Origin of the sequence: Xanthobacter autotrophicus ATCC 700552 (assembly GCF_043194565.1) — a bacterium.
Lineage (GTDB): Bacteria > Pseudomonadota > Alphaproteobacteria > Rhizobiales > Xanthobacteraceae > Xanthobacter > Xanthobacter autotrophicus_F.
In genome coordinates this window covers 164693-219678 of sequence record NZ_JBAFVS010000002.1, presented here as the reverse complement: position 1 = coordinate 219678, position 54986 = coordinate 164693, and the positions used below count along the sequence as shown (strand labels likewise).

The following is a 54986-nucleotide window of genomic DNA, read 5'->3' as shown; positions in this document are numbered from 1 at the left end:
TCGCCTGACCAAGCTTGGGGCGCCATCATTTGAGGGCCAACGGCGGCCGGTCCGACAACGAGAAGCCACCTCCCTGGCGCCCACCGCTGCGCGGGGAATGGGAGGGTCAAGGTGGCAAGGTCGCGAGCACCATCGGTTGCATATCCTCAACCGCCAAGGGCTCACGGGCGGGGCCTCGGGATGAGGCTCCGCCCGCTAAATGATTGGGGGTGCTGGAGGATTGAGATGCCAATTGACTATTTCGACAGTATTAAGCGCTCGGTGCTCGACCCTGCTCGTGCATTCGAATCTATCGAGCCTTCCGACCGGGATTTCGACGACTTGCCCATTGGCCTTTATGTTGGTCTCGCGGGCGACGTTCTCGTCATCGGCGCCGATGACGACGATGACTATGCCGTGATCTTCCAGAATGTTGCATCCGGCACGTTCCTGCCCATCCGCGTCCGGCGCCTTTGCCTCGGCACCACTGCCGGCGCCATCGTGGCGCTCTACTGATGCCGGTTCTTGGCCCCCGCATTTGCGGCTGCGGATGCGGGAGCATCGTCCCCGCCGGCCGGCGCTGCAGCACTTCCATGGCGCGCAAAGCTGTTGCCGACGAGCGCCGGCCCTCCGCGCGGGAGCGCGGCTACACCTCGAAGTGGGACGTGGAGCGCGCGGCCTATCTGAAGACCCATCCCCGGTGCGTCCGGTGCGGCAACCCGGCCACGGTGGTGGATCACAAGGTGCCCCATCGCGGCGACAGGAAGCTCTTCTGGGACCGCTCCAACTGGCAGGCGCTCTGCCGCACCTGCCATGACCGCTGGAAGCAGAGCCGCGAGCGGAGGGCTGCGCCTTGACCAACACCCTATCCATCGTCTCGCTGGCGGACCTGAAGGCGCACCTCAATGTCACCACCGACGATGACGACGCGCTGCTCACCGGCATGCTGGAGACCGCGCGCGGCTACGTCGAGAGCTGGTGTGGCCCGCTGGACGACATCGCAGGCGCCATGCCCGCCGGCCTGGTGCACGCCCTGAAGCTCTATGCCGGCCACCTCTACGAGAACCGGGAGACCGTCAACATCGGCAACATCGTGAGCGAAATCCCGATGGGCTTGTTCGACCTCATCAACCCGCACCGGAAGTGGGCGTTCGGATGACGACGAACAACGGCCTCGCCAGCCTCAACCGGCGCCTGAAGGCAATTCCGAAGGCGGCACGGGAAGCGGTGCAGCCCGCCTTGAAGAAGGCCGGGGACGATCTGGCGAAGGACGTGGCGCACCTCGCCGAGCGGGCGCGCGACAGCGGCGACCTGATCGAGAGCATCGCGGTGACGACCGCCGGCAACCCGACGCCGCCCTACTCCCAGCCCGGCGGCGCGCAGGTGGTGCCGGAAAATCAGGTGCTGGTGACGGTGGGCAACACCGCCGTTCGCTACGCCCACCTGGTGGAATACGGCACCGCCCCCCATGAGAACCGCGGCGAGTTCGCCGGCACCCACCATCCCGGCACCGAGGCGCAGCCGTTCTTCTGGCCCGCCTTCCGCCTGAACAGGAAGAAGCTCGCCAACCGCATCAAGCGGGCAGTGGGCAAGGCCGTGAAGAGCGCGAGGTAAGACATGCTCGAAGGACACGTTGAAATCACCATCGGCGGCCAGCCCGCCACGCTGGTGCCCAGCCTCGGCGCCGCGATGGCGCTGTGCCAGCGGCATGAGAGCTTCGGCGCGCTGCTCGCCAAGATCGAATCTCTCGACCTCATCGCCGCCGTGGACGTGGTCCGCTTCGGCCTTGGCCGGCGCGAGAGCGAACAGGACGCGACGGCGCAGCAGGTGTTCGAGGCCGGCGTTCTCGACCTCATGCCGCGCCTGGCGCGCTTCGTCTTCATCCTCGCCAACGGCGGGCGGCCGCCCAAGGACGAAGGCGAGGTGGAGAAGCCCGGCACCCCTTTCGCCGGGTGAGCCACGCGGAATTCTTCGCGTCGCTCTTCCGGTACGCCACCGGCTGGCTCGGCTGGCCCCCGGCGGTGGCCCTGGCCACCCCCATCCCCCAGATCGAGGCCGCCATGGAAGGCCGCATCGACATGCTGAAGGCGATCTTCGGCGGGGCGGAAAAAGAGAAGCCCGTCGCAGACCTGACACCCATGGCCTTCGACGCAGTGTTTGGAACCATCGCTCAAGCAAATCGAACCTGAGGAAGAACAGATGTCTATCTATGGAGTCAGTGGATCGAAGATCTATATCGGTGCTGCGAAGGAGCCGGCCAACGGGGCCGACCTTGTCGCGGCGGACTTCACCTCGCAGACCTGGACGGAAATCACGCCCGTCGAAAGCATCGGCGCTCTGGGTGACAACGCCGAGGTCTCCACCTTCGACGTCATTGGCATCGCCCGCACCCAAAAGCGGAAGGGTGTCGCGAACGCGGGTTCCATGGAAGTCGTGATGGGCTCCGACTATGCCGATGCGGGGCAGCTCGCGCTGCGTGCGGCTGCTGTTGCGAAGGGCTCCTACGCCTTCAAGATCGAGTTCAACGACAAGCCCGCCACCGGCGCCGCGCCGAAGAATTCGCTGCGCTACTTCACCGCCCTGGTGATGAGCGCTTCCGAAGCGCTGGACGACGCGAACAGCATCCTCAAGCTCTCCTCGACGCTGGAGATCAACTCCAACGTGGTCGTGGTCCACGCCTCGGCGACCTGATGAGCCCGGACCTCGCCCTGCAGAAAGCGCTGCTCGCGCGCCTCGCCGCCACGCCCGACGTGACGGCGCTGGTGCCGAGCAGCGCCATGGTGGACGGCCACGGTTTGCCGCAGCGCTTTCCCTCCATCGTCGTGGGCGAGGGACAGGTGGTGCGGGAGCCGCTCGCGCTCACCGGCGACCACCGCCGCATTTATGCGACGCTGCACGTGTGGACGAAGAGCATGCCGGCGGCGCGGGCCATCGCCGGCGCCGTGACGGCGGCGGTGGAGCACCTGCCGATCCAGCTGGAAAGCGGGCATCGCGCCATCTCGACGGTGGTCCGTGACGCCCGCTTCCTCCGAGATCCGGACGGCGAGACGGCCCACGGCATCGTCACGGTCGATTGCCTCGCGGAGGTCGCGCCATGAGGGCGGGCACGCTCGATCGCATGATCACGATCCAGCGCGCCACCGAGGCGCGGGACGACTTCGGCGAGGTCTCCACCACGTGGGCGGAGGTGGCGACGCTCCGTGCCGCGCTGTTCCAGGCGAGCACCACCGAGTTCCTGCAGGGCGCCGGCCTCCAGGGCGATGCGGTGGTGATCTTCCGCACCCGCTTCCTCGCCGGTGTGACGGTGCGCGATCGTGTGCTCTTCGAGGGCGTCGCCCACGACATCAAGGAGGTGAAGGAACTGGGCCGCCGGAAGGGGCTGGAGATCCGCACCGTGGCGGGAGGCGTGCAATGAAGGGGAGCAAGGCGGAGATCTTGCCGTTTGCCGGAGCGTCGACTGAGGTTGTGCCAGAGCCGCCGGAATGGATGTCCGAGGACGCCCGGGGTGTTTGGGTGCGCGTGCTGCCGATCCTCCTCAACGAGCGCCGCACCATCACGGTCACCGACCTGGAGATCTTCGCGAACTACTGCGTTGCCATTGGCCAGGTCGCCGAGGCGAACCGTATCCTTGAAAAGGAGGGGCTGACATTCAACGGCCCCAGCGGGCCGAAGCGTCATCCTGCCATTGCCATCCGCTCGGACGGCATGACGCAGGCGCGGCAGATGGCGGCGGAACTTGGCCTCACCCCGGCGAGCCGTGGTCGTCCGACGATCAAGAGCAGCGGCGAAGAGGGGCAGGCGGGGCTGTTCGACCTATGACTGGCACGTTCCCCTCGTGGATCTACGACGGATCGGACATTCCGGACCCGGATGGCAGGGGTGAGGCGGCGGTGCGCTGGTTGCGTGCGCTGAGGCATCCGAAGAGCCGTTTGCCGGGCGGTGCGTTTCAGCTTGATCCTTGGCAGGAGCGCATTGTGCGGCGCATCTACGGGCCGCGCCGGCTGGACGGCAGCCGCGTGGTGAAGACGGTCGTGCTGCTGCTGCCGCGCGGGAACCGCAAGACCTCCCTGTGCGCTGCCCTCGCGCTGTTGCACACCTATGGGCCGGAGCGCGTGAACGGGGGTGAGGTCATCTCGGCGGCTTCTGACCGGAAGCAAGCGCGCATCGCCCTCGATGAGGCCATGGGCATCATCAATGTGGTGCCGGCCCTCTCGGCGATCACCAGCGCGCAGGAGTACAAGAACCGGGTGGTGAACCTGCGGCGGCGCTCCTTCTACGAGGCCATCTCGTGCGATGCGGGAACCCAGCACGGCCGAACGCCGGCCCTCGTGATCGCCGACGAGCTGCACGCATGGAAGAAGCGCGACCTGTGGGACGTCCTGAAATCTGGTCTAGTGAAGACTGTCGGTTCGCTCCTGATCGTCGCGACCACGGCCGGGCGCGGGCAGGAGAATATCGCGTGGGAGATCGTGGAGGATGCCCGCAGGGTGGCCGGCGGCGAGGTGGATGATCCGTCGATCCTGCCTATCCTCTTCGAGGCGGGCAAGGGCGAGGGCTGGCAGGACGAAGCTGTGTGGCGCAGGGTGAACCCAGGCCTCGCCCACGGCTATCCCGATATCGAGGGCCTGCGCCAGCTCGCGCGGGAGGGTGCGCGTCGGCCCGGTGACCGCGAGGCGTTCCGCCAGCTCAACCTCAACGTTTGGCTGGACCACTCCGCCGACCCTTTCGTGGACATGGATGTGTACGACGAAGGGGCCGCGCCTGTGGATATCGCTGCCCTGGAGGGGGAGCCATGCTGGCTCGCGGTGGACCTGTCCTCCAACGGGGACCTGACGTGCGTTGTGGCCGCGTGGCGCGATGGAGGCGACGGCTACGTGGTCCACCCTTGGTTCTTCTGCCCGGAGGACAACCTGCGGGGCCGGGCCGAACGCGATGGCGTGCCCTATCCCGTCTGGGCTGAACGCGGCTTCATCACGCCCACCCGCGGCAATGTGGTGGACTTCCGGAGGGTGGAGGACACCATCCGCGACCTGTGCGGGCGCCTCCGGGTGCAGGAGATCGTGTTCGATCCGCACATGGCGCGGAACACGCTTAACAACCTTCTCGAGGATGGCTTGCCCGCCATGCCGATGCGGCAGGGGTGGGTGACCATGGCGCCGGCGGTGAAGGAACTGGAGCGGGCCATTGTCGGACGGCGCTTCCGCCATGGGGCCCACCCGGTGTTGCGCTGGAACTTCGAGAACATCGCGGTGCACACGGACGCGGCAGGCAATCGCATGTTCCACAAGGGCAAAAGTCGGGACCGGATCGACGGGGCAGTGGCCTGCGCCATGGCCGTCGCCAGGGCCGCGGCGGGCGAGGCTGGCGGCTCGGCCTTCGAGAGCGATGATTTCACCAACGACCTATTGAGGTGGCTGTGATGGCTGGAGAAGACGAACGCCTTGTCGTCGCCCTTGAGGCGCGCGTCCGCGATTTCGAAAAGAACTTCGAGCGGGCGCAGAAGACGGCGAACGCCAAGTTCACCGCCATCGAAAAACGGGCGCAGGCCTCGGCGGGGAACCTGCAAGCTGCCTTCTCCGGCGCCGGAGCCTCCATCGCGTCGGCGTTCAGCACCCTCGGCGGGGCGGGCATTATCGCCGGCGGCGGCCTCGCCGGCATCATCACCACACTGAAGAGCGCTGCCACCTCCGTGGCGGACCTGGCAGCCGAGGCGCAAAAGGCGGGCGTTTCGTTCGCGTCCTTCCAGGAGCTGAAGTACGCCACCGAGCAAGCCCGCGTTGGGGTGGATGCCCTCACCGACGGCCTGAAGGAGATGCAGCTTCGCGCCGACGAATTCATCCGCACCGGCGCCGGCTCCAGCGTGGAAGCCTTCAAGCGGCTCGGCTACACCGCCGCCGACCTGAAGACGAAGCTCGCCGATCCTGCCGCCCTGTTCGAAGAAATCATCGACAAGATGAAGGGCTTCAGCAAGGCGGGCCAGATCCGCATTGCCGATGAAATCTTCGGCGGTACCGGCGGCGAGCAGTTCGTGCGGCTCATGGAACAGGGCGAGGGAGCTATCGGCAGGGCGCGGGAAGAGGCACGCGCGCTCGGCGTCATCCTCTCGGACGACCTTGCCGCAGAGGCCAAGAAGGTGGCGAAGGAGTTCGACACGCTCGCCCTGCGGATCGAGGTGGCGCTCAAGTCCGGGGTGCTGGAGGGCGCCAGGGCGCTGGAGGACTACAAGGCGGAGCTTCTCGGCATCGCCGCGGCATTCGGCGCGGTGGGCGCAGGCGTGGTGCTCGGGCCGCTGGTGGCATCCCTCGGCGCTGCGGCGCCGGCGGCCGTGGCGACGGGCATCCAGATGACGGCGTTGAACGCCACCATCCTGGCGGTGGCGGCGGGATCGCGGGCGGCGGCGCTCGCATCGGCCGGCCTCGCCGCGGCGCTGCGCCTGGCCGGCGGCCCGTGGGGTGTCGCCATCATGGCGATCGTGGGAACCATCGCGGCGCTCGCCCTTCGGCAGGATCAAGCGAAGGTTGCGACCGACGCGCACAAGGAGGCCATGTCGAGCCTCGACAAGGCCATCTCCGAGGTGAAGGCGCGCGTGCCCGGCGCTGAGGCGGCGCTGAAGGCGCTGGGCGACCAGCACGTCGAGAATGCCGAGAAGGCGCTCGCCGACGCCAAGGCAGAGCTGGAATACGCGCGGGCCGCCGCCGCGAACCAGAAGGTGGGCGGCTGGGCCGGCAAGTACGGCGCCAAGATGCCCACCACCAACACGGCGGAAATGACGGCCGCGCTGGAAGGGTACATCAAGACGGTGGATCTGGCGCAGCAGCGCCTTGATGAACTGAAGGGGAGGGTGAGCGACGCGCCGACCTCGGCGCCGTCTCCTGCGCCCGATGCGTCGATCAGCACGGCAACTTACGGCTACAAGGACCTGGCGACGGCGTCGGCACAGCGGGTGCGCGACATGGAGGTGGAACGCAACGCCCTCGGCATGACGACGCAGGCGGCGGCCGAATACAAGTTCATCCAGCAGGCCCTGGCGACGGCGCAGGAACACAACCTCAAGCTCTTGCCCGAACAGGTGGCGCAGCTTCAGCAGCTCGCGGCCCGGTACGGCGACGTGACAGGCGCCATCGAAAAGACGCGGGCCTCGCAGGAGCGCCTGCGGGAGCTTCAGGGCGATCTTGGCAACCTCGCCACCAGCTCCATCATGGGGCTCGTGGAGGGGACGAAGATCTGGAACGACGTGCTCAAGGACAGCCTGAAGCTCCTGGCCGACCTCCTGCTGAAGTCGGTTCTCCTCGGCGAGGGGCCGTTCGGCAACGGCGGCGGGGGCGCCATCGGCACGATCGTGAAGAGCGCCGGGAGCGCCTTCGGCTTCGCGGACGGCGGCGTGATGACACCGCAGGGGCCTCGCCGGCTGAAGCGCTTCGCGAGCGGCGGCGTGTCGCGCAAGGCCGCGATCTTCGGCGAGGCCGGCCCCGAGGCGGCGGTGCCCTTGCCGGACGGCCGGCGCATACCGGTGGACGTGCGCATGCCCGACATGTCCCGCATCGCCGGCAACAGCGTGTTCGCGCCCCGGACGAACAACGTAAGTGTCGCCCCCACCTATAACATCAGCACGTCAGGTGGTGGCTCGCAGGCCGACGCCGAAGAGATGAAGCGCGTGCTGGCGCAGAGCAACGTGGATCTGATGCGGTTGGTGAAGGCCGAACTCGTGAAAGACATGCGGGAGATGGGGCCGGTAGCTGGCGCCATGCGCGGGCGGTTCGGGCTCAACCCTATGCGGGGGGTGTAGGGGAGCGGTGCGGGGGCTGCATGCCGGACGTTGGATCAATCCCAATCTGCACGCGGCGGATTCGGTCCTGCCGGGTGTTCGGCTCGAAAACGTGCCACCATTGCGCGACGGCTGCTTTTGCTGACACTGTGCTTACATGAGGGTTTTGGGGAGGGCAAAAACTAAAGCTAAGTCTTTGATTTTATGGTGCCGCGGAGAGGATTCGAACCTCCGACCCACGCATTACGAATGCGTTGCTCTACCAGCTGAGCTACCGCGGCACGGAGGCACTCTTTACGGGTAGGGCGGGACGTTTTCAAGGCCCCCTCTGTGCGGGCCGGGGCGGGACGCGCGCCAATGGGACCCGCGCGGGCTGGAAATTGCGCCGCCATCCCGTTCGCGGACGGCATGCGCATCGGCCCTCGCTTGCGTGCGTCCTTGCTTGCGTGCGTCCTCGGTGCGCAGGCGCCGCCGGGGGCGAGGGCCATCCCGGCGGGCACGGTGCAGAGACAGGCTCCGGCGGGCCGGGCCGGAGCGGCGGAGCCGTCAATAGGTGAGGACCGCCGGCAGGTCCTTGGCCTGGGCCACCCACTTCTCCACCATGCTTTCGGTGGGCAAGGCGCGCACCAGCTTCTTCTGGGCGTTCACGTCGGCCATGGCCTTGGTGAGGTTGGCCGGGACGCGGGTCTTCAGCTCTTTTACGGTGTCCACGCCGGCGGCTTCCAGAAGCTCGGAATATTCCTCGCCCACGCCCTTGATGCGCATCAGGTCGGCCATGTTGGCCCATTTCAGGATGCGGCTCTCGTCGATCCCGGTGGCGGCAGCCAGTTCCTTGCGCCCCTTGGGCGACTTGGCCTTTTCGAGCAGCGCGTCCGTGGTGGTGATGCCGGCGCCCTTCAGCTTCTCCGCGAACACTGCCCCGATGCCCTCGATGTCGATAATCGGATAGGACATGCGTTTCCCCTCATCGCGGCCGGCTTATGTGCCGGCAGGCAAGATCACGCCACAACCTGCGGCCGAGTCAATCACTGCCTGTCAGACCACCTGCCGGAGGCCGGGGACGGCACGCACCAGGCGATTCACCGGCTCTTCGCCCACTGTCGTGCGGGCGAAGGCCACGATCTCGTGCACGGCGAACTGCACCTGGGCCATGGTGAGGCCATGGGCCATCATCCGGTCCGCCACCAGCATCAGGCGAGCCATGCCGCCGAAATGGCGCTCGGAAGGCTCGGTCGCGTCCACCTCGGGGGCCTCGGCGGTCAGCGCCTGCGCCCAGGGGTGCACCGCGAACAGCGGCGCGAGCAGGTCGGCGGGCGCCTCCTTGCCGAGAAACTGGATGACGATGACCACCACCGCGCGCGCCGTGGCCTCGTCCAGGTCGAGGCGCGTCCGAAGGTATGCGACCAGATCGTCCATGTCCGCTCCTTCGCCTGCAATGTGCCGCATCGCCCGGCAGGCGGGGCGGCACATTGCAGGCGCCCGAGCCGGTGCGCAAGGGCCGGTGGGCCGGCTGGATGCAGGGCAGGGGACGCCTGAGGCAATTGGCGCAATTTGCTTGCCCGTCTTGCAGAGGCGGGCGAAAACTCCGGATCGAGGAGACCGGATGCATCCGGCGATTCGTCGCTGTTGCATGCGTCGCTGCGCGGATCGCGCCGAGGAGCACCGAATGGCACGCACCCCTTCCACCCGCCCACCCGCCACCGGCCCGAAAACAGGCCCGAAAACAGGCATGGCATCGGCGGCGGACGCGGTGGCCCCGGCATCCGCGGAACCGGCCCCGCCGAAGCCCAGGGCCAAACCCGGCGCCAAGGCCAGTGCCACAGCCGCTTCCAATCCCAATCCCAATCCCAATTCCAACCCCAATCCCTGGGGTCCGGCGGCGCAGGACGACGGCGACGGCCGCATCCTGGTGGGACGCAGCTTCCTTGGCCGCAGCGAAGCGGCGAAGGCGGGCACCAGCGCCAAGGATGAATACCTGACCCTGCGCCTCGCCAACCGCCACGGCCTGGTGACCGGCGCCACCGGCACCGGCAAGACGGTGACGCTGCAGGTTCTGGCCGAAGGGTTTTCGCGGGCCGGGGTGCCGGTGTTCGCCGCCGACATCAAGGGCGACCTCTCCGGCGTGGCTGCCATGGGCGAGCCCAGGGATTTCCTGGTCGAGCGGGCGCAGGAGGTGGGCCTCACCTACGAGCCCGACAGCTTCCCGGTGATCTTCTGGGACCTGTTCGGCGAGCAGGGCCACCCCATCCGCGCCACCGTGTCGGAGATGGGGCCGCTGCTGCTGGCGCGGCTCATGGGTCTCAACGACACCCAGGAAGGCGTGCTCAACATTGCGTTCCGGCTGGCCGACGAGCAGGGGCTGCCGATCCTCGACCTCAAGGACCTCAGGGCCATGCTCGCCGAGGTCGCCGGGAGCGCGGCCACCCTCACCGCGCAGTATGGCAACGTCTCCGCGCAGAGCGTCGGGGCCATCCAGCGCCAGCTTCTGGTGCTGGAGAATCAGGGGGCGGACAAGTTCTTCGGCGAGCCGGCGTTGAACATCGCCGACCTGATGCGGGTAGATCGCTCGGGCTATGGCACCATCTCGATCCTCGCCGCCGACAAGCTGATGGGCGCGCCGCGGCTTTATGCCTGTTTCCTGCTGTGGCTCCTCTCCGAGCTGTTCGAGGAACTCCCCGAGGTGGGCGATCCGGACAAGCCGAAGCTGGTCTTCTTCTTCGACGAGGCGCACCTGTTGTTCGATGAGGCGCCCAAGGCCCTGCTCGACAAGGTGGAACAGGTGGTGCGCCTGATCCGCTCCAAGGGCGTGGGCGTCTATTTCGTCTCCCAGAACCCGCTGGACATTCCCGAAAGCGTGCTCGCCCAGCTCGGCAACCGGGTCCAGCACGCCCTGCGCGCCTTCACCCCGCGCGACCAGAAGGCGGTGAAGGCGGCGGCCGAGACCTTCCGGCCCAACCCCGATCTCGACACGGCCCAGGTCATCATGGAACTGGGCAAGGGCGAGGCCCTCGTGTCCATGCTGGAGGGCAACGGCGTGCCGTCCATGGTCGAGCGCACCCTCATCCGCCCACCGTCCGGCCGCATCGGCCCGCTCAGCGTGGAGGAGCGCGCGGCCCTCATGGCCAGGAGTCCGGTGGGGCACATCTATGATGCGCCCATCGATCGCGAATCGGCGTTCGAGATGCTGCAGAAGCGCATGGAGGAGAAGGCCGTCCCGCAGGAGGCGGCGGCTTCCGACAGCGGCTTTCTCGGCGGGATGCTCGACAGCGTGCTGGGCACCGGCCCGTCCGCCGGCCGGGCGCCCGCCGGCACGGCGCGCGGTGGCGGCCGGACCAGCACCCGCATGACCACCACCGAAGTCGTGGTGAAGCAGGTGGCGCGAACCGTGGCCTCGGGGCTCGGCCGGGCCATCCTGCGCGGCATCCTCGGTTCCATCCGTCGCTGAGGTCGCCGTCGTGGGATTTGAGCGACACTTTATGCCGATCTTGGATCACGAAAACGTATTCTATTGCGTCGGCTTCGGCAGAGCGGTATAATCATGGTATTCCAGTGGGATTGCGGGGTCGCACTGGGGAGATGCTCAACGCGTGCGCCAGAGCCCTGCCCTTCAGGCGGATTCACCTCAGGCGCACCTCGACTTGGAGCGCCTCATGAAGGTGTTGCCGATCGCCCGTATTCTTCTGGTTGATTCTCATATGGATCGTCGCCTTGCGACCAAAGCTGCCCTGACCGCGCTTGGCGTTGGATCGGTGCGGGAGGCCGCTGTGCTCGACGAAGTGACTGATCCCGCTGTTCTGGGATCGGCCGACGTGCTCGTCGTTCAGGTGGATGATCCGGAGGATGCTCCTGCCAATCCCTTCCGCTTCGGTGCCGGCATTCCTGCCGTGCTCATCGCGGAAGTTCCGGCCCAGCTTCTCGTTCGGGCCGCGAGCCGTGCCGGCTACGACGCCGCGCTTGGCGCACCGCTCACGCCGCGGTTGCTCTACCGGCGAATCGGCTCGGTGATGCAGCGTGCGCGCCGGCTGGCGCGTCCGGCTCCGGCCACCGTCGGACAGCCGACAGCGGACCTCGTCAGCGCTGGCTGACCTCTGCCCGGCTGACATTTCGTCCGGTTGACCTGTTGGCCGGCTGTCTGCTGCCGGGCTTGTCGGCTGCCGGATGAAACTGCGTCCGGCGACATCGTCTCGCCGACAATGGAATACTTGGGAATGGAATGCTTGGGCCGGCCGGACAGAAGTCCGGCTGGTACCTGCGCATTGCCCACCGCGTGGGAGTCGCGCGGCGGGCAATGGGCACGGGCCGTTGGTGCTCCGAATCTCGGCAACCCCTTGGCCGGCTCCATCCCGGCGTCCCTTCATCCCGGCGTCCCTTTATCTTGGGCGACTTGCCAGACGTGCGGGAGAAAGCCAGCATCCGTCGCGATTCCGGGCCGGGCATGGCCCGCGCGACGGAGGTCCACATGGCGGAACGCCCTGAAACGCAAGAGGGAACATCCCTCGACGTAACGCGCCCTGGTGCGACACCCCTCGAAACGACGCGCCTTGGCGCGACGCTGAAGGCGGTGGACGACGGGCTCGATGCCGCGCTCGCGCGGCTGTTCGACTTCCTGAGGATCGCCTCCATCTCCACCGATCCCGCTCACACGGCGGCCTGCGCGCAGGCGGCGGATTGGGTCGCGGGGGAATTGCGGGCGCTCGGCTTCACGGCTGCGGTGCATCCGACGCCGGGCCATCCGGTGGTGGTCGCGCGCACCGACACGGGCGCCCCCCGGCGCGTGCTGTTCTACGGCCATTACGACGTGCAGCCGGTGGACCCGCTCGACCTGTGGGAGACGCCGCCGTTCGAGCCGCGCCTCGGCGTGACGCCGGACGGCCGCAAGACCATCGTCGCCCGCGGCGCCTGCGACGACAAGGGGCAGGTGCTGACCTTCCTGGAAGCCCTGCGCGCGTTCAAGACGGCCGGCAACGGGGCGCCGGTGGATGTCACCGTGCTGCTCGAAGGGGAGGAGGAGTGCGGCTCGCCCAACCTGCCCGCCTTCCTCGCCGCCCATGCCTCGGATCTGTCCGCCGACCTCGCCCTGGTCTGCGACACCGGCATGTGGGACCCCAGGACCCCGTCCATCACCACGGCGCTGCGCGGCATCCTCCACACCGAATTGACCATCGTGGGCGCGGACCGGGACCTGCATTCCGGCCTGTTCGGCGGGGCGGCGCGCAACCCCATCCATGTGCTTGCGAGCCTCATCGCCGAAGCTCATGACGCCTCGGGCCGGGTCACGCTGCCGGGCTTCTACGACGAGGTGCGGGAGATGCCCGGCGAGGTGCGCCAGCGCTGGGAGAGCCTCGGCCTCACCGCGGAAGCCTTCCTGAAGCCGGTGGGCCTCGGCGTGGCGGCGGGCGAGGGCGACCGCCTCGTCATCGAGCAGATCCAGTCGCGGCCCACCTTCGAGGTGAATGGCATATTCGGCGGCTATACCGGGGCCGGCACCAAGACCATCATTCCCGCGCGGGCCACCGCGAAGATCTCGTTCCGGCTGGTGGCGGACCAGGACCCGGAGAAGATCCGCGCCGGCTTCGAGGCCTTCGTCGCCGCGCGGGTGCCGGCGGATTGCGAGGCCGTCTTCTCCTGGGGCGAGGGGGCGCGCGCCTTCCTCGTGCCGCCGGAGAGCCCGGACCTTTCCCGCGCCGCCGGGGCGCTGGAAGCGGAATGGGGCATCGCCCCGGTCACCATCGGCTCGGGCGGGTCCATCCCCGTGGTGGGCCAGTTCAAGGAGCTTTTGGGGGTGGATACCCTGCTCATCGGCTTCGGGCTCGACGACGACCGGGTGCATTCGCCCAACGAGAAGTACGACCTCTCGTCGTTCCACAAGGGCACCCGGAGCTGGGTCCGCATCCTCGACGCCCTCGCCTGAGGGCCGGCGCCACCGGCGCGATCTCTTGCACCTGACGTTGCGCGCCCACTTTTGTGCGGCGCGCAATCGTGCGAGGAAGGCCGGGCCAGTTCGGCGGAACGCCCGCCAGCATGCGCCAGACGTAGCCTCCAGACGCCCAGAGGACGCCCCCATGGAACGCCCTGCGCTCAAAACCGATGCCGAGGGCCTGCTCTCGGCATGGCTATTCGACGGTCGGGGCGGGGCAACCCGTCTGCCGCTCGATAAGGCGCTGGCCGAGCCGGCGCCCAACGGCGGCTTCATCTGGCTGCATTTCCGCTATCTGGAGTACGCGCCGCAGACCTGGCTGCGGCGGGAGAGCGGCCTCGATCCCTCGGTGGTGGAGTGCATCGCCGAAGGAGATTGCCGGCCGCGGTGCGCCATTTTTACGGAGGGCTCGCTGCTCTCCCTGCGCGGCATCAACCTGCAGCGCAATGCCCTGCCGGAAGAGCTGATCACCGTGCATCTGTGGGTGGATGAGCAGCGCGTGCTCTCGGTGCAGCACGATTTCCTGTCCGCCATCGCCGATTTCGAGGATGCGCTCACCCGTGGCCGCTGCCCGCGCTCGCAGGGGGAGTTCGTGGCCGACCTGTCCACGCGCCTCGTTGAGCGGGTGGACGCCGTGGTGGACAAGCTCATCGACGAGGCCGACGAGTTGGAGGACACCGTGCTGTCCATCGTCGCCTCCGAGATGCTGCCGAAGATCGCCGTCCTGCGCCGCGTCGCCGTCAAGCTGCGCCGTCACATCTCCCCCCAGCGCGAGGCGCTCAACCATTTCGCCCTGGAGGACGACCCCTGGATGGGGCCGAAGGACAGGAACCGCCTGCGCGATGCCGCCGACCGGGTGACGCGCTTCGCCGAGGAACTGGACAGCGTGCGCGAGCGGGCCGGCATCATCCGCGAGCAGATGGTGGATACCCGCGCCGAGCAGATGAACAAGTCCATGCTCGTGCTCGCGGTGGTGACCGTGGTGTTCGCGCCCATGACGCTGATTTCCGGCATGTTCGGCATGAATGTGGGCGGCATTCCCGGCAACACCGATCCCGAGGCCTTCTGGGCGCTGGCCATCGCCATGCTGGTGCTGGGCTTTGTCCTGCTGTGGCTGTTCCGGAAGCTGAAGTGGATCTGAGGCACCGATAGGCGAACGTTACGGAAGTGTCGTCGGCCTGTCGCCGGGCCGTCAACGCTTGAGCGGCAGGTGGTGTGTGCATCGGACCCTCGGGAGGTTTTCCCCATGCGCACCCTGAAATCGTTTCCCCTGAAATCGCTTGCCCTCGCGCTGCTCGCCGGCGTCGCCCTGGCCACGCCGGTCTTCGCCCAGGACAAGGCTGCCTCCGACAAGGCGACCTCCGACAAGGCGACCTCCGACAAGGCTGCCTCGGCGGAAGGAACCGCCCATCCGGCGGTGCTGGTGGGACAGGCGGTGCTGCCCGCCGCCACCTTCGTGGCCGCGCCGGCGGACGCGCCCGCCGATCTGAAGACCTCCGGCAAGTTCACCAATGCCGACCGCAAGCGCATCGACCAGGTGGGCAGCGTGAAGGGCGTGAGCGTCCTCTCCGACAAGGCCGCCCCGCGCGAGACCGGCCTGTCCCTGCCGTTCGAAGGCCAGCCGGTGCAGGGCTTCTCCGGCATCGTCGCGGAAGGCGATGGCCGGTTCTGGGTGCTCACCGACAACGGCTTCGGCTCCAAGGCCAACTCGCCCGACGCCATGCTCATGGCCCACCGCCTGAAGATGGATTTCAAGGACGGCAAGATCGAGCGCGTCGCCACCATCTTCCTGCACGACCCGGACAAGAAGGTGCCCTATCCCATCGTCATGGAGGGCACCGAAAAGCGCTATCTCACCGGCGCCGACTTCGACCTCGAATCGATCCAGGTGGCCGGCGACAGCATCTGGTTCGGCGAGGAGTTCGGCCCCTTCCTCATCGAGACCGACCTTGCCGGCAAGGTGAAGGCCGTGTTCGAGACCAAGGTGGACGGCAAGGTGGCGCGCTCGCCCGATCATCCGGCGGTCAGCACCCCCTCCGCGCCGGACGGCAAGGCGGCGTTCAACGTCTATCGCTCCAAGGGCTTCGAGGGCATGGCCCTCTCCCCCGACAAGACCAAGCTCTATGCCCTGCTCGAAGGCCCGCTGTTCGATGCGGCCACCGGCGGCAAGGAGAAGGTGGGCGAGAGCGAAGTGCTGCGCATCGTCGAGTTCGATATCACCAAGCGCGACTGGACCGGCCGGTCCTGGAAATATCCGCTGGCCGTCGCCGGCAACGCCATCGGCGACTTCAACATGATCGACGACACCCACGGCCTCATCATCGAGCGCGACAGCCTCGAAGGCTCGCGCTTCAAGGCCTGCGCCGAGGGCAAGGTGGAGCCTACCTGCTTCGACAAGCCGGCGAAGTTCAAGCGCGTCTACAAGGTGGAGTTCTCGCCCGAGACCGCCGGCCAACTGGTGCGCAAGGTGGGCTATATCGACCTGCTCGCCATCAAGGACCCCAACGGCAAGGCGCGGCAGGGCGGCACCGAGGGTGTGCTCGACATGCCGTTCTTCACCATCGAGAACGTGGTGGTGGTGAGCCCCACCGAGATCGTGGTGGGCAACGACAACAACCTGCCGTACTCCGCCGGGCGCAGCCCGCAGAAGAATGACGACAACGAGTTCGTCCTCCTCTCCGTGCCGGACCTGCTGAAGGGCAACTGAGGCCATCTGCCGTCCGGGGTATCTCCACCTCGGAAGGCCGGACGACGGCGCGTAACGAAAAGGCCGGGCACGCAAGTGCCCGGCCTTCTTTTCATTGGGGGCTGCGGGGATCAAGCCCGCGCGGCGCTTGAGCGGACCCACTCGGCATCGGTCAACGACCGGGGCCGATGGTATTACTGCCCGGCGGCGAACACGCTGGGAAAGGGCCGGCCGCGCACGTCAAAGACGGTGGCGTAGGTGACGCCTTCCCGTTCGATCTTGACCAGTGTCGGCGCCTTTACGTCGGCGCAGTAGAACTCGCCGAGGCGCAAATAGAAGTCCGCGTTGCGGCTGTCATAGGTGGTTTCGTAGCGCGGCCCCAGCTCGGCGGCGGCGGCGAAGTAGGGTCCGCAGACCGCCACCCTCAGCTTGCGGCCCTGCGGCAGGGACCGGCGGTGCTGCTCCACATATTCGTCAAGCTCTTCGGTCGCCTGCTTGAAGGCGAGGCCCCAATAGTCGAGCATGAACTTGCTGTCGGCGCCCTGAATGCCACCCGCCAGATGGTTGTAGTAGGTGTATTCATAAGGATGCAGGTTGCGGAAGGCGGCTGCCGGCATGGCGAGGCCCACCAGGAAGGCGGCGGCCACGGCGCCCTGGGCGAGGCGCGGCAGGCGCTGCGCCTTGTCCCACAGCCAGCCGGCGGCGACGCCACCGAGCAGGGCCAGGGCCGGCGTCACGAACACGAAGTGCCGGATGCCGTTATAGACCACCGGCCGGGCCGTCACCGTGAGCAGCACCGGGAAGAAGGCGGCGGTGACGACGAGCACCAGCCGCGCGCGCCGTGCCGGCGTGTCATGGCCGAACAGGGCGGACATCACGGCTCCCGCCGCACCGGCCAGGGCGAGGCCGAGGAACAGTTCCGGCATCTGCACCGAGAACAGGGTGGGCACATAGGAGCGCGGCATGTCCGGCACGAGGATCGGCCGTCCCTCGAACATCTCGCGCCAGGGCACTTCCCAGAAGTTGGAATAATACTTCAGCGCAACCAGCGGGTTGAGCGGTTCCGCCACGCCCCAGGGCCACAGGATGCCCAGCACGAAATAGGCGAGCGGCAGGCCGAGGGCGAGGAGGGCGGTAAAGCCGAGGCTGCGCTTCAGCGCCAGCTTCAGGCCCAGATGGCGGGCTTCCGTGATGGCCAGGAAGCCGATGGCGGCAAGGATGTAGACGCCGCACATGAGCCCCATCACCCGGGTGCCGATGGCAAGGCCAAGGGACAGGCCGAACAGGGTCACCGTGCGCGGGGAGGGATTGGGGAATTCGTCGAACGCCCGCACCGTCGCGTAGAGCACGCCGGCGACGGCCACGGCGAAGGGCGCGTCCTTCACGTTCATGAAGATGTGCCCGTAGAACAGCGGGCAGATCATCAGCAGCGCCATGGCGGCGAACCCGCCCCACGGGCCGGCGAGGCGGCGCCCGACGCGCCAGACGATGAAGAAGCCGCCGATGCCCACCAGAGCGCCCAAAAGGCGGCGGATGTCGAACACGTCCACGAAGGGCATGGCCTTGGCGAGGGAGGCGGCGAGCAGGTCGAAGCCGCCGCCGTAATAATACAGATTGACGAAGGAAAAGACCTTCCGCTGCGTCAATCCGGATGAAAAGTAATTGTACAGCAGGTCGCCGTACTGGGAATGGGTGAAGTCATCCCAGCCGAGCCCGTAATCGGAGAAGGTGAGGGCGGCGATGACGGTTACGGCCGCAAGCAGAATGACGGCACAGGCATCCGCAACCGCGCCTGGCCGACGATCGATCTCTAGGAACGGCATGAAAGGAGAACCCCGACGGACGACCAATTCTTCCCGTGCACACCCACCGGTTGAAGCCAAAAGGTTTATGGCCCTCAGGGTAGATTACTATTCTACCTCAGTCGGTGGAAGGCGTCACAGCTAAGATGGAGTAGCGTCCAATCGCAACAAAATTATGCTGTGCAATGCAAAATTTTGAGGCAAATCCGGTGTGAAATTGCGGCGGATCGTCTCCGCGACGCAAGGAGAGGTGCCTGGATCATCTTTCCGGCGCTGTATCGTTCACCATCAAGAAAAGAATTGCCCGGGCAATTTGCTTTGTCGGCGAAGGGCCTCCCGGCGTGTGCCGGGAGGCGAAAGGTGCAGGACTGGTCGGATCAGACAGCCTTGCTGTACAGTTCCGCCACGTAGTCCCAGTTCACGAGATGGTCCACGAAGGCCTTGAGGTAGTCGGGGCGACGGTTGCGGTAGTCGATGTAGTAGGAGTGCTCCCACACGTCGACGCCGAGGATGGGGGTCGCGCCCTGCACCAGCGGGTTCTCGCCGTTCGGGGACTTGAGCACCACGAGCTTGCCGTCCTTGAGGGCGAGCCAGGCCCAGCCCGAGCCGAACTGGCCGACGCCGGCGGCGATGAAGTCTTCCTTGAACTTATCGACCGAGCCGATGTCCTCGATGATCTTCTTTTCGATCTCGCCGGGGATGGCGCCGCCGCCGTTGGGCTTCATCCAGTTCCAGAAATGCAGGTGGTTGTAGTGCTGGCCGGCATTGTTGAAGAGCGGGGCGTTCTTGCCGAACGAGCCCACGACGATCTCCTCAAGGGTTTTTCCTTCAAATTCAGTTCCCTTTAGGAGATTGTTGCCATTGTTCACGTAAGCGAGGTGGTGCTTGTCGTGGTGGTATTCCAGTGTCTCGCGCGACATGTAGGGGGCGAGGGCGTCATAGGCATAAGGCAGTTCGGGCAGCGTGAAGGACATGAAACATCTCCGCAATCTATCCGGCGTCGTGCTCGGGGCGAAATCGCTGCCCCGGCGCCATACCGGGTATACGACATGTCCGAGCGAGCACCTAGATAGGGTGGCGCCTGCCTTCAAACAACCATGATGCGGCCGATTTTCCCGGCGAGGTACCACCTTTGGTGTATAGCGGCCCTGAGGCCGGCAAGCGGGAGTGGGTGCGAGATGTGGTGGTTCCTGGTCCTTCTCGGCGTTCTGATCGCTTTGGCCGGGCTTGTGGTGATCGCGCTCGGCGTCGTCATCTACCAGTCCACCTTCGGCAATTCGCTGATCACCACCGGCGCGGTGGCGGCCTCGGGCGGGTTCGTCATCACCGCCATGGGGCTGGTACTGCGCCAGCTTGAGCGTCTCTCCCAGCAGGTCGAGCGGGCCTATCCCAGCGCTGAAGGCGCCGCCGAAGGCACCTATCCGCCCCGCGTCGGCGGCCGCGGCGCCCAGGCCCGCCTCAGCGTGGACGATCTTGTGCCGCCGGAGCCGGAGGCCATTTCCGCCGCGCCTGCCCCGGCCGCGCTGCCCCCGGTGGAGACCCGCGAGCGCATCGCGCCGCCGCCCCGCAACGCCCCGCTCCCGCCGCCGGCCGAGCCGGATGCCGAAACCGCCGATCCCATGCTGGAGGCGCGCCGCCAGCGGCTCCAACGCCGGGGCGAGCCCCAGTCGCCGCCCCAGCCCCAGCCCCAGCCCTCGTCCGGGGTGACGCCGCCCCCCGCCCCGCCGCGTCCGCGCACCGGCTACGAGCCGCCGCCGCGCCCGGCCCGTCCCGCTCCCGACCAGCCGCCGGCTCCTGTGGTGCCCCCCCCTCCGCCGCCCCGCCGCGAGCCGGAGGAGCCGCGCATCCTGAAGTCCGGCATCGTCGGCGGCATGGCCTATACGCTCTATTCGGACGGCTCCATCCAGGCCGACCTGCCCGATGGCGTGGTGCGCTTCGCCTCGCTCCAGGAGCTGCGCGACCACGTGGCGCAGTCGCAAAGCGAGCGCTGAGCGGGACGGCAACCCGGGGTCGGCAGCGCGCGGCGGGCATGGTCTTTGCCGGTGCTGCCCGCCAAGCGCTCCGGGATGATCCATCGGCGGGCCTGAAGGCGCACCTTTCGGGCGCAAGGCGCGGCCTCGCCCGCTGCGGTTCGCCCGTCTGCCCCCTTCGCGCGCACGCGCTTTGGCTCTATGCAGCGGCGTTCCGTTTCCGCGCCGGGCACCCCGCCCGCGCGCCGCTTCAGGTAGCCTGCTCATGTACCCCAGCGAATCCGGCCTGCCCTTCGACGATATCCGCCAGCTCGTCGCCACCATGCCCGGCCCGTCCGAGGGCGCGCGCGAGGCGGCGGTGGCGCGGCAGGAACAGCTGGTGAAGCCGCTGGGTGCACTGGGCCGGCTGGAGGCCATCGCCGCCCACCTCGCCGCCTGGCAGGGCAATTCCATGCCGACCGTGAACCGGCCCATGGTGGCGGTGTTCGCCGCCACCCACGGCATCGCCGATCGCGGCGTCTCGCCCTATCCCGGCGCGGTGACCAAGCAGATGATGGCCACCTTCACCGCCGGCAAGGCAGCCGTGAACCAAATCTGCGCCACCTTCGACGCCGGTCTGCGGGTGTTCGACCTCGCCCTCGACTATCCCACCCCCGACATCACCCAGGGCGCCGCCCTCGACGAGAAGGCCTGCGCGGCCACCATGGCCTTCGGCATGGAGGCCATCGCCGGCGGGTCGGATCTGTTGTGCCTCGGCGAGATGGGCATCGGCAACACCACCATCGCCGCCGCCTTGTGCCACGGGCTCTATGGCGGCACGGCCGAGGAGTGGGTGGGCACCGGCACCGGCGCGTCCGGCGAGGTGCTGGAGCGCAAGATCGCGGCGGTGCGCGATGCGGTGGCCTTCCACAAGGACCATCTGTCCGATCCGCTGGAAGTGCTGCGCCGGCTCGGTGGGCGTGAGGTGGCGGCCATCGCCGGCGCCATCATCGCCGCGCGGCACGAAAAGGTGCCGGTGGTGCTGGACGGCTTCGTGGTCACCGCCGCCGCCGCCGTGCTGCATGCCCTCGACCCGTCGTCCCTCGATCATTGCCTCGCCGGCCATGTCTCGGCGGAGAAGGCGCACCGCGTGCTGCTCGACCGGCTGGGCCTTCGCCCCATCCTCGACCTCGACATGCGGCTGGGCGAAGGCTCCGGCGCGGCGCTGGCCATCGGTGTGGTGAAGGCGGCGGTGGCTTGCCATCGCGGCATGGCTACCTTTGCCGAGGCCGGGGTTTCCGAGGGCTGAACGCTCAGGACTGAAGGGCGCGCGCCGGCGGAAAGGTCACCTCGGCCCGCGTGCCGCCACCCGGCCGCCGCTCCAGCGTCAGCGCGCCGCCGTGGAGGCCCGCAAGGCCGCGCACGATGGCAAGCCCCAGCCCGGCGCCGCGGCCGGTGCTGAGGTCGAGACGGCTTTCCCGCGGATGGGCCGCCCCCAGCGGCAACTCGCGTTCGGCGATGCCCGGCCCCGTATCCTCCACCGCGACGAAGGGCATGCCCTGCGTCCCGATGCCGGCGAGAAGCCGCACCGAGCCGTCGTGCGGCGTGAACTTTACGGCGTTGGCCAAGAGGTTGAGGGCGATCTGGCGCAGCGCCCGCTCGTCGCCCCACAGGCGCGGCGTTCCCTGCACGTCAGCGGTCAGGGTCACGCGGGCGCCGGAGGCCAGGGGCCGCATCATGGCGACGCAATCCTCCGCCAAAGCATCGAGCCGCACCGGCGTTTCCATGAGGGTGCGGTGGCCGCTTTCGATGCGGGCGAGGTCGAGCAGGTCGTCGGCGAGGGCCAGGAGATGCTGCCCCGACGCGTGGATGTCGCGCGCATAGCTGCCATAGGCCTGCACCCGGTGGGGGCCGAGCACCTCGTCCGCCATCATCTCGGAAAAGCCCATCACCGTGTTGAGGGGGGTGCGCAGCTCATGGCTCATCTCGGCCAGGAACCGGGATTTGGCGAGGTTTTCCGCGATCGCCTGCCGCGCCGCCGCCTCCGCCGCATCGGCACGGGCCTCGGCCGCGCGCACCGCCGCCTCCAGACGCCGCGAACGCAGGACGAGGAGGCTCGCGGCGATCGCAGCCGCCGCGCCTCCGGCTACCGCTCCGGCGCTGCCGGCCAGGGCCCCGCCGGCCAGCGCCAGCCCGAAGCTTCCGAGACCGGCCACGAGCCATGGACCGGCAAGGCTGCGGGCAGGGCGGGGCAAGGGGAGGGCAAGGGGGAGGGCGAGGGGGAGTGGCAGCGGGAGTCCGTCCGCCTGCGCCGCGGGCTCCGGCGGGGAGCAGGCGGCGGCGTCGAGCGGGGGGCAAAAGGGGCCGGACATGCGGCAGGAGCCCTTCGCGGACGGCGCGCCCCCTTCAAGGGACCAGCGCCGGGCCAGACGGATAACGCGTTTCCAACTCCTGGGGCCATCGCAGTTAATGGGGGGTTAACGGACCTTCGCCGAAAGTCCGCCCGCTTAACCATTCAGGGCCGCCCATGCGTATCAAGGACATCCTGCTGGCGGCGCTGATCCTGGGCGCGCTCGCGCTTCTGGCGGACCTGCTCAACCGGGAGGAAATGCTGGAGGGGCATGCATTTGCTGTGGACGGCGACACGCTGGATCTCGCCGGCACCCGTGTGCGGCTCACCGGCATCGACGCGCCGGAGCTGAAGCAGGAGTGCATGCGGGCGGGGCGGCCCTGGGCTTGCGGCGAGGCGGCCCGCCGGGTGCTTCAGGAGGCGCTTCGTGCCGGGCCGGTGACCTGCGCCGCATCCCGGCGCGACAAGTATGGCCGGCCGCTGGCGCAGTGCCGGGCCGGCGGTGTGGATCTGGCGGAACACGTGGCGCGGCAGGGCTTTGCGGTGGCCTATCTCGGCCGCGCCTATGCGGATGCCGCGGCCGAGGCGCGGGCGGCGGGGCGGGGTATCTGGGGCGCCAGCTTTGAGCCGCCGGTCGACTGGCGCGCCGCCCATCCGCGCGGGTCCTGAGGGGGCGAAGGCCGGCGGAGAGGGCTGGCGGAGGTTTGCCGCAGCCGCATGCCTCCGCCTTCCGCCACTCCTCCGGAGGGCCTTGCACGGCTGGAAAAGGCGTGGTCTTTCGCTGGACAAAAGAGGCGGGGCTGGAGGCGCCACGAGCATGAAGCTTTACGATTCGAATCGCGCGCCGAATCCGCGCCGCGTCCGCATCTTCCTGGCGGAAAAGGGCATTTCGGTGCCCACGGTCCAGGTGGATCTCGCCAAGCTGGAGCAGAAGTCGGATGACTTCACCCGCCTCAATCCCCGCCAGCGCGTGCCCGCGCTGGAGTTGGATGACGGCACCGTCATCTGCGAAACCATGGCCATCTGCCGCTATTTCGAAGCGTTGCAGGCCGAGCCCAACCTGTTCGGCCATACCCCGCAGGAGCAAGGGCTGGTGGAAATGTGGCAGCGGCGGGTGGAGCTGGACCTGCTCTATCCCATCATGATGGTTCTCAGGCACCTCAACCCCGGCATGGCCGCCATGGAAGTGCCGCAGGTGCCCGAATGGGGTGAAGCGAACAAGCCCAAGGTATTAGCGGGGCTAGACTTTTTCAACGACGCCCTGGCCGGCCGGGACTATCTGGCGGGCGATCGCTTCACGGTGGCGGACATCACGCTTCTGGTGGCTGTGGATTTCATGCGGGTGATCCGGGTGGCGCTGGAGCCCACCCACGAAAATTTGGCCCGCTGGCATGGGGCGGTCTCGGCCCGGCCGAGTGCAAAGGCTTGAAGTCATGAGGCTAAAGGTGGTTGGCTGCGGCGACGCCTTCGGCTCCGGCGGGCGCGGCAACAGCTGCTTCCTGCTGACCGCCGGGGCGGTGACCGCCACCCTCGACTTCGGGGCCAGCGCCCTCGTGAACGTCCACAGGTTCAACATCCGTTCGGCGGACATCGACACGGTGTTCGTCAGCCACCTTCATGGAGATCACTTCGGCGGTATTCCATTCCTCCTGTTGGATGGGCAGTATGTCCATCTGAGAGAGCGGCCGCTGGCCATCGTCGGCCCGCCCGGAACCCGGGCGCGGCTGACGGCGGCCATGGAGGTGCTGTTCCCCGGCATGGGGGAGATCGACTGGCGATTTGCCTGGAGCGTGACCGAGGTGGAGCCCGGCTCCACCACACGCCACGGCCCCCTGACCCTGACCACCGCCGCCGTGGTGCATCCCTCCGGCGCGCCGTCCACCGCGCTGCGGCTGGAGGACGGGACGCGCACCCTCGCCTTCTCCGGCGACACCCAGTGGACCGATGTGCTGCTGCCCATTGCCCACGGGGCGGACCTGTTCATCTGCGAGAGCTTCGCCTTCGACGGCCTGCCTTACGGCCATCTCGCCTACCGCACCATCGCCGACCGGCGCGCCGAGCTTGGGGCGCGGCGCATCCTGCTCACCCACATGGGCGACGAGATGTGGGCGCACCGGGGGGAGGTGGACCCCACCCATTTCATCGTGGCCGAGGATGGGCTGGAACTCGACATCTGAGGCCGGGAGCGATCCCGCCGCCCTCGCCGCTTTGGTGGCGCGCATCCGCGCCTGCCGGGTGTGCGTCGAGGCGCCCCGCGCCACCCCGCTTCCCCACGAACCGCGCCCGGTGCTGCGGGTGTCGGCCACGGCCGCCATCCTGGTGGCGAGCCAGGCGCCCGGCACCAAGGTGCATGCCAGCGGGCGGCCCTTCACCGATGCCTCGGGCGACCGGCTGCGGCAATGGATGGGCGTCAGCGACGAGGAATTCTATGACGCCGCCCGCATCGCCATCGCCCCCATGGGTTTCTGCTTTCCGGGGCAGGACGCGGCTGGCGGCGACCTGCCGCCCCGGCGCGAATGCGCGGCCACATGGCACGATGCGTTGTTCGCGACACTCCCGGCGTTCCGGCTGATCCTGGCGGTGGGCCGCCCGGCGCAGGCCTATCATCTGGCGCGGCTCGGCCTAGGCGCCCACCTGAAGGCGAGCCTGACCCAGACCGTGCACCATTGGCGCGAGGTGCGCGCCGCCGGCATGGCGCTGGCGCACCCGGTGGCGGTCTATACCCTGCCGCATCCCTCGTGGCGCAACACCGGCTGGCTCAAGCGCAACCCCTTCTTCGAAGCCGACCTGTTGCCGCAGCTTCAAGCCGACATGGCCCGCGCGCTGGGGCGGGGCGGGGTGACCTCAAGCGGCATATGATTGGTGCATCGCCCTTCAGCTCGGTCTATGGGCGAATTTGTTCCGGCGTCAGCCCGGGGGAGCCCTTCGCCTCGGCCTCCGCACGTTTGATCAACGCATGAATGCGGCGGGTGAGCGGAACCTTCAGGCCGCACTCATCGGCCATGGCCATGATCAGCCCCTGCAGGTGGTCGATCTCCGTCGGGCGTCTCAGCTTGAGGTCGTCCCACATGGAGGAGCGGGCCTCGGGATCGGTCTTGATGGCTCCCCCCATCAGCGCAAATACGGCATCGGGCAGCCGCAGGACATGGGGTGTCCAGCTTGCAGGGACCGGCGTCCACGACACCGGCTTGATGCCCTTCGCCTGAAGGACGGCGAGGGCTTCCAGCATCTGATCCGCCAGGAGCATGCGCCAGGCCCGCCGTGCGAACTGCCGGCTCATGGGCAAATCCGCCAATGCGTTGATCGCATTGTTGAGATTGATCAGCAGCTTGAACCACTGCACCCCGGTGATGTCCGGGTGCGGACGCACAACAAGGCCCGGCGCTGAAAGCTGCCCAGCAGTGCGGTTGCCATCCTGCTCCAGGAGTATGTCGCCCCTCATGGCGCGACGATATTGCCCTTCGCCGGCGGCGATCACATAGTAAGGCACCATTCCCGCCAGCACCTGCCGCCCCGGCAATCGCTCGCGCAGCACGGCAACGTTGCCGACGCTGTTCTGCAGACTGACGATGATCGCATCCGCGGGCGCATGCCTTGCAATGACATCCGCCATCTCGGCGGTATCTCGGCTTTTGACCGTAACGAGCACCACCGCGGCATCGTGCAGGATTTCGGGGGCTTCCGAGAGGATCAGCTGATGCGATCCGACCTTTCGATCCAGACCTTCGGGGCTCGTCAACCGCAGCCCATGGGTCTGGATTTCGCTGATGATGCGCTGGCGCCCCAGCAAGGCCGTGCGGCGACCTGAAGCAGCGCACATTCCGCCGACAAAGCAGCCGATGCTGCCGGCGCCGGCCACTCCGATCGACCCGTTCGAGATCATGCAGCACCTGTCGCCGAACCCGTTCCTGAGTAGGCGAGTCGCAGATCGTTATCAACCGGTGGGTGAGTTGAACGCTGCGGTGGATGCGGCAGATGCGCGCCGCCCAAGGCGCGTCCGGCGGCGGTCTATACGCTGCCGCATCCCTCGTGGCGCAACACCGGCTGGCTCAAGCGCAACCCCTTCTTCGAAGCCGACCTGCTGCTGTAGCTTCAGGCCGACATAGCCCGCGCGCTGGGGCCGGGCGGGTAGGTGTTAGGATGGGCCGCCGGTAGTAAAAATTGCTGCACGACCCAGAACGGTATGAACCCTCTCCCGCGTGCGGGGGAGGGCAGGGTGGGGGCAACGGTGCCTCCAATGCGTACAGACGTGGATGGTGGCGCGGGCCTGCCCCCTCCCCAGCCCTCCCCCGCAAGCGGGAGAGGGAGCCGGCTGGCTCAGGGTGGCTAGCAACGGCGCTTCTTTCCCGACACAGATCGTTCCGCGACACCCCTCCCCTTGCCCAAAGAATGATCACCGCCCATATCTCGTGCTTTGCAGTTGAAGCCTGCCATGCGAATCAATTGGAAACTTCTATTCATTCCAAACCGGGCCCGCGCGCCTGCCCCGGAACATTCGACGGCGCGGGAGACCGGCAACAGAGTTGAGACCATGAGCAACACAGCCGAACTCAGCGAAGACCTGGTCCGCTCCACCCTCGCCTCGGTGCGCACTCCGGAGGGCGTCGCCCTCTCGGTGTCGCCTGCCCTCTCCGGCGTGGTGGTCACCGCGGGCAAGGTCTATCTTTCCATCAATGTGGACCCGGCCCAGGCCCGCGCCTGGGAAGGCGTGCGCGCCGCCGCCGAGGATGCGGTGAAGGCCGTTCCCGGCGTCGTCTCGGCGCTGGTGACCCTCACCGCCGAGCGCAAGATGGCCCCGCCGGCCCCCGCGCCCCAAGCCGCCCACGGGCACGGGCACGGACATGGCCACGGCCACGGCGCGCCGGCCCCGCGCGGTATCTCGGTGCCCGGCGTCGCCTCCATCATCGCGGTGGCCTCGGGCAAGGGGGGCGTGGGCAAGTCCACCACCTCCATCAACCTCGCCCTCGCCTTGCGCGACATGGGCCTGAAGGTGGGCCTGCTGGATGCCGACATCTACGGCCCCTCGGTGCCGCGCCTTTCCGGCGTCGCCCAGAAGCCGGAGACCACGGAAGACGGCCGCACCATGATCCCGCTGGAGAATTTCGGCCTCCAGCTCATGTCCATCGGCTTCCTGGTGGAGGAAGACACGCCCATGATCTGGCGCGGACCCATGGTCATGTCAGCCATCTCCCAGATGCTGAAGGAAGTGAAGTGGGGCCCCCTCGACGTGCTGGTGGTGGACATGCCCCCCGGCACCGGCGATGCCCAGCTCACCATGGCCCAGCAGGTGAATCTCGCCGGCGCGGTCATCGTCTCCACCCCGCAGGACCTCGCCCTCATCGATGCGCGGCGCGGCGTCGCCATGTTCGAGAAGGTGAACATTCCCATTCTCGGCGTGGTGGAGAATATGTCCCACTTCATCTGCCCCCATTGCGGCGGCCGCTCCGACATCTTCGGCCATGGCGGCGCCCATGCCGAGGCGGACAAGATGGGCGTGCCCTTCCTGGGCGAGATCCCGCTCCACATGCGCATCCGCGAAATGTCGGACGCCGGCCTGCCCATCGTGGTCTCGGATCCCGAGAGCCCGCAGGCCGCCGCCTATCGCCATGTGGCGCAGGGCGTGAAGGCGGCGCTGGATCGGGTCACCGCGTCCGGCAAGCAGGCCCCGCGCATCGTCATCGAGTGAGGCGATGGGCCGCCGCGGCGGGGCACGGCCCAGCCGCGGCGGCTGCCGCCCGAGGCGCCCATGCGGCCAAGCTTATTTGCCTTTAGGATAAGACGGGCCGCGATCCCGTCGGCGTGCGTTGCCAGCTGGTGACCGGGTGCTCTAGAACAGCGGTATGCCAGCCCTAGCGAGAGGCTGCGCCGCTGAAAGATGCCTAGGGAGCCATCCATGAAACGCCGTGATTTCCTGACCGCCGCCGGTGCGGGCGTTGCCGCGTCTGCCGCTGTCGCCATGCCGGCCATCGCCCAGTCGGCGCCCGAAGTGAAGTGGCGCTGCACGTCGTCCTTCCCCAAGTCGCTGGACACCATCTATGGCGCCGCCGAGCTGATGGCGAAGCAGGTGGCCGAAATTACCGACGGCAAGTTCCAGATCCAGGTGTTCTCGGCGGGCGAGATCGTCCCCGGCCTGCAGGCGCTGGATGCCACCCAGAACAAGACGGTCGAGATGTCCCACTCGGCCTCCTACTACTACGTGGGCAAGGACCCCACCTTCGGCTTCGGCACCGCCGTGCCGTTCGGCCTCAACGCCCGCCAGATCAATGCCTGGTTCCTGTTCGGGAACGGGCTGACGCTGATGAACGACTTCTACAAGAAGTACGGCGTGGTGATGTTCCCCGGCGGCAACACCGGCGGCCAGATGGGCGGCTGGTTCCGCAAGGAAATCAAGACCGTGGCCGATCTGCAGGGCCTCAAGATGCGCATCGCCGGCGTCGGCGGGCAGGTTTTGGCCAAGCTCGGCGTGGTGCCGCAGCAGCTCGCCGGCGGCGACATCTATCCGGCGCTGGAAAAGGGCACCATCGACGCCGCCGAATGGGTCGGTCCCTACGACGACGAGCGCCTTGGCCTCTACAAGGTGGCGCAGTATTACTACTTCCCCGGCTGGTGGGAGGGCTCGGCGGCCCTCAACTTCTTCGTCAACCAGGAGAAGCTGGCCGAGCTGCCGAAGGCCTACCGCGCGGCGCTCACCTCCGCCATGGCGCAGGCCAACGAGAGCATGCTTGCCAGCTATGACGCCAAGAATCCGGTGGCCATCCAGAGCCTCGTGAAGGCCGGCACCCAACTGCGCCGCTACCCCAACGACGTCATGGAGGCGGCCTACAAGGCGTCGCACCAGCTTTATGATGACATCGCCGCCAAGAACGAAGACTTCAAGAAGGTCTACGAAGACATGAAGGCGTTCCGCAACAACGCCTATCTGTGGTGGCAGATTGTCGAGTTCACCTATGACGACTTCATGGTGCGCGCCCGCACCCGCGGCTGATCCGCGCTCGCCCGCCTGACGGAAAAGCCCCGGAGCGCTGCTCCGGGGCTTTTTGTTGAGCGGCGCGGGCGGCCGGAGCGCGGAGGCGGAGCTTCAGCCGCCGATGCGGTCGAAATCGGCGATGCCGCGGGTGGCGGCGCGGATTTCATCCAGCAGCTTCAGGCGGTTCTCGCGCAGCGCGGGGTCTTGATCATTCACCGTGACTGCCTCGAAGAAGGCGTCCACGGGGGCGCGCAAATCGGCCAGCGCGGTCATGGCGGCGGCGAAATCCTCGGCCGCGACGGCGGCGGCGACGCGGGGCTTCACATCGTCGATGGCGGCGGCGAGGCGCTCCTCGGCCGGCTCCTTCAGCAGGGCGGCATTGGTGGGGCCGGTGAAGGCGCGGCCGTCCTTCTTCTCCTCGATGCGCAGGATGTTCACCGCGCGGCGATAGCCGGCCAAAAGCGTCTTGCCGTCCTCGGTATCGAGGAAGCGGGCCAGCGCCGTCATGCGGTCCACCAGCAGGAACAGGTCGTCCTGGCCCTCCAGGGCGAAGACGGCATCCACGAGGTCATGGCGCGCGCCATGCTCGCGCAGGTGGACTTTCAGCCGGTCGGCGAAGAAGGCGAGGAGGTCGATCAAGTGCACAGGCAAGACGAGATCGCCAAATGCACGCGAGTGAATAAGACGTGTTTCGCCCCAGTCACGGGAGTCGCTGACCAGTAAAGGCGCAGACAGCCGCACCCGCAGCCCATTCTCCAGCACAATCCTAATCACCCCCAGTGCCGCCCGGCGCAGCGCGTAGGGGTCCTTGCTTCCGGTGGGCTTTTCGTCGATGGCCCAGAAGCCCACCAGAGTGTCGATCTTGTCGGCCAGCGCCACGGCGATGGAGACCGGCGCGGTGGGCACCCGGTCGCCGGGACCCTGGGGCTTGTAGTGCTCTTCGCAGGCGGCGGCGACTTCCGGGGGCAGGTTCTCGCCCTCAGCATAATAGCGGCCCATGAGGCCCTGAAGCTCGGGGAACTCGCCCACCACTTCCGTGAGCAGGTCGGCCTTGGCGTAGAGCGCGGCTTCCTCGGCCAAAGCCGGCTGCGCGCCCACCTTCGGCGCGATCTCCACGGCGAGGCGGCGGATGCGCTCGATGCGCTCGGCCTGCGAGCCCAATTTCTCGTGGAAGGTGATGGACTGGAACTTGGGCATCCGGCTTTCCAGCCCGTTCACCCGGTCCGTATCCCAGAAGAACTTGGCGTCCGACAGCCGCGCGCGGATGACGCGCTCGTTGCCGGCGACGATGGCCTTGCCGCCGTCGCTCGCCACCAGATTGGAGATGAGCAGGAAGCGGTTGGCGAGGCGCCCGGTCTTCGGGTTCTTCAGCACGAAGCACTTCTGGTTGGCGCGGATGGTGGCGCGGATCACCTCGTCCGGGATGTCCAGGAAGCGCTCCTCGAACGATCCCATGAGCACCACGGGCCATTCCACCAGCCCGCACACCTCGTCCAAAAGGCCCTCGTCCTCCACCAGCTCAAGGCCGGCGGCGAGCGCCAGGTCCTTGGCGTCGTTGAGGATGATGTCCTTGCGGCGGTCGCGGTCGACCACCACCTTGGCGGCCTCGAGCTTGGCCATCCAGTCGTCCAGCCGCTTCACCGTGAGGGGCGCCGGGGCAAGGAAGCGGTGGCCAAAGGTGACGTTGGAGGAGACAATGCCGTCCACCTCGAACACCACCACCTCCGGCTCGTCCCCCTCCGCCCCGAAGGTGCAGAGGATGGAATGCAGCGGCCGCACCCAGCGCAGGGAGCCAGACCCCCAGCGCATGGATTTCGGCCAGGGGAAGCGGCGGATGATGGCGGGGATGATCTCGGCGATCACCTCCGGGGTGGGGCGGCCGGGCTTTTCCACCACGGCCACGTAGAAATCGCCCTTCTTGGGGTCGCTCTGCACCGTGGCCTGATCGATGGAGGCAAGCCCCGCCGATTTCAGGAAGCCGGCGATGGCGCCTTCCGGCGCGCCCACGCGCGGGCCCTTCTTCTCCTCGCGCTGGTCCGCCTGCCGGCCGGGCAGGCCGTGCACCGCCAGCGCCAGCCGGCGCGGGGTCACGAAGGCCTTCGCGCCCTCATAGAGCAGGCCCCGTTCCACCAGATCGTCGGTGACGAGCTTTTTCAGCTGCTCGGCCGCCTGGGCCTGCATGCGGGCGGGGATTTCCTCGGAGAAGAGTTCAATGAGAAGGTCGGGCATGGGCGTGATCAATACCGGAGATGACGTTGAGGATGTCGCGGGCGACGAAATACCGTGGATTGCTGGTGCCGCTCATCTCTTGCAGGACGCCGGCATCGACCAGATGCCGGACGTTTTTCTGGGCCGCGGGATAGGTCACGCCCAGATGCTCGGCGATCTGGGGAATGCTCAGGATTGGGGTCTGGAACAGCAGATCCACGATGCCGAGCAGGTTCGCCGAGCGGCCGGCCTGCTGGAGACGGGAGCGGTAATCCTGCTCGACCGCCAGAAGCCTGTCCGCAGTGGTGCAGGCCGAGCGCGCGGCTTGCACCACCATCTCGAGGAAGAAGCTGATCCATCCGGCCCAATCGCCGGCTTTCGAGACGGCATACATGCGATCAATATACTCGTCCTTCCGACCTTCCAGCACTGGGCTGAGATACAAGATGGGGTGCCGCATCGCCCCGGAGGCGACGAGATGGAGCGTGATGAGCATCCGCCCGACGCGGCCGTTGCCGTCGGAGAAGGGGTGGATGGTCTCGAACTGGTAGTGGATCAGCGCGGCGTCGATGAGCGGATGGAGGCCCTGCCGGTTTTCGCGATGCAGGAAGCGCTCCAGATCGTCGAGGCACGCGAGGGCTTGTGCGCGCGGCGGCGGGATGAAGCGGGCCTTCTCGATCTCGTAGGCGCCGATGAAGTTCTGGTGCTGCTTGAACTCGCCAGCGCGCGCGGCGGCCCCCCTGTGCCGGGCCACCCCGCTGAGCAGCTGGGCATGGGCCTGCCGCAGGGTGCGGAGCGAAAGCGGAATTTTGGCGAGGCTCGCAATGGCCTCGGTCAGCGCCAGGCGGTAGTTCAGTACTTCCTGCGTGTCGGCCGCGCGGACCGGAGCGTCGGCGCCGGCTTCCACCAGAAGAAGGTCGTCCAGCGTGGTGTAGGTGCCCTCCATGCTGGACGAGGTGAGGGCCTCCTGGGCTTGCAGCGGACGGATGAGAAGATAGGGATTCCGCATAAGGCGGCCCAGGCCGTTCAGCTCTCCCACCGCCGCGGCGGCTTCCGCGAGCGGAGTGTTCAGGTCCGCCAGAAGTCTGGGGTCGAGCGCGGGCGGCAGCGGATTGGGCACGAAAGCGTATTGTCCGCGCTCCGTAAGAACGAGGGTTCCGCTCGGTGAATCCTCGAAGTCCGCTTTCTTCATTCGTTTAATCCGGGGGACGTGGTTTATACCAAACCGGCGATTTGGTATAAACCACTCGGCTCAAATTCACAGAGGGTATAAACAGCCCTTCAGCCGATGGGCGCAGCCTCCGCGCCGCCGGCCGCCGTCTTGAGCCAGGCGGCGCCGCAGGCCTTCGCTAGCTCGCGCACCCGCAGGATGTAGCTCTGCCGCTCGGTCACCGAGATCACGCCGCGCGCGTCGAGCAGGTTGAAGACGTGGGAGGCCTTGATGCACTGGTCATAGGCCGGCAGCGCCATGTCGTGCTTCTCGCCCTTGTCGCCGAAGGCGAGGTATTTGTGGCAGGCCTTCTCGGCCATGCGGAACTGCTCCAGCAGCATGTCGGTGTCCGCGGCCTCGAAATTGTGCCGCGAATATTCCTGCTCGGCCTGGTGGAACACGTCGCCGTAGCTGATCTTCTCAGGCCCCTCGCGGCCGTTGAAATTGAGGTCGTAGACGTTCTCGACCCCCTGCACATACATGGCGAGGCGCTCCAGCCCATAGGTCAGTTCGCCGGAGACGGGGGCGCACTCGATGCCGGCCACCTGCTGGAAATAGGTGAACTGCGACACCTCCATGCCGTCGCACCAGCATTCCCAGCCCAGGCCCCAGGCGCCCAGCGTCGGGCTCTCCCAGTCGTCCTCCACGAAGCGCACGTCGTGCAGGCCAAGGTCCACGCCGATGGCCGCAAGCGACTTCAGGTACAGCTCCTGCAGGTTGTCCGGGGACGGCTTCAGGATCACCTGGAACTGGTAATAATGCTGCAGGCGGTTGGGGTTCTCGCCATAGCGGCCGTCCTTGGGGCGGCGGGAGGGCTGCACATAGGCGGCTTTCCAGTGCTTCGGCCCGAGCGCCCGCAGGGTGGTGGCCGGGTGGAAGGTGCCGGCGCCCACTTCCATGTCGTAGGGCTGGAGAACCACGCAGCCCTGGTCCGCCCAGAAGCGCTGAAGGGTCAGCAGCAGGGCCTGGAAGGAACGGTCGGGCCGCATGTGGGCGGGAAGGGCGGGATCAATCATCTTTTGCTCGCAAGGCCTGTTCCGGCGGCGGTGTCCGGCGGCTTTGCGGCCCGGTCGTCCCGTTCGCAGGGCCGGCCGGGCGGCAGCGCCGCAGGCGCGCGGGACACTAGAGAGGCGTTGCCGCGATGGCAACTCGCCGCGCCATGCCTCGGGTTGAAATGGGAGCGCCGTCCCCGTCCGCGCCCCCTTGCGGGGGAGGCAGGGGGCGGGGCGGGCGCCCGTCCGGCTCCCGGCCAGTGACGCGGTTTTCAAGCCGGGACGCCACCGCTCCCCGGCGGGAAACGCTGTAGCGGTCGCGATATGGCGCACCCCAATTCCTTCCCGAAATCTTACCGGATTTGCATTCTGCGAAAACATCCGGGTCTTTACGTTTCGGGAATGTCTTGTTCACATGCTGTTAATACAAGTAAATATCTTGTTTTTCTCGGGCTTTAGCAAAGTTTTCATCGGCAGCTGCAATCTTGTCTTGCGTTTTGATGTGTAGCAGGTGCGTAGCGATGACCGATGCCTATCGGCCGAGGGTGAAATATGTGATCGGCCCGGACGGGGGACCGTTGACCATCGCCGACCTGCCGCCGCCGGATACGCGACGCTGGGTCATCCGCCGCAAGGCGGAGGTGGTGGCCGCCGTGCGCGGCGGGCTCCTGTCCCTTGAGGAGGCGTGCCGGCGCTACACCCTCACCGTGGATGAATTCCTGTCGTGGCAGGCCTCCATCGACCGCCACGGCCTGCCGGGCCTGCGCACCACGCGCATCCAGCATTACCGGCAATAGAGCCGGGGTCCAGCGCACGAAACCGCCGCAGGCGCTTCCTCAAGCGGAACCGGCCGAATGTCTTGACTGCTGCGCAGGAGTCTTGCGCTGGGTCCCGGCTCGGCGCTCCGGCTGCGCCGTCGCAGGTCCGGGACACGCGGCGCCTTTATTCCGCCGCCGCCAGCTCCGCCGCGATGAAGGCGCCGAGCTTTGCTCCGCCGTCCGCGGGCGTGCCCACATTCTCGATGACGAGGTCGGGGGCCACGTCCACCTCCGGCGCGCGCGACAGGCGCTCCTCGATATCGGCGGCGCTCTCGCGGCCACGGGCGGCGAGGCGCCCGGCGCGCACCGCCACCGGCGCGGTCACCTCCACCACCCGCACCCGCGCAAAGCGCGCCCGCGCCTCCGGCAGGGTGGCGCGCGAGCCGTTGGCCACCACCACGCCGCCCTCCGCAATGGCCTGCGCGACCTCGGGACCGAGCGCGTAACAAAGCCCATGCGCCTGCCAGAACAGGGGGAAGCGCCCCTGCGCCCTGAGCGCCTCGAACTCCGCCTCGCTCAATGTGCCGTGGGCCTCCCCGGCGCCCGTGGGGCGGGTGACGAGCCGGCGGGCGAACAGCACGCGGGGCTCCCCGGCGAAGCGGCCGCGGGCGATATCGATCAGCGTATCCTTGCCGGCACCCGAAGGGCCGACCACCAGGAGCAGCATTCCGGGACCCAGACGCGCGTCAGAACCCTGCAGCGGGCCAGAACCCTGCAGCACATTTGGGCGTGCATCCGGGTGCCTGTCGCCGGGCCGCGCGTCGAGGCTTGTCCCTTCGCTGGTCTTGAGCGTGTTCATGCCACCCTCAACCCCGCGCGGTACACCGCCTTCACCACCGGCATGTCGCCGGCCAGGGTGACCCGCACCAGATCGGCCCGCCGTCCCTGGGCGATCTCGCCCCGGTCGGTGAGGCCGGCCACCTCGGCCGGGGTCTTCGTCACCATGCGCACCGCGCGCGGCAGGCCGATGGAGGGCACGCGGCGGTGAAGGTCGAAGGCCGACCACAACAGGCTGGACGGCACGTAGTCGGACGAGAGGATGTCCAGCAGCCCGGCGCGGGCCAGCGCCTCGGCGGAGACATTGCCGGTGTGGGAGCCGCCGCGCACCAGGTTCGGCGCGCCCATGAGCACCCGGATGCCGGCGTCGTGGGAGAGCTTGGCCGCCTCTTCCGTGGTGGGAAATTCGGCTACCGCGACGCCGTCGCCGATGGCTTCGGCCACATGCTCGGGGGTGCCGTCGTCGTGGCTTGCCACCACGCAGCCGTGGGCGTGGGCCAGCGCCACCAGCCCGGCGCGGTTCTCCCGCGCGAAGCGCGCGTGGAAATCGAGCCGCGTGGCCACGATCACATCCATCTCCTCGGCCGTGATTCCGCTCTTCTTCATGTAATAGGAGCGGAACTGCTCCACGCTCGCAAACTGCCGCTGGCCCGGGGTGTGGTCCATCAGCGAGATCAGGTGCACGTCGGTGGTGTCGAGGATGGCGGCGGCGTCCTCCACCACCGTATCCGTGGGCACCTCGCAGCGCAGGTGGATGAAATGGTCGGCCCGCAGCACGCCGGCGGCGCGGGCGTCCTTCAGGGCGCGGATGAGGATCGGCGCGTCGCCGTCCATGCCCACCGCCTTCCGGTCCGGCCACACCCGCAGGCTGTCGAATACGGTGGTGATGCCGGATGCGGCGATCTGCGCGTCGTGGGCGAGCACGGCGGCCAGCGGGTTCCAGCGCACCTTGGGGCGGGGGGCAAGGTGGCCTTCCACATGGTCGGTGTGGAGTTCCACGAGGCCCGGCAGCAGAAAGTCGCCCTCCAGGTCCTGCGCGCAGTGCGGCGCCGCGCCGGTGCCGATGGCGCCAATGCGGCCGTCGCGCACGGTGAGATGGCCGGTGACGATCTCGTCGGCGAGGACGAGGCGGGCATTGGCGAACACCTGTTCGGTCATGTCTTCAATCCTGGCTCAGGCTGAGAAGCGGGTGACGTCCACCACCCGGTCGGCGACGGCGTCGCGGGTCTCGGCATCGTGGAAGATGCCGAGAAGGCCGCAGCCGGCCGCCTTCTTCTCGCAAATGAGGTCGATCACCACCGCCCGGTTGGCGGCGTCCAGCGATGCGGTGGGCTCGTCCAGCAGCAAGAGAGGCTGGCTGCCGATGAAGCCGCGCGCCACGTTCACCCTTTGCTGCTCGCCGCCGGAGAAGGTGGCGGGGGGCAGGCCCCACAGCCGCTCGGGCAGGTTGAGCCGGGCCAAAAGCGCGCCGGCGCGGGCCTTGGCGGTCTCGGCATCCACGCCTTCCGCGCGCAGGGGCGCGGCCACCACGTCGATGGCCGACACGCGGGGGATGACGCGCAGGAACTGGCTGACATAGCCGATGCGGTCGCGCCGCAGCCGCAGCATCAGGCGCGGGGCGGCGCCGGCCACCTCCACCATGGCGTCCTGGTCGGCCACCTGCACCGATCCCTGATCCACCCGGTAATTGCCGAACACCATCTTGAGGATGGAGCTTTTGCCCGCCCCCGACGGCCCGCCCAGGGCTACGCACTCCCCGGCATGGACAGCGAAGGAGACGGCGGAGACCACCGGCAGGCTGAGGCCGCCCTGGAGATGCAGGGTGAAGCTCTTGCCGAGGTTCTCGACGATGAGGAGGGGGGAGGCTGAGAGCGGGGCCGGTCTGCCCCCTCCCCAACCCTCCCCCGCAAGCGGGAGAGGGGGCGCGTCCGTGCGGGCGGCGGCGCTGTGCGTGTCCCGGCCCAGCGACGGCGCAGCCGGAGCGCCGAGCCGGGACCCAGCATCGGAGCCCTGCGCAGCAGGCAAAAGCGCTGCGCGCTTTTGGATTGAAGCGCCTGCGGCGGCCTCTTGCTCTGGGTCCCGGCTCGCGTTGCGCGCCTGCGGCTCTGCACTTGGCCGGGACACGGCGTCAGGGGTCGGATCGGTCATCATCATGCGGCGAGCACCGAGGAGACGAGGAGCTGGGTATAGGGCTCGCGCGGGTCGTCGAGCACCTGGTCGGTGAGGCCCTGTTCGATCACGCGGCCGGATTTCATCACCATGATGCGGTGGGACAACAGCCGCGCCACCGCGAGGTCATGGGTGACGATGACCACCGCGAGGCCGAATTCCTCCACCAGCTGGCGGATGAGGTCCAAAAGCCGCGCCTGCACCGACACGTCGAGGCCGGAGGTGGGCTCGTCCATGAAGACGAGGCGCGGGCGGGTGACGAGATTGCGCGCGATCTGGAGCCGCTGGCGCATGCCGCCGGAAAAGGTGCGCGGATCGTCGTCCATGCGCTCGGTGGCGATTTCCACGCGGGCCAGCCAGTCGGCGGCCTCCTGGCGGATGTTGCCGTAGTGGCGCCAGCCGACCGCCATGAGGCGCTCGCCCACATTGCCGCCGGCCGAGACCGCCATGCGCAGGCCCTGTTCCGCGTGCTGGCGCACGAAGCCCCAGTCGGTGCGCAGCAACAGGCGCCGCTCGGCCTCCGACAGCGCCGCGAGGTCGCGCATCTCCCCGTCGCGCATGCGGTAGGCGACGCGGCCGGCGCTGGGGGCCATCTCGGTGGAGAGCAGGCCCAGCAGGGTGGACTTGCCGGAGCCGCTCTCCCCCACGATGGCCAGCACCTCGCCGGCGTGCAGGGTGAGGTCCACGTCGCGGCAGCCGAGGCGGGAGCCGTAATATTTCGCCAGCCCTTCGGCGACGAGGAGCGGGGCGTCGGGGGGGAGGGCGGCAGGACCGGTCATGCTTCACCCCCGGCGGCGCCGTTGCGCGCGTCGCCTTCCTCGTGCCAGACGTCACCCTCTCCCGCTTGCGGGGGAGGGCAGTGTGGGGGCAGGACCTCTCCACTTCCAGCGTCCAAGGGCGACGGCGGCGTGCCCCCTCCCCAACCCTCCCCCGCCCGAACTCGACTGTTGCCGAGTTCGGTTCCCGCGAGCCGAGGCCGGAAACATCCGGCCTCGGGCGGGAGAGGGGGCGCTGCCGTTCGGGGGGAGGCGGTCGTCTCGGGTGCCCTGCCGGTCCCGGCATCCATGGCTTCCCCAGGCACGGAGGAGTGGGCGTGGAACCCTCTCCCGCTTGCGGGGGAGGGCAGGGAGGGGGATGGGACCTCTCCGCTCGCGGCGGCTTCGGGCATGGGGGCCGCGCTGCCCCCTCCCCAACCCTCCCCCGCAAGCGGGAGAGGGGGCACGGCGGTTATCACGGCGCCCGCCCCATACGGCGCGCTCATGGAGCCGGTGTGGCCTTCATCCTGCCGGGTGGCGCAATGGTCGGTGTCGGAGCACACGAACATGCGCGATCCCTTGTCGTCGAGGATCACCTCGTCGAGATAGACCCCTGTGGCGCCGCACAAAGCGCAGGGCGCGGCGAAGGCCTGCACCGCGAACGGGTGGTCCTCGAAATCCAGCGACACCACGCGGGTGTAGGGCGGGATGGCATAGATGCGCTTCTCGCGCCCCGCGCCGAACAATTGCAGGGCCGGGCTGTCGTTCATCTTCGGGTTGTCGAACTTGGGGATGGGCGAGGGGTCCATCACGTAGCGGCCCGCCACCTTCACCGGATAGGCATAGGTGGTGGCGATGTGGCCGTGCCGGGCGATGTCCTCATACAGCTTCACCTGCATCAGCCCGTAATCGGCGAGGGCGTGCAGGCGCCGGGTCTCGGTCTCGCGCGGCTCGAGATAACGCAGGGGCTCGGGGATCGGCACCTGGTAGACGATGACCTGGCCTTCCCTCAGCGGCGCCTCGGGAATGCGGTGGCGGGTCTGGATGAGGGTGGCGTCCTGCGTGCGCGTGGTGGTGGCGACGCCCGCCGTGGTCTCGAAGAAGCTGCGGATGGCCACCGCGTTGGTGGTGTCGTCCGAGCCCTGGTCGATCACCTTGAGCACGTCGCTGGCGCCGAGGATGGCGGCGGTCACCTGCACGCCGCCGGTGCCCCAGCCGTAGGGCATGGGCATCTCGCGGCTGGCGAACGGCACCTGATAGCCGGGAATGGCGATGGCCTTCAGGATGGCCCGGCGGATCATCCGCTTTGTCTGCTCGTCCAGATAGGCGAAATTGTAGGTGATGGCGGGCATGCCGGAGGCGGCGCGGGGGAGGACGGTCATTCCGCTGCCTCCTTGTGGGGGGGCTGGTCCGCTTCCGGCGCTTGCGCCTCAGACGCATCCGCATGCTCCGCACCGTCCGTTGCGTTCGCGTGCTCCGCACTGTCCGTTGTGTTCGCGTGCTCCGCACGCATGCGGCGGATGAGGTCCAGCTCGGCCTGGAAGTCCACGTAGTGGGGCAACTTCAGGTGCTCCACGAAGCCGGTGGCCTGCACGTTGTCGCAATGGGAGAGCACGAATTCCTCGTCCTGCGCCGGGGCGCTCTTTTCCTCGCCCAGCTCGGCGAAGCGGAGCGACCGGTCCACCAGCGCCATGGACATGGCCTTGCGCTCCAGCTGGCCGAAGACGAGGCCATAGCCGCGGGTGAATTGCGGGGGCTGTGTCGCCGAGCCCTGGAACTGGTTCACGCTCTGGCACTCGGTGACGCTGATTTCGCCCAGCGGCACGGCAAAGCCCAGCTCTTCCGCGTAAAGGCTCACCTCCACCTCGCCGAAGCGGATCTCGCCCACGAAGGGGTGGGTGCGCGCATAGCCGCGCTGGGTGGAATAGCCGAGCGCCAGAAGGAAGCCCTCGTCGCCCCGCGCCAGCGCCTGCAGCCGCAGCGGCCGGCCGGCGGGAAAGGACAACGGCTCGCGGGTGAGGTCGCGCGGCGGCGTGCCGTCGTCCGCCGGGGCGGGCTCGATGAGGCCTTCGTCGCCCAGCAGGTCGGTGACGCGGGGCATGGGGGCCACTTTGGCATCCCTGAATGCGTGCGCTGGCCCGGTGAACCCTCTCCCGCTTGCGGGGGAGGGCAGGGAGGGGGCCGGAGCTTCTCTATCTGGGGCAGCGTCAGGAGTAGAGGCCATGCCCCCTCCCCAACCCTCCCCCGCAAGCGGGAGAGGGGGCACGGCGGTTTGGGTGGAGATGGCAGTTTGGGCGGAGGCGTCATCCCCCGCCCGCGTCGCCAGCCGCTCGTCCAGCAGGCGGTGGGTATAGTCGAAGGTCGGGCCCAGCACCTGGCCGCCGGGCAGGTCCTTGAAGGTGGCGGAGATGCGCCGGCGGACCCGCATGGCGCTTGTGTCCACCGGCACGCTGGCGCCGAAGCGGGGCAGGGTGGTGCGGAAGGCGCGGGCGAGGAAGATGGCCTCGATCAGGTCGCCCCGCGCCTGCTTGATGGCGAGGGCCGCCAGCTCCCGGTCATAGAGCGAGCCCTCGGCCATCACCCGGTCCACCGCAAGGGAAAGCTGTTCGGTGATCTGGTCGAGCCCGATCTCGGGCACGCCGGTGTCGCCGCGCCGGCGCCGGGCGAGCAGCGCGTGGGCATTGCGGATGGCGGCCTCGCCGCCCTTCACGGCCACATACATGGGGGTCAGTCCTGCGTGTGGGGTGCGAGGGTGCGCGGCAGGCCGGCGACGAGCCCCGGCGCGCACAGGATGAGGTCGATGCCCAGCGGGTAGAGCGCCCGGTTGGCGGCAAGACGCCCGGCGAAATCCGCCGGCAGGGGCGCGGCCGCGAAGGCCCGGCGGCCCTTGATGCCGGGACCTTCGAGCGCCAGCGCGCCTTCGTCTGCAAGCGCCTCTTCCGGAATCCCCTCTGCCATGCGGGCCACCTGGACGAGCAACGTCGCCGAGCGGTCGGGATAATCCGGCTCGCCCTGGGCGAAGCGCGCGAAATCCGGCAGCCCGGCGCCGTCGCCGATCAGGGTGAAGCGGGCGGCGGCGGGGTCCTCCACCAGCGGCGCGCCGGTGTGGAAGCGCAGGAAGGCGGCCACGTCCGGCACCGCCGCCAGCGCGGCGTCGAGGAATACGGGCGTCTCGTAATCCAGCAACGCCAACGCCGCCGCCGCCATCTCCGGCGAGAGCGGGGCGGGGGGCGCGAGAGCGCTGGCGAGGGCCACCGGGCGGCCCGGCTCGGCCATGGCCCGCATGAGCGCCGCGAAGGCGCGCTGGGCGTCGTGCACCGGATCGGCGAAGCCCGCGGCCAAGGGGCGGGGGGCGATGGCAGGGGCGGGAATTGGGGCGAGAGCGGGCATCAGTCCTCGCCCCGCGTCATGGTGAAGAAGTTGACCTTGGTTGCCTCCGCCTCGGCGGCGGCGGCGGCCTCCTCGGCGGCAAGGCGGCGGCGGATGGGGGCGAGGGCGTCGTTGACCGCGAGCCTCAGCGCCGGGTCCTGCCACAAGGCGTCGAGGATGGCGGCGGCCTCCGCCTTCTCGGGCGCCCGGCCCAGCATGTAGGAGACGCCGGTGGCGCCGCCCTCCAGCTGCACGGCGGCGCGGGTAACGGTGGCCTCGCCCATGTTGAACGGCGCGCCATCCCCGCCGGTGCGGCCCTGCACCATCACCAGCCCCGCCTCGGGCGGCCGCAGCTTCTTGACGCGCGGCAGCGGTGAAAAGCGCTCCACCGCCTCCTCCAGCTCGGCCCGGGTGGCGCGGGCATAAAGCGCCATCATCGCCTCGCGCTCGGTGCTTTCGGTGGTCGCCTCGGGAAAGGGGGGAGGCGTCTTTGGTCCGGAAACGGGTGCGTCGGGCCCCATGATCGCCTCGAATGCAGGTGCCCGCCGGGGCAGGCACGCGGATGGGATGCAAGAGCCGATGCTCCGCTGGACTCTATTTGTATATTAATCTATACAAATAGACAAGGCGGCGAGGCCGCGAGGGAGGCAAAAATGTCTGGGACGCCAAACACTCTCTCAGCCAAGGGTCACAGCCCGATGACGGAGGCGGCCGATACGCCGTCCGAAGGTCGGGAAGGCGTTGCCCGCGGCTCGGGCGTCACCCTGTGGCGGCAGATCGCCCAGCGGCTGGAGGAGCAGATTCTCTCCGGTGCCCTGAAGCCCGGCGCGCGCCTGCCGGTGGAGGCGGAGCTGTCGGAGACCTTCGGGGTCAACCGCCACACCCTGCGCCGGGCGCTGGCGCATCTCGCCGAGCAGGGGCTCATCGAGGCCACCGCCGGGCGTGGCACCTTCGTGAAGGAGCCGCCCCTGCGCTATCCCATCGGGTCGCGCACCCGCTTCTCGGAGATCGTCGCGGCGGGCGGACGCGAGCCGTTCGGCCGTTTCCTCGGCTCGAAGGTGGAGCCTGCCTGTCCGGACGTGGCGCGCGAGCTCGCCCTGCCCGAGGGCACGCCGGTACTGCGCATCGAAAGCATCCACGAGGCCGACGGGGTGCCCATCTCGTTCGGCACCGCGTGGTTCCCCCATGCCCGCCTGCGCGACCTCGACCTGATCTATGCGGCCACCGGCTCGCTGACGCGGGCGCTCGCGACCCTCGGCATCGAGGATTATCGCCGCCGCGAGACCCGCATCACCGCGCGGCCCGCCACTGCGCGGGAACTGGAGCTGCTGTCGCTGGCCCCCGGCCGGGCGGTGCTGGTGCTGGAGCGGCTCGACGTGGAGCCGAACGGCACGCCCTTGCAATGGGGCCGCTCCTCCTTTGCGGCGGACCGGGTGCAACTGGTGTTCAAGGCGTGAGCGCATCCGCACCGGCTCCGACGGCTGGGCGCGGAAAGCTCTTCAATACGGCGTAAGGACGACCCCATGGCCGAGATTCGAGACGAAGCCGCGCTGCGCCGCCTTTATGGCCAGCCGGCGGGACGCAGTGTCGCCAAGGTGCTCGACCGGCTCGATCCCCACTGCCTGGATTTCATCGCCTTGAGCCCCTTTGTGCTGATCGCCACGGCCGACGCGCAGGGCGCCACCGACGTGTCGCCCCGTGGCGACCTGCCGGGCTTCGTCACCGCGCGCGCCCAAGAGCTGCTCATTCCCGATCGCCCCGGCAACAATCGGCTGGATTCCCTCACCAACATCCTCGCGACGGGGCGGGTGGGCCTGCTCTTCCTCATTCCCGGCGTGGACGAGACGCTGCGGGTGAACGGGCGCGCCGCCCTCCACGATGATGCCGAGCTGACGGCGCCCTTCGCGGTGGGCGGCAAGGCGCCGCGCACGGTGCTGAAGGTGGAGGTCGAGGAAGCCTATCTGCACTGCGCGAAAGCCTTCATGCGCTCGCGCCTGTGGAGTGCGGACGCGCAGGTGGCGCGCTCGATCCTGCCCACCATGGGCGAGATGCTGCGCGACCAGATCGGCGCGAAGACAGGGACTTCGGGTGGCGAGGCGGAAAGCCAGGAAGCGATGGTCGAGCGCTATCAGCAGATCCTCTACTGAGGCTGCGCGGTCTCGATTTTCTCGCGCTCGCAGGCGGCGGCGTCGAAGATGAAGTAGCTTTTCCCGTCCATAAACCAAGGGGTGTTATGGCGCCACCACTCGGCGGCTGCCGGTTGGGTCTCGGCAAGCAGATCAACGGCGGTCTTGGCGTTCACGGGATAGCCTTCGACGCGGACGGACCTGCCGGCGAGTACCCCCCAAATCTGGCCGAGGATGCCTTGCGGCCTGCCGAGGACACCAAAGGTCCAGCATGATCGCGGTTTCCCCGCAGCGCATGGCAATGAGAGGCTGATCCACGCATCCCTCACCCATTCGGGAGCTTCGCCGATGGGACGGCGCGCAATGATGATTTTCAACGTCGACATTCGGTCCCCGTCATCAGCGGACATTCCGGCCGAAGCTATCGACCGCGTCGTTCGCCAGCACTCGGCTCGAAGCGCATAAGTTCTCGCTCAGGGCTCCAGCCGGGTCTTGCCGATGATGGAGAAGCGCAGGCGCGAGGAGATGAAGTCGATCACCGCCACCATCACCAGCATCATCAGGATGAGGAAGGACACCTTCTGCCATTCCAGCACGCGGATCTGCTCGGCAAGGTGCAGGCCCAGGCCGCCGGCGCCCACGATGCCGACGATGGTGGACTGGCGGGCGTTGGATTCGAAATAATAGAGCAGCTGGCTGGCCAGCACCGGCAGCACCTGCGGCAGCATGCCGAAGCGCACGGCTTCCACCTCCGTCCCGCCGGTGGAGACGATGCCTTCCACCGGCTTGCGGTCCAGCGCCTCCACCGCTTCCGAGAACAGTTTGCCCAGCTCCGCGAAGCTCGCCGTGGCGATGGCGAGGATGCCGGCGAACGGGCCGAGCCCCACCACGGTGACGAAGATGAGCGCCCAGATCAGCCGGTCCACCCCGCGCACGGTGTCGAGCAGGCGGCGTACGGCGAAATGGGCGAAGATGTTGGGGATCACGTTCTTCGCCGCGAGGAAGCCGAACGGGAAGGCCACCAGCGCCCCCATGAGGGTGCCGAGGAAGGCGATGGCCAGCGTCTCGCCCAACGCGTGGATATAGAGCGGCAGCTGGGTGCCGGGGTCCGGCGGGATCATCAGGGTGATGAAATGGCCGAGCTGGACGAGGCCCGAGCCGATGCGGTCCAGGTTGAAATCCAGCCGCCAGAAGCTGAACACGGCGACGCCCGCCAGCGCGGCGAAGACCGCGATCACCCGCAGCCGCTGCGCCGGGGAGGGGCTGAGCGCCTCCGGATGGGCGGCGGCAAGGCGCGCCCGCGCCTCGGCGCTGACGGTGATGCGGGCGCGGCTCATCGTCCAGCTCCCACGCCGAGCAGCCGGTGGCGCACCTGCTCGGTGACGAGGTCGATGATCATCACCGCGGCGATGATGAGCAGCAGGATGGCGGAGACGTCCGAATAATAGAATTTGCGGATGGCCTCCACCAGGTCCTGCCCGATGCCGCCCGCTCCCACGAAGCCCATGATGGAGGCCTCGCGCACGTTGATCTCGAAGCGCAGCAGCCCGTAGGAGGCGAAGTTGGAGGTCACCTGCGGCACCACGGCGAAGCGCACCATCTTGGGCCAGGAGGCGCCGGCGGCCACCGCGCCCTCCACCGGATTCATGTCGATATTCTCCACCACCTCGGCGAACAATTTGCCCAGCGCGCCCATGGTGTGGATGGCGAGCGCCAGCACGCCCGGCATGGGGCCGAGGCCGAACGCCACCACGAACAGCAGGGCGAACACCAGCTCCGGCACGGTGCGGCAGAATTCCAGGTAGCGCCGTGCCGCGAGGCGGATGAGCGGGCTGCGTACCAGGTTGGCGCAGGCCAGGAAGCACAGGAAGAAGGCGCCGATACCGCCGATCAGGGTGCCGAGATAGGCGATCAGGATGGTGTCGAGCAGCAGCTTCAGCCAGTGGTCGAGGTTCCAGTACCACTCGGCGAGGTCCGCGCCGAGGCTGTCCCAGCGCAGGGTGGGCACGATGGAGGCGAAATAGGTGGTGAGGCGGCCCGCATTGGCGAACAGCACGCCGGGCTTCACCTCGCCCATCCACGCGGCGAGGGCGATGCAGACCAGCACCACCGCGGCGGCGATGAAGCTGTGCCGCCGCCGGTCCCGCACCGCCGCCTCGTAGGCGGCGAGCATGGGCGCGAGCTGCGCGTCGGGCAGGCGGGTGACGGCGTGGGCCACGTTTTTTCCCCTCTCTTGCCCCGGCCGACTGGAACGGAGCACGAGCACAGTGGACGGAAACCCGGTGCCCAGCGCAAAACATCGCCGAAGGCGGCTCAAGCGAGGCGACCGATTGTTTTTGCCGGCTTCGCCGGACCTTAGTCCTGGGCCCCGGATCAGCGCTCCGGCTGCGCCGTCGCTTGTCCGGGGCGCGGGCTTCCCCCGCCGTCATGCTCCGGCTTGACCGGAGCATCCCTCTTTCCGCCGGGCAGCGTACCCGGCCCTTCCGTGGGTCCTCCGGTCAAGCCGGAGGACGACGGGAGAGGGGCCTGCGGCACGCGGGCAAGGGAGGCGCCGGCGCCTCAGCTCTTCTTCTTGCGCAGTTCGTCCACGAACTTGTTCAGCTCGATGATGGAGACGTAGGATTCGTTGTCCACCGGCTGCCACATCTGCTGCTTGCCTTCATAGATCTTGTCGAAGGCGGCCTTGTCGTTCTTGTCGATGGCGAAGAAGGCGTCGCGGATCTTGGCCTTCAGCTCGGCCGGCAGGTCGGAGAGATAGGCGTAGGGCGAGTTCACGATCTGGTCGGACTTGAAGATGATGCGGTAGTCGCCGTACTTCGCCATCCCCTTGCGCTCCATGCGCTTGAGGTTGGACTCGTTCTCGTCGTTCCACCAGTTGAAGGCGGCGTCGCAGGTGCCCTGCTGCACGGCGATCACCGCATTCTCGTGCGAGCCGGCATAGACCACCTTGCCGAAGAACTGGTCGGGGGTGATGCCCATCTTATTCAGGGAGAAGCGCGGCACATTGTTGCCGGAGGTGGAATTGGGGTCCACCAGGCACAGGTTCTTGCCCTTCAGGTCTTCGATGGACTTGTAGGGGCTGTCGGTCTTCACATAGAGCACCGAGTGATAGCCCTTGGTGCCGTCCGCGTTCACCTCGATGGCGAAGGCCTCGATCTTGGCGCCGGTCATCAGCGCGCGGGCGAAGGAGGAGGGGCCGTAGGAGGCGATGTGGATGTTGCCGGCGCGCTGGCCTTCGATCACCGCCGCATAATCGTTGGCGATGCGCAGGGTCACCTTGGTGCCCAGCTGCTTGCTGAGGTAATCGGTGAGGGGGGTGAAGCGCTCGGTGACGCCGGAGGCGTTCTCGGCCGGGATGATGGCGAACACCAGCTCGGGATACTTGGCCTTCCAGTCCTGCGCGGCGGCGGCGCCGGCAGAGACGGCGAGCGCGGCGCAGGCCGCGATCAGGGTACGACGGTTCAGCATTCAGGGCTCCTGTCGGCAGATCTGGATTTCGAACGAACGGATTTGGAACAGACGGGTGCGGCCGGCCCCGGTGGGGGCGCGGGTTGGCGGGCGGTCAGGCCAGCGCCGCGGCCTGCGGAATGGCGTCGCCGAAGGCGGGCTTGGCTGCAGGCAGGTCCATCACCTCGCCGGCTTCCAGGCCGTAGAGGTCGTGGGCCACCTGCTCGGTAAGGGCGGCCGGCGCGCCGTCGAACACCACGCGGCCCTGCGCCATGCCCACCAGCCGGTCGCAATAGGTGCGGGCGAGGTCGAGGGAGTGCAGGTTGCACAGCACGGTGATGCCGAAGTGCTTGTTGATGCGCAAAAGCGCATCCATCACGATCTTGGTGTTGCGCGGGTCGAGGGAGGCGATAGGCTCGTCGGCGAGGATCAGCGCCGGTTCCTGCGCCAGCGCGCGGGCGATGGCGACGCGCTGCTGCTGCCCGCCGGAGAGGCTGTCGGCGCGCTGGGCGGCCAGCGAGGCGATGTCGAACTGGTCGAGGGCGGAGAGGGCGATGGCACGGTCCTCGGCGCTCCAGCTCTTGGTGAGCGCGCGCCAGGCCGGTGCGGTGGCCAGCCGCCCCATGAGCACGTTGGTGAGCACGTCGAGCCGACCCACCAGGTTGAACTGCTGGAAGATCATGGCCGCCTCGGACCGCCATTGGCGCAGGGCGTGGCCCTTAAGGGCGGTCACGTCGCGGCCGTCATGGAGGATGCGGCCGGACGAGGGGTCCTGCAGACGGTTGATCATGCGCAGCAGCGTGGATTTGCCGGCGCCGGAGCGTCCGATGACGCCAACAAAGGCGCCCGCGCCGATCTGAAGATCGACGTTGGAAACGGCCTCCTTCTCACCGAAGCGGCGGGTGAGGCCCTCGATCACCAACATCGGGTCGCTCCGTTGCGCGTCCCGACCGCTCATAAGGGGCGAGCGCAACACCCGTATGACGTTTCGTCGGCCAACCGCCCGCCCATGGACTTACCATCGCCCATGGGTTTTCGGGATGTGCTCCAGGCCGCCGCGCGGGGGCGTCATGGAAATGTCGCGCTCCAGGCAATTGTGACGGGAGCGGGAGCGGGTCGGATCAGACCGCGTGGAGGCGCCGGGGAGGCATGCCTCCCCGGCGCCGCGGATCGACCGGACCACGCTTTGTTGTGTTCTTCGATCCGGCGGGCGGTGCGGCCAGCGGCTCAAACCATTCCAAGCAGCACCGCGCCTATGAAGGCGAAGGCGGCACAGGTCTCGATCACGGTGAGCAGAAGGCCAAAGGTCACCTTGTTCCTCGCAAAGTCGATCTCGCCAGGAACCTTAACAAATTCTCAGAGTGCGGAAAGAGGTAAGATGTGCTGCGACGCGGCACGTATTGTGTTGCGGCGCGTGACTGTCGTCGGGCAACCCCGCCCCGGTTCTGCCTTTTTCTCGACGCTGCGGCGCAAGCTGTGATGACGAGAAATTCTTCTAAAATATTGTATTTCAGTGGGAGATGGCTGCTTCCACCAGATTCGCCACCGCGAGCGCCTGCCGATCGCGGCCAAAACGGCCCACCAGCTGCACGCCCACGGGCAGGCCCGCGGCGCTCTCAAGCCCGGCGATGGCGATGGCCGGGCAGCCGAGCAGCGTCCACAGCCGGCAGAACATGGCCGAGCCGGTGGTGGCGAAGCCCTCCGGCGCCGGCCCGGGGGCGCAGAAGGTGAGGAGCGCGTCCACCTCGCCGAACACATCGCCCAGCTTCTGCCGCGCGCGCTTGGCGGTGCGGCGGGCCTGGTCGTAGGTGTCGGGCGCGATCTGTGTCGCGGCATCGAGGTGGGCGGCGAACAGGGGCGAGAGGCCGGCGCGGTCGTAGGCCAACTCGTCGGCGAAGGCGAGGGCGGCCTCGAAATCCTGGATGATGGGCTGGGCGGCGTCGGCGGCCTCCAGCTCATCAGGCAGGTCGAGGTCGAAGACGCGGGCGCCCATGGCCTCGGCGGCGCGGGCGGCGGCGTCCAGCGCGGCGTGGGCCTCGGCGGAGGCGCTTGCGGCGCGGGTGGTGCGCACGATGCCGATGCGCGGGCGCTCGGCGGTCGCTTCCCCGATGTCGAGGTCGCGGCCGGTGATGGCGGCGGCGGCGAAGGCGGCGTCGCGCACCCGCGCGGCGAACAGGCCCATGGTGTCGAGATGCCAGGAGAAGGTCTTCATGCCCAGCGTGGGCAACAGGCGGAAGGTGGGCTTGTAGCCGGTGACCCCGCAGAAGGCGGCCGGGCGGATGACCGAGCCGGCGGTCTGGGTGCCGAGCGCCAACGGCAGCATGCCCGCCGCCACCGCCGCCGCCGACCCCGCCGAGGAGCCCCCCGGCGAGTGGGTGAGCCGGCGCGGGTTGCGGGTCTGCGACGGCTTCAGGAAGGCAAATTCCGTGGTCACCGTCTTGCCTACGATGACCCCGCCGGCCCGCCGCGTCATGGCCACCACCGGGGCGTCGTTGCGCGGGCGGTGGCCGGCATAGAGCGGGCTGCCGTAGGCCGTGGGCAGGTCCCGCGTGTCGATGATGTCCTTCACCCCCACCGGCAGGCCGCCGAGGGGCAGGCTGGTGAGGGGGCGCCCGGCGAGGCCCGCCTGATCCGCCGCCGCGCGCGCCCGGTCGAGGTCGAGGGCGGCGAAGGCCTGCACCTCGCCTTCGCGGGCGGCGATGGCCTGCGCCACGTCTTCCAGCACGGCGCGGGGCGTGGTGCGCCCGGCGTGGAGGTCGGCGGCGAGGTCGCGGGCGAGAAGGAGGGGCATGGGGATACTCGGGAGGTGACGCGAGGGGCGCCCACCATGCGCAGGCGGCGGCAGGCGCGCAATGGGGGCTGGGGGCGTCTCAATTTGAAAGTCGGCTGCTTTACCGGGCAGCCCCGGAAAATCCTCTCCCGACCAAGGCCGGAAACATCCGGCCTTGGTCCTTTGGAGCTGAGCTCGGCAACGGCTTGTCATCCTGCATGCTGTGAACCCTCTCCCGCGTGCGGGGGAGGGCAGGGTGGGGGCTGGGACCTCTCGGCCGTTCGCCGCCAGTGTTCCGCCCCGGCGCCTCCGCCCCCACCCCAACCCTCCCCCGCACGAAGCCGGATGTTTCCGGCTTCGCTCTTAGGAAGCGAACTCGGCAACAGCCGAGTTCGGGCGGGAGAGGGAGCCACGCTGCGCCAGCGGAGAGGGTGGTTTCCGGTCCCGTGCTCCGGTGAACCGTCTCCCGCTCCGAATCCGGATGTTTCCGGCTTCGGCTCTTTGGGAGCCGAACTCGGCAGCAGCCGAGTTCGGGCGGGAGAGGGGGCGACCGCGCCTCTTTTCCGACCGAGACACGACCCCGCGGGCATGGCCCCTTTCCGCCCCTATTGCGCCGGCAGGATGCGCTTTCCGGTGCGCGCGGCGTCGTCATAGATGCGGGTGTCGCCGGGCTTCAGGGAATAACAGGTGTCGGCGATCACCGGCCGGCCCGCCGCCAGCAGCTGGCTCACCGTGGCGAAACGGTAGCCCTTGGCCCGCAGCGCCGGGATCAGGATCTTGAGCGCCTCGGCGGTATGCTTGCCGCGCCCGTTGGCGTGCATGAGCACGATGGAGCCGGGACGGATGGCGCGCAGCATGTCGTCGGCCATGCCCTTGGCCCCGATGAAGGCGGGATCGCCCGAATCCACGTCCCACTGGATGGCGAGGTGTCCGGTGTCGTTCACATAATTCAGCGATTCGGCGCTGCACGAGCCGTAGGGGAAGCGGAACAAGGCGGCGCCGCCGGTGGCACGGCCGGTTCCTTGCGCCGGTGCGCCCGGCAGCATGCAGCCCTTGGCCGTCACCTCGGTGCGGCGCAGGGCGAGGGCCACGTCCGCGTCGTCCACCTGTCGGCGCATGGCCTCGCCGGTGCGCACGGTGAGGTTGGCGTGGGACCAGGTGTGGTTGCCCATCTCGAACGTGTGGTCGGCGGTGAGCTGGTCGCCGCGCTCGGCGTGGCTCATCAGCCACTTGCCGCCGGCGAAGAAGGTGGCGGCGACGTTCTCGGCCCGCAGGTAATCCACCAGGGCGCCGTCATAGCCGGAAATCTCAGCTGAGGCCTCGCACAGGTCGAAGGTGAGGGCGACCAGCTTTTCGCCCGCCGGCAGGTCGACCCGGCGGATGGAGCCGCGCAGGGCGGCCGGCACCGGCGGCAGGGTGGGCGTCGCCACATCGGGCAGGGTGACCGGGCCACCGGCGCGCGGGCGCACGATCTCTTCGCCGGGCCGCGCCGCGAGCGCCGCGGGCGCATAGCAGGCCGGCCCCGCCGCCGGCCCGGCGAATGCCGGCAGGGTGAGGGCCGGAAGGGAGAGGGGCAGCAGGAGCGCGAGGCAAATGGCGGATCGGACGGACACGGCAAACTCGACAGGTGCGAAGCATCGGCCATGGGCATAGGCGCCCGCGCCGCCCTTGGCCAGTGCGGGCCGCTCACGAGCTGTTGCGCGCGGAAACATCAGCGCGAGCGTGGCGGCCGATCAACAGATTCCATTTGAGAAGGGCGCTGTGGCAGGCTAACCGGCGGGACCGAGGGCGCCCGCCATCGGACGGCGGCCCTGATCGCGGGACCCAAGCCCATGAATCTCCTGTCCATCCAGTCCCATGTCACCTACGGCCATGTGGGCAATGCCTCCGCCGTGTTCCCGCTGCAGCGGCTGGGGGTGGAGGTGTGGGCCATCAACACCGTGCAATTCTCCAATCACACCGGCTATGGGGCGTGGCGGGGGCAGGTGTTCGACGCGGCCGTCATCGGCGAGCTGGTGGAGGGCATCACCGAGCGCGGGGTGCTGTCGCGCTGCGACGGCGTGCTCTCCGGCTACATGGGCTCGGCGGACATCGGCGCCGCCATCCTCGATACGGTGGCGCGGGTGAAGGCGGCCAACCGCAACGCCGCCTATTGCTGCGATCCGGTGATCGGCGACGTGGGCCGCGGCATCTTCGTGCGCCCCGGCATCGCCGAGCTGATGCGCGATCTGGCGGTGCCGGCGGCGGATGTGATCACCCCCAACCAGTTCGAGCTGGAGCTGCTGTCGGGCCGCACCTGCGCCCATCTCGACGATGCCATCGCCGCCTGCGACGCCCTGCACGCGCGGGGGCCGAGGGTGATTCTCGTCACCAGCCTGAACGTGGCGGAGACGCCGCCCGACTGCATCGACCTGATCGCCTCGGGGCCGGACGGGCGCTTTTTGGTGCGCACGCCCCGCCTCGCGGTGTCGCTCAACGGGGCGGGGGACGCCATCGCCGCCCTGTTCTTCTTCCACGCCCTGCGCACGGGATCGACCGCCGAGGCGGTTTCCGCCGCCGCATCCTCCATTTACGGGGTGCTGGAGCGGACGGAAAAAGCACAGTCTCGAGAATTGCTGCTGGTGGAGGCCCAGGACGAGTTCGTGCGGCCCTCCCGGCTCTTTCCCGCCTCGGTGATCTGAGGCAAAAATGTGGCAGCCAGACCATGGCTGCCACGACCGGAAGACGCCGTGCAGACGCGCGGCGTTGCCCTGTCGCCGAGACCTTGTTACCGAGACCTTGTTGCAGAGACCTGCCCGCATGCCGCGCCGCTTCGTCACCCTGGATGTGTTCACCGCCCGTCCGTTCGGCGGCAATCCGCTCGCCGTGGTGCTCGATGCCCAGGGGCTCGACGACGCGGCGATGCAGCAGATTTCGCGCGAATTCAACGTCTCCGAGACGGTCTTCGTGCTGCCGCCGAAGAATCCCGCCAACCGGGCCCGCATCCGCATCTTCTCGGTGGCCCACGAGATGCCGTTCGCCGGCCATCCCACGGTGGGGGCGGCGGTGCTGCTGGCGCTGGAGGACAAGCTCGTCAAGGGCACCTTGAGGATCGAGGAACTCATCGGCACCGTCACCTGCGAGGTGACCACACTGGGTGCGGGCTCGCGCAAGGGGGCGGCGGTGTTCACCGTGCCGCGCAAGGGCGAACTGGAGGAGATCGACATCTCCCGCGCCGCCTGCGCCGAGGCGCTGAGCCTGGATGAGAGCGACATCGGCTTCGACGCCCACCGCCCGGTGGTGGCCTCGGCCGGCGTGCCGTTCCTGTTCGTGCCGCTGGCGGGCCTCACCGCGCTCGCCCGCGCCCGGCCGGACGAGGCGGCCTTCATCAATTCCCTCGGCGGCTTCGGCGAGGCGCTCTACCTCTACACCCTGGACGAGGAGGGCGACGCCGACTTCCGCGCCCGCATGTTCTCCCCCGGCCTCGGCACCGAGGAAGACCCGGCCACCGGCGCCGCCGCCGCCGCCTTCCCCAGCGTCCTGCTCGACGCCGAGAACCGGGTGGATGGCCACCACAAGGTGCGCATCGACCAGGGCTTCGAGATGGGCCGCCCCAGCCGGGTGGATCTCGGCTTCACGGTGAAGGGCGGGCAGGTGCTGGACGCCACCATCGGCGGCTCCGCCGTGGTGATCACCGAGGGCGTGCTCCACATCTGAGCCTTATCAATATGTGGATTTGACAGAACTCACGGAAGGCGTGGGGAATGCCGTGCAGTCTGACCTTGGCGGCGGCGGGATCGCTCCTATGTGTGCTGCATCGCAACACTCCCACTGGCCCTTCCGGAGGGGTTCATCATGAGCGCGCCCACCTTGTTCGACAGCTTCCGCCTCGGCGACATGACCCTGCCCAACCGCATCGTCATGGCGCCCCTGACCCGCAATCGCGCCGGCGCCGGCTTCGTGCCGAGCCCGCTGGCCGCCGAATATTACGCCCAGCGCGCCGATGCCGGCCTGCTCATCACCGAGGCCTCGCAGATTTCCCAGCAGGGCCAGGGCTATCAGGACACTCCCGGCATCTACACCGAGGCCCAGGTCGAGGGCTGGAAGGCCGTGACCGACGCCGTGCATGCGCGGGGCGGGCACATCGTCATCCAGCTTTGGCATGTGGGCCGCGTCTCCCACACGTCGCTGCAGCCGAACGGCGGCGCGCCGGTGGCGCCCTCCGCCATCCCGGCCGCGACCAAGACCTTCGTGAACAACGGCTTCGCCGACACCTCCGAGCCCCGCGCGCTGGAACGCTCCGAAATCCCCGGCATTCTTGAGGATTATCGTCGCGCCGCCGCCAACGCCATCACCGCCGGCTTCGACGGGGTGGAGATCCACGGCGCCAACGGCTATCTGATCGACCAGTTCCTGAAGGACGGCTCGAACCAGCGCACCGACGATTACGGCGGCTCCATCGAGAACCGCGCCCGCTTCCTGCTGGAGGTGGTGGACACCATCGTCGCCGAGATCGGCGCCAACCGCACCGGCCTGCGCCTGTCGCCGGTATCGCCTGCCAACGGCATCAGCGACAGCAATCCGCAGGCTCTGTTCAACCATGTGGCGGAGCAGCTGGAAAAGCGCCACCTGCTCTTTGTCCATGTGGTGGAGGGCGCCACCGGCGGCCCGCGCGACGTGGCGCCGGACTTCTCCTTCGATGCGCTGCGCCAGCGCTTCACCGGACCGTGGATGGTGAACAACGGCTACGATCGGGAGCTGGCCCAGAGCGTGATCGGCGCCGGCAAGGCCGACCTCGTGGCCTTCGGCAAGCCGTTCATCTCCAATCCGGACCTGGTGGAGCGCCTGCGCCGCGATGCCCCGCTGAACGAGCCCGACCGCGACACCTTCTATGGCGGCGGTGCCAAGGGCTACACCGATTATCCCACCCTCGCGGACGCCGCGGCGTGAC

At 68.4% G+C, this 54986-nt stretch carries 56 protein-coding genes, 1 tRNA gene and 2 pseudogenes (2 of these 59 running past the window's edge); 34 read left to right on the top strand and 25 right to left on the bottom strand.

Annotated elements, in window-relative coordinates:
• The 13 genes from V5F48_RS02930 to V5F48_RS02870 form a co-directional block, all read left to right on the top strand.
• Positions 1-8 carry the final stretch of a hypothetical protein gene (locus V5F48_RS02930; RefSeq protein ID WP_394039898.1) on the top strand. The gene continues 379 nt to the left of window position 1, outside the view, so only the last 8 of its 387 coding nucleotides appear in the window; its start codon lies beyond the left edge, outside the window; it ends in the stop codon at positions 6-8.
• A gap of 217 nt (positions 9-225) precedes the next feature.
• Positions 226-495, top strand: coding sequence for a spike base protein, RCAP_Rcc01079 family (locus V5F48_RS02925; RefSeq protein ID WP_394039896.1), 270 nt, complete (start codon positions 226-228; stop codon positions 493-495).
• A 77-nt stretch (positions 496-572) separates the two neighbouring features.
• Positions 573-836 (top strand): HNH endonuclease signature motif containing protein, encoded by a 264-nt coding sequence (locus V5F48_RS02920; protein ID WP_394039894.1) that lies wholly within the window; start codon positions 573-575, stop codon positions 834-836.
• Complete coding sequence (locus tag V5F48_RS02915; RefSeq protein WP_394039892.1) at positions 833-1138, top strand: head-tail connector protein; 306 nt, start codon at positions 833-835, stop codon at positions 1136-1138. The genes V5F48_RS02920 and V5F48_RS02915 overlap by 4 nt, the downstream gene beginning before the upstream one ends.
• On the top strand, positions 1135-1593 hold the full coding sequence (locus V5F48_RS02910; RefSeq protein WP_394039890.1) for an HK97-gp10 family putative phage morphogenesis protein: 459 nt from the start codon (positions 1135-1137) through the stop codon (positions 1591-1593). The genes V5F48_RS02915 and V5F48_RS02910 overlap by 4 nt, the downstream gene beginning before the upstream one ends.
• 3 nt (positions 1594-1596) lie before the next feature.
• A complete protein-coding gene (locus V5F48_RS02905; protein ID WP_394039888.1) occupies positions 1597-1935 on the top strand; it encodes a hypothetical protein in 339 nt (112 codons plus the stop codon).
• A complete protein-coding gene (locus V5F48_RS02900) occupies positions 1932-2168 on the top strand; it encodes a hypothetical protein (protein WP_394039886.1) in 237 nt (78 codons plus the stop codon). Before V5F48_RS02905 ends, V5F48_RS02900 begins: the two co-directional genes overlap by 4 nt.
• Positions 2169-2178: 10 nt before the next feature.
• Positions 2179-2670, top strand: coding sequence for a hypothetical protein (locus V5F48_RS02895; RefSeq protein ID WP_394039884.1), 492 nt, complete (start codon positions 2179-2181; stop codon positions 2668-2670).
• Positions 2670-3077 carry a DUF3168 domain-containing protein gene (locus V5F48_RS02890; protein ID WP_394039882.1) on the top strand — a complete coding sequence of 136 codons (408 nt, stop codon included), beginning with the start codon at positions 2670-2672 and terminating at the stop codon, positions 3075-3077. Before V5F48_RS02895 ends, V5F48_RS02890 begins: the two co-directional genes overlap by 1 nt.
• Entirely contained in the window at positions 3074-3394 is a 321-nt protein-coding gene (locus tag V5F48_RS02885; RefSeq protein WP_394039880.1) for a phage head closure protein, read from the top strand. The genes V5F48_RS02890 and V5F48_RS02885 overlap by 4 nt, the downstream gene beginning before the upstream one ends.
• Entirely contained in the window at positions 3391-3798 is a 408-nt protein-coding gene (locus tag V5F48_RS02880) for a phage terminase small subunit P27 family (protein WP_394039878.1), read from the top strand. Before V5F48_RS02885 ends, V5F48_RS02880 begins: the two co-directional genes overlap by 4 nt.
• Positions 3795-5399: a terminase large subunit gene (locus V5F48_RS02875; RefSeq protein ID WP_394039876.1), complete on the top strand. Its 1605-nt coding sequence runs from the start codon at positions 3795-3797 to the stop codon at positions 5397-5399. The genes V5F48_RS02880 and V5F48_RS02875 overlap by 4 nt, the downstream gene beginning before the upstream one ends.
• On the top strand, positions 5399-7765 hold the full coding sequence (locus V5F48_RS02870; RefSeq protein ID WP_394039874.1) for a phage tail tape measure protein: 2367 nt from the start codon (positions 5399-5401) through the stop codon (positions 7763-7765). Before V5F48_RS02875 ends, V5F48_RS02870 begins: the two co-directional genes overlap by 1 nt.
• Before the next feature lie 184 nt (positions 7766-7949).
• On the opposite strand, the gene V5F48_RS02865 is transcribed toward V5F48_RS02870, so the two are convergent.
• The 3 genes from V5F48_RS02865 to V5F48_RS02855 form a co-directional block, all read right to left on the bottom strand.
• Positions 7950-8025, bottom strand: a tRNA-Thr gene (locus V5F48_RS02865).
• A 265-nt stretch (positions 8026-8290) separates the two neighbouring features.
• On the bottom strand, positions 8291-8698 hold the full coding sequence (locus V5F48_RS02860) for a DUF4332 domain-containing protein (RefSeq protein ID WP_394039872.1): 408 nt from the start codon (positions 8696-8698) through the stop codon (positions 8291-8293).
• Positions 8699-8779: 81 nt separating this feature from the next.
• On the bottom strand, positions 8780-9160 hold the full coding sequence (locus V5F48_RS02855) for a hypothetical protein (protein WP_394039870.1): 381 nt from the start codon (positions 9158-9160) through the stop codon (positions 8780-8782).
• A gap of 250 nt (positions 9161-9410) precedes the next feature.
• Between V5F48_RS02855 and V5F48_RS02850 the strand changes: the two genes are divergently transcribed.
• From V5F48_RS02850 to V5F48_RS02830, 5 genes are all read left to right on the top strand, one after another.
• A complete protein-coding gene (locus V5F48_RS02850; RefSeq protein ID WP_394039868.1) occupies positions 9411-11189 on the top strand; it encodes a helicase HerA-like C-terminal domain-containing protein in 1779 nt (592 codons plus the stop codon).
• Between the two features lie 205 nt (positions 11190-11394).
• The gene (locus tag V5F48_RS02845) at positions 11395-11829 is read left to right on the top strand and encodes an ANTAR domain-containing protein (RefSeq protein ID WP_394039866.1); all 435 of its coding nucleotides are present in this window, start codon (positions 11395-11397) and stop codon (positions 11827-11829) included.
• A 374-nt stretch (positions 11830-12203) separates the two neighbouring features.
• Positions 12204-13655 carry a M20/M25/M40 family metallo-hydrolase gene (locus V5F48_RS02840; RefSeq protein WP_394039864.1) on the top strand — a complete coding sequence of 484 codons (1452 nt, stop codon included), beginning with the start codon at positions 12204-12206 and terminating at the stop codon, positions 13653-13655.
• A gap of 151 nt (positions 13656-13806) precedes the next feature.
• Positions 13807-14802, top strand: coding sequence for a zinc transporter ZntB (locus V5F48_RS02835; protein WP_394039862.1), 996 nt, complete (start codon positions 13807-13809; stop codon positions 14800-14802).
• 105 nt (positions 14803-14907) lie between these two features.
• Complete coding sequence (locus tag V5F48_RS02830; protein ID WP_394039860.1) at positions 14908-16368, top strand: esterase-like activity of phytase family protein; 1461 nt, start codon at positions 14908-14910, stop codon at positions 16366-16368.
• A 173-nt stretch (positions 16369-16541) separates the two neighbouring features.
• On the opposite strand, the gene V5F48_RS02825 is transcribed toward V5F48_RS02830, so the two are convergent.
• Positions 16542-18170, bottom strand: a complete 1629-nt coding sequence (locus V5F48_RS02825) for an ArnT family glycosyltransferase (RefSeq protein WP_394039858.1) — start codon at positions 18168-18170, stop codon at positions 16542-16544.
• A 356-nt stretch (positions 18171-18526) separates the two neighbouring features.
• Positions 18527-19123: a superoxide dismutase gene (locus V5F48_RS02820; RefSeq protein WP_394039856.1), complete on the bottom strand. Its 597-nt coding sequence runs from the start codon at positions 19121-19123 to the stop codon at positions 18527-18529.
• A 204-nt stretch (positions 19124-19327) separates the two neighbouring features.
• Here V5F48_RS02820 and V5F48_RS02815 point away from each other — a divergent pair, with 204 nt between their 5' ends.
• The gene (locus V5F48_RS02815; RefSeq protein ID WP_394039854.1) at positions 19328-20140 is read left to right on the top strand and encodes a hypothetical protein; all 813 of its coding nucleotides are present in this window, start codon (positions 19328-19330) and stop codon (positions 20138-20140) included.
• A 244-nt stretch (positions 20141-20384) separates the two neighbouring features.
• Positions 20385-21407: a nicotinate-nucleotide--dimethylbenzimidazole phosphoribosyltransferase gene (gene cobT / locus V5F48_RS02810; RefSeq protein ID WP_394039852.1), complete on the top strand. Its 1023-nt coding sequence runs from the start codon at positions 20385-20387 to the stop codon at positions 21405-21407.
• Positions 21408-21411: 4 nt separating this feature from the next.
• Here cobT and V5F48_RS02805 read toward each other — a convergent pair whose 3' ends face one another.
• Positions 21412-22314, bottom strand: a complete 903-nt coding sequence (locus V5F48_RS02805) for a sensor histidine kinase (RefSeq protein WP_394039850.1) — start codon at positions 22312-22314, stop codon at positions 21412-21414.
• A 311-nt stretch (positions 22315-22625) separates the two neighbouring features.
• Here V5F48_RS02805 and V5F48_RS02800 point away from each other — a divergent pair, with 311 nt between their 5' ends.
• From V5F48_RS02800 to V5F48_RS02785, 4 genes are all read left to right on the top strand, one after another.
• Entirely contained in the window at positions 22626-23117 is a 492-nt protein-coding gene (locus V5F48_RS02800) for a thermonuclease family protein (RefSeq protein WP_394039848.1), read from the top strand.
• A 148-nt stretch (positions 23118-23265) separates the two neighbouring features.
• Positions 23266-23877 carry a glutathione S-transferase family protein gene (locus V5F48_RS02795; protein ID WP_394039846.1) on the top strand — a complete coding sequence of 204 codons (612 nt, stop codon included), beginning with the start codon at positions 23266-23268 and terminating at the stop codon, positions 23875-23877.
• Between the two features lie 4 nt (positions 23878-23881).
• Positions 23882-24625, top strand: coding sequence for an MBL fold metallo-hydrolase (locus V5F48_RS02790; protein WP_394039844.1), 744 nt, complete (start codon positions 23882-23884; stop codon positions 24623-24625).
• Positions 24603-25307 (top strand): uracil-DNA glycosylase family protein, encoded by a 705-nt coding sequence (locus V5F48_RS02785; RefSeq protein ID WP_394039843.1) that lies wholly within the window; start codon positions 24603-24605, stop codon positions 25305-25307. Before V5F48_RS02790 ends, V5F48_RS02785 begins: the two co-directional genes overlap by 23 nt.
• A gap of 25 nt (positions 25308-25332) precedes the next feature.
• Here the strand turns inward: V5F48_RS02785 and V5F48_RS02780 are convergent, their stop codons facing one another.
• Positions 25333-26331 (bottom strand): 2-dehydropantoate 2-reductase, encoded by a 999-nt coding sequence (locus V5F48_RS02780; RefSeq protein ID WP_394039841.1) that lies wholly within the window; start codon positions 26329-26331, stop codon positions 25333-25335.
• Between the two features lie 111 nt (positions 26332-26442).
• On the opposite strand from V5F48_RS02780, the pseudogene V5F48_RS02775 reads away from it, so the two are divergent.
• The 3 genes and pseudogenes from V5F48_RS02775 to V5F48_RS02765 all read left to right on the top strand — a co-directional run.
• Positions 26443-26538: pseudogene (locus tag V5F48_RS02775) on the top strand (uracil-DNA glycosylase family protein); the annotation flags it as partial.
• A 441-nt stretch (positions 26539-26979) separates the two neighbouring features.
• Positions 26980-28134: an iron-sulfur cluster carrier protein ApbC gene (gene apbC / locus V5F48_RS02770; protein ID WP_394039839.1), complete on the top strand. Its 1155-nt coding sequence runs from the start codon at positions 26980-26982 to the stop codon at positions 28132-28134.
• Between the two features lie 207 nt (positions 28135-28341).
• The gene (locus tag V5F48_RS02765; protein WP_394039837.1) at positions 28342-29433 is read left to right on the top strand and encodes a TRAP transporter substrate-binding protein; all 1092 of its coding nucleotides are present in this window, start codon (positions 28342-28344) and stop codon (positions 29431-29433) included.
• Positions 29434-29526: 93 nt separating this feature from the next.
• On the opposite strand, the gene glyS is transcribed toward V5F48_RS02765, so the two are convergent.
• From glyS to V5F48_RS02750, 3 genes are all read right to left on the bottom strand, one after another.
• On the bottom strand, positions 29527-31644 hold the full coding sequence (glyS, locus tag V5F48_RS02760; protein WP_394039835.1) for a glycine--tRNA ligase subunit beta: 2118 nt from the start codon (positions 31642-31644) through the stop codon (positions 29527-29529).
• Positions 31625-32815, bottom strand: coding sequence for a Fic family protein (locus V5F48_RS02755; protein WP_394039833.1), 1191 nt, complete (start codon positions 32813-32815; stop codon positions 31625-31627). The genes glyS and V5F48_RS02755 overlap by 20 nt, the downstream gene beginning before the upstream one ends.
• 89 nt (positions 32816-32904) lie before the next feature.
• The gene (locus V5F48_RS02750) at positions 32905-33846 is read right to left on the bottom strand and encodes a glycine--tRNA ligase subunit alpha (RefSeq protein WP_394040159.1); all 942 of its coding nucleotides are present in this window, start codon (positions 33844-33846) and stop codon (positions 32905-32907) included.
• 500 nt (positions 33847-34346) lie between these two features.
• Between V5F48_RS02750 and sciP the strand changes: the two genes are divergently transcribed.
• The gene (gene sciP / locus V5F48_RS02745; protein WP_138397733.1) at positions 34347-34622 is read left to right on the top strand and encodes a CtrA inhibitor SciP; all 276 of its coding nucleotides are present in this window, start codon (positions 34347-34349) and stop codon (positions 34620-34622) included.
• A 145-nt stretch (positions 34623-34767) separates the two neighbouring features.
• Here sciP and phnN read toward each other — a convergent pair whose 3' ends face one another.
• The 8 genes and pseudogenes from phnN to phnG form a co-directional block, all read right to left on the bottom strand.
• A complete protein-coding gene (gene phnN / locus V5F48_RS02740; RefSeq protein ID WP_394039831.1) occupies positions 34768-35310 on the bottom strand; it encodes a phosphonate metabolism protein/1,5-bisphosphokinase (PRPP-forming) PhnN in 543 nt (180 codons plus the stop codon).
• A gap of 128 nt (positions 35311-35438) precedes the next feature.
• Complete coding sequence (locus V5F48_RS02735; protein ID WP_394039829.1) at positions 35439-36578, bottom strand: alpha-D-ribose 1-methylphosphonate 5-triphosphate diphosphatase; 1140 nt, start codon at positions 36576-36578, stop codon at positions 35439-35441.
• Positions 36579-36593: 15 nt separating this feature from the next.
• Positions 36594-37271, bottom strand: a complete 678-nt coding sequence (gene phnL / locus V5F48_RS02730; RefSeq protein WP_394040157.1) for a phosphonate C-P lyase system protein PhnL — start codon at positions 37269-37271, stop codon at positions 36594-36596.
• A 299-nt stretch (positions 37272-37570) separates the two neighbouring features.
• The gene (phnK, locus tag V5F48_RS02725; protein ID WP_394039827.1) at positions 37571-38368 is read right to left on the bottom strand and encodes a phosphonate C-P lyase system protein PhnK; all 798 of its coding nucleotides are present in this window, start codon (positions 38366-38368) and stop codon (positions 37571-37573) included.
• A gap of 473 nt (positions 38369-38841) precedes the next feature.
• Positions 38842-39696: pseudogene (locus tag V5F48_RS02720) on the bottom strand (alpha-D-ribose 1-methylphosphonate 5-phosphate C-P-lyase PhnJ); the annotation flags it as partial.
• Between the two features lie 26 nt (positions 39697-39722).
• Positions 39723-41066 carry a carbon-phosphorus lyase complex subunit gene (locus V5F48_RS02715; RefSeq protein ID WP_394039825.1) on the bottom strand — a complete coding sequence of 448 codons (1344 nt, stop codon included), beginning with the start codon at positions 41064-41066 and terminating at the stop codon, positions 39723-39725.
• 5 nt (positions 41067-41071) lie between these two features.
• Complete coding sequence (gene phnH / locus V5F48_RS02710) at positions 41072-41734, bottom strand: phosphonate C-P lyase system protein PhnH (protein WP_394039823.1); 663 nt, start codon at positions 41732-41734, stop codon at positions 41072-41074.
• Positions 41734-42234, bottom strand: a complete 501-nt coding sequence (gene phnG / locus V5F48_RS02705) for a phosphonate C-P lyase system protein PhnG (protein ID WP_394039821.1) — start codon at positions 42232-42234, stop codon at positions 41734-41736. The genes phnH and phnG overlap by 1 nt, the downstream gene beginning before the upstream one ends.
• 132 nt (positions 42235-42366) lie before the next feature.
• On the opposite strand from phnG, the gene phnF reads away from it, so the two are divergent.
• On the top strand, positions 42367-43170 hold the full coding sequence (phnF, locus tag V5F48_RS02700; RefSeq protein WP_394039819.1) for a phosphonate metabolism transcriptional regulator PhnF: 804 nt from the start codon (positions 42367-42369) through the stop codon (positions 43168-43170).
• Between the two features lie 66 nt (positions 43171-43236).
• A complete protein-coding gene (locus tag V5F48_RS02695; protein WP_394039817.1) occupies positions 43237-43860 on the top strand; it encodes a pyridoxamine 5'-phosphate oxidase family protein in 624 nt (207 codons plus the stop codon).
• Here V5F48_RS02695 and V5F48_RS02690 read toward each other — a convergent pair.
• The 7 genes from V5F48_RS02690 to V5F48_RS02660 form a co-directional block, all read right to left on the bottom strand.
• A complete protein-coding gene (locus tag V5F48_RS02690) occupies positions 43854-44225 on the bottom strand; it encodes a hypothetical protein (RefSeq protein WP_394039815.1) in 372 nt (123 codons plus the stop codon). The two genes, V5F48_RS02695 and V5F48_RS02690, sit on opposite strands and share 7 nt — an antisense overlap.
• Positions 44226-44312: 87 nt before the next feature.
• Complete coding sequence (phnE, locus tag V5F48_RS02685; protein ID WP_394039813.1) at positions 44313-45176, bottom strand: phosphonate ABC transporter, permease protein PhnE; 864 nt, start codon at positions 45174-45176, stop codon at positions 44313-44315.
• On the bottom strand, positions 45173-46057 hold the full coding sequence (gene phnE / locus V5F48_RS02680) for a phosphonate ABC transporter, permease protein PhnE (protein ID WP_394039811.1): 885 nt from the start codon (positions 46055-46057) through the stop codon (positions 45173-45175). The genes phnE (V5F48_RS02685) and phnE (V5F48_RS02680) overlap by 4 nt, the downstream gene beginning before the upstream one ends.
• A gap of 341 nt (positions 46058-46398) precedes the next feature.
• A complete protein-coding gene (gene phnD / locus V5F48_RS02675; RefSeq protein WP_394039809.1) occupies positions 46399-47307 on the bottom strand; it encodes a phosphonate ABC transporter substrate-binding protein in 909 nt (302 codons plus the stop codon).
• A gap of 94 nt (positions 47308-47401) precedes the next feature.
• Positions 47402-48211 carry a phosphonate ABC transporter ATP-binding protein gene (gene phnC / locus V5F48_RS02670; protein ID WP_394039807.1) on the bottom strand — a complete coding sequence of 270 codons (810 nt, stop codon included), beginning with the start codon at positions 48209-48211 and terminating at the stop codon, positions 47402-47404.
• A 585-nt stretch (positions 48212-48796) separates the two neighbouring features.
• Positions 48797-50077, bottom strand: coding sequence for an amidase (locus V5F48_RS02665; protein ID WP_394039805.1), 1281 nt, complete (start codon positions 50075-50077; stop codon positions 48797-48799).
• A 584-nt stretch (positions 50078-50661) separates the two neighbouring features.
• Positions 50662-51669 carry a polysaccharide deacetylase family protein gene (locus V5F48_RS02660; protein ID WP_394039803.1) on the bottom strand — a complete coding sequence of 336 codons (1008 nt, stop codon included), beginning with the start codon at positions 51667-51669 and terminating at the stop codon, positions 50662-50664.
• A gap of 219 nt (positions 51670-51888) precedes the next feature.
• Between V5F48_RS02660 and pdxY the strand changes: the two genes are divergently transcribed.
• The 4 genes from pdxY to V5F48_RS02640 form a co-directional block, all read left to right on the top strand.
• Positions 51889-52737, top strand: coding sequence for a pyridoxal kinase PdxY (gene pdxY / locus V5F48_RS02655; RefSeq protein ID WP_394039801.1), 849 nt, complete (start codon positions 51889-51891; stop codon positions 52735-52737).
• Between the two features lie 118 nt (positions 52738-52855).
• Positions 52856-53752, top strand: a complete 897-nt coding sequence (locus V5F48_RS02650; RefSeq protein ID WP_394039799.1) for a PhzF family phenazine biosynthesis protein — start codon at positions 52856-52858, stop codon at positions 53750-53752.
• Positions 53753-53890: 138 nt separating this feature from the next.
• Positions 53891-54985 (top strand): alkene reductase, encoded by a 1095-nt coding sequence (locus tag V5F48_RS02645; protein WP_394039797.1) that lies wholly within the window; start codon positions 53891-53893, stop codon positions 54983-54985.
• Positions 54982-54986, top strand: the start of a protein-coding gene (locus tag V5F48_RS02640) for an NUDIX hydrolase (RefSeq protein ID WP_394039795.1). It continues 739 nt past the right edge of the window; the window shows 5 of its 744 coding nt (coding positions 1-5); it begins with the start codon at positions 54982-54984; the stop codon falls past the right edge of the window. Before V5F48_RS02645 ends, V5F48_RS02640 begins: the two co-directional genes overlap by 4 nt.

Coding starts and splice junctions, on each gene's coding strand:
- V5F48_RS02755 (WP_394039833.1), bottom strand. CDS start 32,815: ATGAAGAAAGCGGACTTCGAGGATTCACCGAGCGGAACCCTCGTTCTT.
- V5F48_RS02765 (WP_394039837.1), top strand. CDS start 28,342: ATGAAACGCCGTGATTTCCTGACCGCCGCCGGTGCGGGCGTTGCCGCG.
- phnD (WP_394039809.1), bottom strand. CDS start 47,307: ATGCTGAACCGTCGTACCCTGATCGCGGCCTGCGCCGCGCTCGCCGTC.
- sciP (WP_138397733.1), top strand. CDS start 34,347: ATGACCGATGCCTATCGGCCGAGGGTGAAATATGTGATCGGCCCGGAC.
- V5F48_RS02860 (WP_394039872.1), bottom strand. CDS start 8,698: ATGTCCTATCCGATTATCGACATCGAGGGCATCGGGGCAGTGTTCGCG.
- V5F48_RS02800 (WP_394039848.1), top strand. CDS start 22,626: ATGCGTATCAAGGACATCCTGCTGGCGGCGCTGATCCTGGGCGCGCTC.
- phnK (WP_394039827.1), bottom strand. CDS start 38,368: ATGACCGGTCCTGCCGCCCTCCCCCCCGACGCCCCGCTCCTCGTCGCC.
- V5F48_RS02835 (WP_394039862.1), top strand. CDS start 13,807: ATGGAACGCCCTGCGCTCAAAACCGATGCCGAGGGCCTGCTCTCGGCA.
- V5F48_RS02715 (WP_394039825.1), bottom strand. CDS start 41,066: ATGTATGTGGCCGTGAAGGGCGGCGAGGCCGCCATCCGCAATGCCCAC.
- V5F48_RS02665 (WP_394039805.1), bottom strand. CDS start 50,077: ATGCCCCTCCTTCTCGCCCGCGACCTCGCCGCCGACCTCCACGCCGGG.
- V5F48_RS02890 (WP_394039882.1), top strand. CDS start 2,670: ATGAGCCCGGACCTCGCCCTGCAGAAAGCGCTGCTCGCGCGCCTCGCC.
- V5F48_RS02650 (WP_394039799.1), top strand. CDS start 52,856: ATGCCGCGCCGCTTCGTCACCCTGGATGTGTTCACCGCCCGTCCGTTC.
- phnF (WP_394039819.1), top strand. CDS start 42,367: ATGTCTGGGACGCCAAACACTCTCTCAGCCAAGGGTCACAGCCCGATG.
- V5F48_RS02855 (WP_394039870.1), bottom strand. CDS start 9,160: ATGGACGATCTGGTCGCATACCTTCGGACGCGCCTCGACCTGGACGAG.
- V5F48_RS02815 (WP_394039854.1), top strand. CDS start 19,328: ATGTGGTGGTTCCTGGTCCTTCTCGGCGTTCTGATCGCTTTGGCCGGG.
- V5F48_RS02645 (WP_394039797.1), top strand. CDS start 53,891: ATGAGCGCGCCCACCTTGTTCGACAGCTTCCGCCTCGGCGACATGACC.
- V5F48_RS02825 (WP_394039858.1), bottom strand. CDS start 18,170: ATGCCGTTCCTAGAGATCGATCGTCGGCCAGGCGCGGTTGCGGATGCC.
- V5F48_RS02780 (WP_394039841.1), bottom strand. CDS start 26,331: ATGATCTCGAACGGGTCGATCGGAGTGGCCGGCGCCGGCAGCATCGGC.
- V5F48_RS02920 (WP_394039894.1), top strand. CDS start 573: ATGGCGCGCAAAGCTGTTGCCGACGAGCGCCGGCCCTCCGCGCGGGAG.
- V5F48_RS02925 (WP_394039896.1), top strand. CDS start 226: ATGCCAATTGACTATTTCGACAGTATTAAGCGCTCGGTGCTCGACCCT.
- V5F48_RS02880 (WP_394039878.1), top strand. CDS start 3,391: ATGAAGGGGAGCAAGGCGGAGATCTTGCCGTTTGCCGGAGCGTCGACT.
- phnG (WP_394039821.1), bottom strand. CDS start 42,234: ATGGGGCCCGACGCACCCGTTTCCGGACCAAAGACGCCTCCCCCCTTT.
- pdxY (WP_394039801.1), top strand. CDS start 51,889: ATGAATCTCCTGTCCATCCAGTCCCATGTCACCTACGGCCATGTGGGC.
- V5F48_RS02910 (WP_394039890.1), top strand. CDS start 1,135: ATGACGACGAACAACGGCCTCGCCAGCCTCAACCGGCGCCTGAAGGCA.
- phnE (WP_394039813.1), bottom strand. CDS start 45,176: ATGAGCCGCGCCCGCATCACCGTCAGCGCCGAGGCGCGGGCGCGCCTT.
- phnN (WP_394039831.1), bottom strand. CDS start 35,310: ATGCTGCTCCTGGTGGTCGGCCCTTCGGGTGCCGGCAAGGATACGCTG.
- phnC (WP_394039807.1), bottom strand. CDS start 48,211: ATGTTGGTGATCGAGGGCCTCACCCGCCGCTTCGGTGAGAAGGAGGCC.
- V5F48_RS02785 (WP_394039843.1), top strand. CDS start 24,603: ATGGGCTGGAACTCGACATCTGAGGCCGGGAGCGATCCCGCCGCCCTC.
- V5F48_RS02820 (WP_394039856.1), bottom strand. CDS start 19,123: ATGTCCTTCACGCTGCCCGAACTGCCTTATGCCTATGACGCCCTCGCC.
- cobT (WP_394039852.1), top strand. CDS start 20,385: ATGTACCCCAGCGAATCCGGCCTGCCCTTCGACGATATCCGCCAGCTC.
- V5F48_RS02845 (WP_394039866.1), top strand. CDS start 11,395: ATGAAGGTGTTGCCGATCGCCCGTATTCTTCTGGTTGATTCTCATATG.
- V5F48_RS02875 (WP_394039876.1), top strand. CDS start 3,795: ATGACTGGCACGTTCCCCTCGTGGATCTACGACGGATCGGACATTCCG.
- V5F48_RS02905 (WP_394039888.1), top strand. CDS start 1,597: ATGCTCGAAGGACACGTTGAAATCACCATCGGCGGCCAGCCCGCCACG.
- glyS (WP_394039835.1), bottom strand. CDS start 31,644: ATGCCCGACCTTCTCATTGAACTCTTCTCCGAGGAAATCCCCGCCCGC.
- V5F48_RS02795 (WP_394039846.1), top strand. CDS start 23,266: ATGAAGCTTTACGATTCGAATCGCGCGCCGAATCCGCGCCGCGTCCGC.
- V5F48_RS02850 (WP_394039868.1), top strand. CDS start 9,411: ATGGCACGCACCCCTTCCACCCGCCCACCCGCCACCGGCCCGAAAACA.
- phnH (WP_394039823.1), bottom strand. CDS start 41,734: ATGCCCGCTCTCGCCCCAATTCCCGCCCCTGCCATCGCCCCCCGCCCC.
- V5F48_RS02690 (WP_394039815.1), bottom strand. CDS start 44,225: ATGTCGACGTTGAAAATCATCATTGCGCGCCGTCCCATCGGCGAAGCT.
- V5F48_RS02870 (WP_394039874.1), top strand. CDS start 5,399: ATGGCTGGAGAAGACGAACGCCTTGTCGTCGCCCTTGAGGCGCGCGTC.
- V5F48_RS02735 (WP_394039829.1), bottom strand. CDS start 36,578: ATGACCGAACAGGTGTTCGCCAATGCCCGCCTCGTCCTCGCCGACGAG.
- V5F48_RS02895 (WP_394039884.1), top strand. CDS start 2,179: ATGTCTATCTATGGAGTCAGTGGATCGAAGATCTATATCGGTGCTGCG.
- V5F48_RS02840 (WP_394039864.1), top strand. CDS start 12,204: ATGGCGGAACGCCCTGAAACGCAAGAGGGAACATCCCTCGACGTAACG.
- V5F48_RS02885 (WP_394039880.1), top strand. CDS start 3,074: ATGAGGGCGGGCACGCTCGATCGCATGATCACGATCCAGCGCGCCACC.
- apbC (WP_394039839.1), top strand. CDS start 26,980: ATGAGCAACACAGCCGAACTCAGCGAAGACCTGGTCCGCTCCACCCTC.
- V5F48_RS02830 (WP_394039860.1), top strand. CDS start 14,908: ATGCGCACCCTGAAATCGTTTCCCCTGAAATCGCTTGCCCTCGCGCTG.
- V5F48_RS02790 (WP_394039844.1), top strand. CDS start 23,882: ATGAGGCTAAAGGTGGTTGGCTGCGGCGACGCCTTCGGCTCCGGCGGG.
- V5F48_RS02695 (WP_394039817.1), top strand. CDS start 43,237: ATGGCCGAGATTCGAGACGAAGCCGCGCTGCGCCGCCTTTATGGCCAG.